The organism is Pseudoalteromonas sp. bablab_jr011, from assembly GCF_016464045.1.
Lineage (GTDB): Bacteria > Pseudomonadota > Gammaproteobacteria > Enterobacterales > Alteromonadaceae > Pseudoalteromonas > Pseudoalteromonas lipolytica.
In genome coordinates, this window is sequence record NZ_JACDWU010000150.1 from 1 (window position 1) to 57,671 (window position 57,671).

At 42.4% G+C, this 57,671-nt stretch carries 49 protein-coding genes and 4 tRNA genes (1 of these 53 running past the window's edge); 30 read left to right on the forward strand and 23 right to left on the reverse strand.

The window, feature by feature from the left end; genetic code table 11:
- The 8 genes from JIG41_RS06910 to murB form a co-directional block, all read right to left on the reverse strand.
- Nucleotides 1-141 (reverse strand): GTP-binding protein (locus tag JIG41_RS06910; protein ID WP_249406624.1); only part of this gene is annotated, 141 nt, incomplete at its 3' end.
- Nucleotides 142-277: 136 nt separating this feature from the next.
- Nucleotides 278-353, reverse strand: a tRNA-Thr gene (locus tag JIG41_RS06915).
- 12 nt (nt 354-365) lie between these two features.
- A tRNA-Gly gene (locus tag JIG41_RS06920) sits at nt 366-440 on the reverse strand.
- Nucleotides 441-484: 44 nt separating this feature from the next.
- Nucleotides 485-569 (reverse strand) — tRNA-Tyr (locus tag JIG41_RS06925).
- A 40-nt stretch (nt 570-609) separates the two neighbouring features.
- Nucleotides 610-685 (reverse strand) — tRNA-Thr (locus JIG41_RS06930).
- 117 nt (nt 686-802) lie between these two features.
- Nucleotides 803-1,501 carry a type III pantothenate kinase gene (locus JIG41_RS06935; RefSeq protein ID WP_065979441.1) on the reverse strand — a complete coding sequence of 233 codons (699 nt, stop codon included), beginning with the start codon at nt 1,499-1,501 and terminating at the stop codon, nt 803-805.
- The gene (birA, locus tag JIG41_RS06940) at nt 1,498-2,490 is read right to left on the reverse strand and encodes a bifunctional biotin--[acetyl-CoA-carboxylase] ligase/biotin operon repressor BirA (RefSeq protein WP_199524473.1); all 993 of its coding nucleotides are present in this window, start codon (nt 2,488-2,490) and stop codon (nt 1,498-1,500) included. The genes JIG41_RS06935 and birA overlap by 4 nt, the downstream gene beginning before the upstream one ends.
- The gene (gene murB / locus JIG41_RS06945; RefSeq protein WP_199524474.1) at nt 2,487-3,497 is read right to left on the reverse strand and encodes a UDP-N-acetylmuramate dehydrogenase; all 1,011 of its coding nucleotides are present in this window, start codon (nt 3,495-3,497) and stop codon (nt 2,487-2,489) included. The genes birA and murB overlap by 4 nt, the downstream gene beginning before the upstream one ends.
- A gap of 146 nt (nt 3,498-3,643) precedes the next feature.
- On the opposite strand from murB, the gene JIG41_RS06950 reads away from it, so the two are divergent.
- Nucleotides 3,644-5,488: a M1 family metallopeptidase gene (locus tag JIG41_RS06950; RefSeq protein WP_199524475.1), complete on the forward strand. Its 1,845-nt coding sequence runs from the start codon at nt 3,644-3,646 to the stop codon at nt 5,486-5,488.
- A gap of 56 nt (nt 5,489-5,544) precedes the next feature.
- Here JIG41_RS06950 and JIG41_RS06955 read toward each other — a convergent pair whose 3' ends face one another.
- Nucleotides 5,545-6,168 carry a DUF2057 domain-containing protein gene (locus JIG41_RS06955; RefSeq protein ID WP_065979445.1) on the reverse strand — a complete coding sequence of 208 codons (624 nt, stop codon included), beginning with the start codon at nt 6,166-6,168 and terminating at the stop codon, nt 5,545-5,547.
- 103 nt (nt 6,169-6,271) lie between these two features.
- Between JIG41_RS06955 and JIG41_RS06960 the strand changes: the two genes are divergently transcribed.
- The 3 genes from JIG41_RS06960 to JIG41_RS06970 all read left to right on the forward strand — a co-directional run bounded on the left by JIG41_RS06960 (nt 6,272) and on the right by JIG41_RS06970 (nt 9,796).
- The gene (locus JIG41_RS06960) at nt 6,272-6,643 is read left to right on the forward strand and encodes a histidine triad nucleotide-binding protein (RefSeq protein ID WP_199524476.1); all 372 of its coding nucleotides are present in this window, start codon (nt 6,272-6,274) and stop codon (nt 6,641-6,643) included.
- Nucleotides 6,644-6,873: 230 nt separating this feature from the next.
- The gene (locus tag JIG41_RS06965) at nt 6,874-7,530 is read left to right on the forward strand and encodes a response regulator transcription factor (RefSeq protein WP_036973496.1); all 657 of its coding nucleotides are present in this window, start codon (nt 6,874-6,876) and stop codon (nt 7,528-7,530) included.
- Between the two features lie 109 nt (nt 7,531-7,639).
- Nucleotides 7,640-9,796 (forward strand): ATP-binding protein, encoded by a 2,157-nt coding sequence (locus JIG41_RS06970; protein WP_180311223.1) that lies wholly within the window; start codon nt 7,640-7,642, stop codon nt 9,794-9,796.
- 120 nt (nt 9,797-9,916) lie between these two features.
- On the opposite strand, the gene JIG41_RS06975 is transcribed toward JIG41_RS06970, so the two are convergent.
- From JIG41_RS06975 to JIG41_RS06985, 3 genes are read right to left on the reverse strand one after another with little or no spacing between them, the layout of a single operon-like run.
- Nucleotides 9,917-11,332, reverse strand: coding sequence for a mannose-1-phosphate guanylyltransferase/mannose-6-phosphate isomerase (locus JIG41_RS06975; protein ID WP_199524477.1), 1,416 nt, complete (start codon nt 11,330-11,332; stop codon nt 9,917-9,919).
- Nucleotides 11,333-11,388: 56 nt separating this feature from the next.
- The gene (locus JIG41_RS06980; RefSeq protein ID WP_199524478.1) at nt 11,389-12,162 is read right to left on the reverse strand and encodes an amidohydrolase; all 774 of its coding nucleotides are present in this window, start codon (nt 12,160-12,162) and stop codon (nt 11,389-11,391) included.
- On the reverse strand, nt 12,150-13,292 hold the full coding sequence (locus JIG41_RS06985) for a methionine aminotransferase (protein ID WP_180311226.1): 1,143 nt from the start codon (nt 13,290-13,292) through the stop codon (nt 12,150-12,152). Before JIG41_RS06985 ends, JIG41_RS06980 begins: the two co-directional genes overlap by 13 nt.
- Before the next feature lie 99 nt (nt 13,293-13,391).
- Here JIG41_RS06985 and JIG41_RS06990 point away from each other — a divergent pair, with 99 nt between their 5' ends.
- The 5 genes from JIG41_RS06990 to JIG41_RS07010 all read left to right on the forward strand — a co-directional run bounded on the left by JIG41_RS06990 (nt 13,392) and on the right by JIG41_RS07010 (nt 17,838).
- Nucleotides 13,392-14,009: a methylthioribulose 1-phosphate dehydratase gene (locus tag JIG41_RS06990; protein WP_036973502.1), complete on the forward strand. Its 618-nt coding sequence runs from the start codon at nt 13,392-13,394 to the stop codon at nt 14,007-14,009.
- On the forward strand, nt 14,006-14,692 hold the full coding sequence (mtnC, locus tag JIG41_RS06995; RefSeq protein WP_036973505.1) for an acireductone synthase: 687 nt from the start codon (nt 14,006-14,008) through the stop codon (nt 14,690-14,692). The genes JIG41_RS06990 and mtnC overlap by 4 nt, the downstream gene beginning before the upstream one ends.
- Complete coding sequence (locus JIG41_RS07000) at nt 14,689-15,231, forward strand: acireductone dioxygenase (protein ID WP_199524479.1); 543 nt, start codon at nt 14,689-14,691, stop codon at nt 15,229-15,231. The genes mtnC and JIG41_RS07000 overlap by 4 nt, the downstream gene beginning before the upstream one ends.
- Nucleotide 15,232: 1 nt before the next feature.
- A complete protein-coding gene (locus JIG41_RS07005) occupies nt 15,233-15,574 on the forward strand; it encodes a gamma-glutamylcyclotransferase family protein (protein WP_036973510.1) in 342 nt (113 codons plus the stop codon).
- A 98-nt stretch (nt 15,575-15,672) separates the two neighbouring features.
- Nucleotides 15,673-17,838 carry a winged helix-turn-helix domain-containing protein gene (locus tag JIG41_RS07010; RefSeq protein ID WP_199524480.1) on the forward strand — a complete coding sequence of 722 codons (2,166 nt, stop codon included), beginning with the start codon at nt 15,673-15,675 and terminating at the stop codon, nt 17,836-17,838.
- Here the strand turns inward: JIG41_RS07010 and mtnA are convergent, their stop codons facing one another.
- Complete coding sequence (mtnA, locus tag JIG41_RS07015) at nt 17,839-18,864, reverse strand: S-methyl-5-thioribose-1-phosphate isomerase (RefSeq protein ID WP_065979452.1); 1,026 nt, start codon at nt 18,862-18,864, stop codon at nt 17,839-17,841.
- A 133-nt stretch (nt 18,865-18,997) separates the two neighbouring features.
- Between mtnA and mtnK the strand changes: the two genes are divergently transcribed.
- On the forward strand, nt 18,998-20,215 hold the full coding sequence (gene mtnK, locus JIG41_RS07020; protein WP_036973525.1) for an S-methyl-5-thioribose kinase: 1,218 nt from the start codon (nt 18,998-19,000) through the stop codon (nt 20,213-20,215).
- Nucleotides 20,216-20,269: 54 nt separating this feature from the next.
- Here mtnK and JIG41_RS07025 read toward each other — a convergent pair whose 3' ends face one another.
- Together JIG41_RS07025 and JIG41_RS07030 are read right to left on the reverse strand one after the other, a co-directional pair.
- On the reverse strand, nt 20,270-21,754 hold the full coding sequence (locus tag JIG41_RS07025) for an FMN-binding glutamate synthase family protein (protein WP_065979454.1): 1,485 nt from the start codon (nt 21,752-21,754) through the stop codon (nt 20,270-20,272).
- 114 nt (nt 21,755-21,868) lie between these two features.
- Nucleotides 21,869-23,644 (reverse strand): DUF885 family protein, encoded by a 1,776-nt coding sequence (locus tag JIG41_RS07030; RefSeq protein ID WP_199524481.1) that lies wholly within the window; start codon nt 23,642-23,644, stop codon nt 21,869-21,871.
- A gap of 518 nt (nt 23,645-24,162) precedes the next feature.
- On the opposite strand from JIG41_RS07030, the gene JIG41_RS07035 reads away from it, so the two are divergent.
- The 12 genes from JIG41_RS07035 (at nt 24,163) to JIG41_RS07090 (ending at nt 36,785) form a co-directional block, all read left to right on the forward strand.
- Nucleotides 24,163-25,149, forward strand: coding sequence for a GGDEF domain-containing protein (locus tag JIG41_RS07035; protein ID WP_036973756.1), 987 nt, complete (start codon nt 24,163-24,165; stop codon nt 25,147-25,149).
- Nucleotides 25,150-25,263: 114 nt separating this feature from the next.
- Entirely contained in the window at nt 25,264-26,019 is a 756-nt protein-coding gene (ubiE, locus tag JIG41_RS07040) for a bifunctional demethylmenaquinone methyltransferase/2-methoxy-6-polyprenyl-1,4-benzoquinol methylase UbiE (protein ID WP_036973531.1), read from the forward strand.
- Nucleotides 26,020-26,046: 27 nt separating this feature from the next.
- Nucleotides 26,047-26,652: an SCP2 domain-containing protein gene (locus JIG41_RS07045; protein ID WP_036973533.1), complete on the forward strand. Its 606-nt coding sequence runs from the start codon at nt 26,047-26,049 to the stop codon at nt 26,650-26,652.
- Between the two features lie 17 nt (nt 26,653-26,669).
- Nucleotides 26,670-28,271, forward strand: a complete 1,602-nt coding sequence (gene ubiB, locus JIG41_RS07050; protein ID WP_065979457.1) for a ubiquinone biosynthesis regulatory protein kinase UbiB — start codon at nt 26,670-26,672, stop codon at nt 28,269-28,271.
- A 78-nt stretch (nt 28,272-28,349) separates the two neighbouring features.
- Complete coding sequence (tatA, locus tag JIG41_RS07055) at nt 28,350-28,586, forward strand: twin-arginine translocase TatA/TatE family subunit (RefSeq protein WP_036973536.1); 237 nt, start codon at nt 28,350-28,352, stop codon at nt 28,584-28,586.
- A 5-nt stretch (nt 28,587-28,591) separates the two neighbouring features.
- Entirely contained in the window at nt 28,592-28,921 is a 330-nt protein-coding gene (gene tatB / locus JIG41_RS07060; protein ID WP_199524482.1) for a Sec-independent protein translocase protein TatB, read from the forward strand.
- Between the two features lie 48 nt (nt 28,922-28,969).
- Nucleotides 28,970-29,710, forward strand: coding sequence for a twin-arginine translocase subunit TatC (gene tatC / locus JIG41_RS07065; protein WP_036973540.1), 741 nt, complete (start codon nt 28,970-28,972; stop codon nt 29,708-29,710).
- Nucleotides 29,711-30,238 carry a hypothetical protein gene (locus JIG41_RS07070; RefSeq protein ID WP_036973544.1) on the forward strand — a complete coding sequence of 176 codons (528 nt, stop codon included), beginning with the start codon at nt 29,711-29,713 and terminating at the stop codon, nt 30,236-30,238. It abuts the gene before it with no gap.
- The gene (locus JIG41_RS07075) at nt 30,238-31,020 is read left to right on the forward strand and encodes a TatD family hydrolase (RefSeq protein WP_065979458.1); all 783 of its coding nucleotides are present in this window, start codon (nt 30,238-30,240) and stop codon (nt 31,018-31,020) included. The genes JIG41_RS07070 and JIG41_RS07075 overlap by 1 nt, the downstream gene beginning before the upstream one ends.
- Nucleotide 31,021: 1 nt before the next feature.
- Nucleotides 31,022-32,878: a diguanylate cyclase gene (locus JIG41_RS07080; protein ID WP_199524483.1), complete on the forward strand. Its 1,857-nt coding sequence runs from the start codon at nt 31,022-31,024 to the stop codon at nt 32,876-32,878.
- A 12-nt stretch (nt 32,879-32,890) separates the two neighbouring features.
- A complete protein-coding gene (hemB, locus tag JIG41_RS07085; protein WP_065979460.1) occupies nt 32,891-33,901 on the forward strand; it encodes a porphobilinogen synthase in 1,011 nt (336 codons plus the stop codon).
- A gap of 133 nt (nt 33,902-34,034) precedes the next feature.
- A complete protein-coding gene (locus JIG41_RS07090) occupies nt 34,035-36,785 on the forward strand; it encodes an ExeM/NucH family extracellular endonuclease (RefSeq protein WP_199524484.1) in 2,751 nt (916 codons plus the stop codon).
- A 43-nt stretch (nt 36,786-36,828) separates the two neighbouring features.
- Here JIG41_RS07090 and JIG41_RS07095 read toward each other — a convergent pair whose 3' ends face one another.
- From JIG41_RS07095 to JIG41_RS07125, 7 genes are all read right to left on the reverse strand, one after another.
- On the reverse strand, nt 36,829-37,248 hold the full coding sequence (locus JIG41_RS07095) for a hypothetical protein (RefSeq protein WP_036973553.1): 420 nt from the start codon (nt 37,246-37,248) through the stop codon (nt 36,829-36,831).
- A 401-nt stretch (nt 37,249-37,649) separates the two neighbouring features.
- Entirely contained in the window at nt 37,650-39,737 is a 2,088-nt protein-coding gene (gene fusA / locus JIG41_RS07100; protein WP_199524485.1) for an elongation factor G, read from the reverse strand.
- Between the two features lie 226 nt (nt 39,738-39,963).
- A complete protein-coding gene (locus JIG41_RS07105; protein WP_036973555.1) occupies nt 39,964-40,623 on the reverse strand; it encodes a 3-oxoacid CoA-transferase subunit B in 660 nt (219 codons plus the stop codon).
- 11 nt (nt 40,624-40,634) lie between these two features.
- Complete coding sequence (locus JIG41_RS07110; protein ID WP_075594213.1) at nt 40,635-41,342, reverse strand: CoA transferase subunit A; 708 nt, start codon at nt 41,340-41,342, stop codon at nt 40,635-40,637.
- 9 nt (nt 41,343-41,351) lie between these two features.
- Nucleotides 41,352-42,113 carry a 3-hydroxybutyrate dehydrogenase gene (locus tag JIG41_RS07115; RefSeq protein ID WP_036973558.1) on the reverse strand — a complete coding sequence of 254 codons (762 nt, stop codon included), beginning with the start codon at nt 42,111-42,113 and terminating at the stop codon, nt 41,352-41,354.
- Between the two features lie 4 nt (nt 42,114-42,117).
- Nucleotides 42,118-43,308 carry a homoserine O-acetyltransferase gene (locus JIG41_RS07120; RefSeq protein ID WP_036973560.1) on the reverse strand — a complete coding sequence of 397 codons (1,191 nt, stop codon included), beginning with the start codon at nt 43,306-43,308 and terminating at the stop codon, nt 42,118-42,120.
- Nucleotides 43,309-43,317: 9 nt separating this feature from the next.
- A complete protein-coding gene (locus JIG41_RS07125; RefSeq protein WP_036973562.1) occupies nt 43,318-44,619 on the reverse strand; it encodes a GntP family permease in 1,302 nt (433 codons plus the stop codon).
- A 294-nt stretch (nt 44,620-44,913) separates the two neighbouring features.
- On the opposite strand from JIG41_RS07125, the gene JIG41_RS07130 reads away from it, so the two are divergent.
- From JIG41_RS07130 to JIG41_RS07160, 7 genes are all read left to right on the forward strand, one after another.
- Nucleotides 44,914-47,205 carry a TonB-dependent receptor gene (locus tag JIG41_RS07130; RefSeq protein WP_065979464.1) on the forward strand — a complete coding sequence of 764 codons (2,292 nt, stop codon included), beginning with the start codon at nt 44,914-44,916 and terminating at the stop codon, nt 47,203-47,205.
- 100 nt (nt 47,206-47,305) lie between these two features.
- Nucleotides 47,306-47,968: a response regulator transcription factor gene (locus tag JIG41_RS07135; RefSeq protein ID WP_036973567.1), complete on the forward strand. Its 663-nt coding sequence runs from the start codon at nt 47,306-47,308 to the stop codon at nt 47,966-47,968.
- 449 nt (nt 47,969-48,417) lie between these two features.
- Nucleotides 48,418-49,695 (forward strand): HlyD family secretion protein, encoded by a 1,278-nt coding sequence (locus JIG41_RS07140; RefSeq protein WP_036973572.1) that lies wholly within the window; start codon nt 48,418-48,420, stop codon nt 49,693-49,695.
- Nucleotides 49,692-50,447 carry an ABC transporter ATP-binding protein gene (locus JIG41_RS07145; RefSeq protein WP_199524486.1) on the forward strand — a complete coding sequence of 252 codons (756 nt, stop codon included), beginning with the start codon at nt 49,692-49,694 and terminating at the stop codon, nt 50,445-50,447. The genes JIG41_RS07140 and JIG41_RS07145 overlap by 4 nt, the downstream gene beginning before the upstream one ends.
- Before the next feature lies 1 nt (nt 50,448).
- A complete protein-coding gene (locus JIG41_RS07150; RefSeq protein WP_199524487.1) occupies nt 50,449-52,905 on the forward strand; it encodes an ABC transporter permease in 2,457 nt (818 codons plus the stop codon).
- Between the two features lie 64 nt (nt 52,906-52,969).
- Nucleotides 52,970-54,346: a sigma-54 dependent transcriptional regulator gene (locus JIG41_RS07155; RefSeq protein ID WP_199524488.1), complete on the forward strand. Its 1,377-nt coding sequence runs from the start codon at nt 52,970-52,972 to the stop codon at nt 54,344-54,346.
- Entirely contained in the window at nt 54,347-55,636 is a 1,290-nt protein-coding gene (locus JIG41_RS07160) for a PAS domain-containing sensor histidine kinase (protein WP_199524489.1), read from the forward strand. It begins immediately after the preceding gene.
- On the opposite strand, the gene JIG41_RS07165 is transcribed toward JIG41_RS07160, so the two are convergent.
- Nucleotides 55,629-56,147 carry a DUF2569 domain-containing protein gene (locus tag JIG41_RS07165; RefSeq protein ID WP_199524490.1) on the reverse strand — a complete coding sequence of 173 codons (519 nt, stop codon included), beginning with the start codon at nt 56,145-56,147 and terminating at the stop codon, nt 55,629-55,631. The two genes, JIG41_RS07160 and JIG41_RS07165, sit on opposite strands and share 8 nt — an antisense overlap.
- A 207-nt stretch (nt 56,148-56,354) precedes the next feature.
- Between JIG41_RS07165 and JIG41_RS07170 the strand changes: the two genes are divergently transcribed.
- Nucleotides 56,355-57,671: the beginning of a DUF3857 domain-containing transglutaminase family protein gene (locus JIG41_RS07170; protein WP_199524491.1), read on the forward strand. It continues 1,653 nt past the right edge of the window; the window shows 1,317 of its 2,970 coding nt (coding positions 1-1,317); its start codon is at nt 56,355-56,357; the stop codon falls past the right edge of the window.

A 57,671-nucleotide genomic window follows, 5' to 3' on the forward strand; every position in this document is an offset into this window, starting at 1 on the left:
GAAGTCTTTAGCTGTACCACCGTATACTTTTGCAAGTACGTTAGTGATTGCTGCAGTTAGGGTAGTTTTACCGTGGTCAACGTGGCCGATTGTACCAACGTTTACGTGCGGTTTTACGCGTTCAAACTTTTCTTTTGCCATGACGGAACCTATCAGTTTTGTGTATCTAGATTACATATGAAAATAATCCACCGAGGGTAGATTAATTTAATTTTTTCAAATTTCAAATAGTTTTTTCTGACAGATAAAGGGAGATAATAAGATAAGTTCTCGATACTGGTGCTGATAGGCAGATTTGAACTGCCGACCTCACCCTTACCAAGGGTGCGCTCTACCAACTGAGCTATATCAGCAACACCAGAGTCTGGAGCGGGCAGCGGGAATCGAACCCGCATCATCAGCTTGGAAGGCTGAGGTAATAGCCATTATACGATGCCCGCATAGGAAACTGTTCTTAAACTACCTCTAACCGTCAAGAATAAAGTGGTGGAGGGAGCTGGATTCGAACCAGCGAAGGCTGAGCCGTCAGATTTACAGTCTGATCCCTTTGGCCGCTCGGGAACCCCTCCACGAAAATTCTTTACTAAGTCACTTCCGGTAAAAGGAAAGTGGTGCCGACTATCCGAGTTGAACGGATGACCTACTGATTACAAGTCAGTTGCTCTACCAACTGAGCTAAGTCGGCACTGCTTTAGTACGGGGCGAGATTCTAAGGTAAGGTTTATTGGGATGCAACAATAAAATTAAAAAAAGTGTGAATTTATGTGTTAAACGCTCACAATTCAGGCAAATCCACGGTTTTTTACTGTTTTATTGTTAATTCACGCCAATAATTCAGTCCTTTAAAAACCAAGACACTATCAAATTGACTGCCAGAAAATAGATCAGCAAGTAATTTTCCATAGCCACCGGCAAATAATAAACAACAATTTTGCTGATCAACATGCTGAATAGCTTGCTCAATTGCCCCCATTGTCGCAACGAGCGCGCCATTTTTTAAACCATTAGGTGTATTACACCCTAAATCGGTGGCAAAAGGGGTGTGCTCATCGTCAAAAACGCGCTGAGTATTTTGCGTTAATGAGCGGGTCATTAAATCGAGCCCAGGCACAATCCAACCACCTAAGTGCTGACCCTCTTTATTCAATACATCAATTGTGGTCGCTGTCCCCGCATCAACAATAACACAATCTTTCTCTGGGTATTCAGTGTATGCAGCGATGACAGTAAGCCAGCGATCGATCCCCAAATTTTGATACTGCTTATAAGCACAGGTTAATGTTGCAAGCTCAGCAGTTACTTTAGCTTCGAAATAAGGAATTGCATGTTGTTGTGCCTGCGCAAATAGTGGCATAAGTCGCTCTGTGCTCCCCACACACGCATAAACCATGTCTGTAACATGCGACCATGGAATGGCATTGAGCTCACATGCTTGATAACGCTCATTATCAAAAAGTACGGCCTTAATTGCCGTATTACCCACATCGACCAATAATCTCATAGTTCAGCCTTACGCAGTGATATTTCACCACCGTAATAACTTTTAACCTCACCATCTTGGCGAATGCGAACGCCGCCTTGGTGATCAATCCCCTCACATATACCGCGCCAACTTCGATGGCCTGTATTGAGCTCCACACATTGACCTGCAAATGCGTTTAACTGATTCCATTGTTTATACATGTCATTTAAACCTGTTTGACGGTATTGCGCCAAACGTTGCTCAAGGTAAAAGCACAGATACGCCACGAGTTTATTTTTCTCAAGGCCTTCTACATGTTGGCTCAAGTCTGTCCATGCTTGATCAATATGCTGGCTGACACTGTCTGGCATATGCACGTTTATACCTATGCCGATAACCAACTGACATGGTCCTTGAGGTTGACCATCAAGCTCAACCAACACACCCGCTAGTTTTTTTCCGTCTAAATAAATGTCGTTTGGCCACTTTAACTCCACATCCAGTTGATAAAGTGCCTTTAAGGTATCGTATACCGCAAGTCCAACAGCAATCGACACACCCAGTGCAGCTTGTAAGCCATCGTCTAGACGCCAAAAGTAGCTAAAATATAAGTTTGCACCAAATGGCGATTGCCAAACCCGACCTCGTCTGCCTCGTCCTGCTTGCTGCATTTCTGCAACGAGTACAGTGCCAGAGTCTAATGGGGTGTCACTCTGAATACGGCGCATTAACTCGCTATTGGTCGAATCAATAATTGACTGCACTTCAACGCATGCGGTGTTTCCACCGAGCTCAGCATAATAGTCATTAATTTTACTTCTATGCAAAAGCCCCGCGCTATTATTCAGGCGGTAGCCTTTCCCTGTCACTTTAAAAATATCCAATCCCATTTCTTGTAACGAGTGAATATGTTTTCCAACTGCGGCCCTGCTAATTCCTAGCTGCTCACCTAATTGCTGACCCGAAATAAAACCACCTGAATTGAGCGCATTTAAAATTGCGAGTTTATTTCCATCTGGCGCCTTCATATTTGTGACTCCAAGTGAATATGACATTCGTGATCGGCATTCATTAAGCGCACTTCATGTTGCAAAGCAATGTGGTATTTTTGCCACACGTGTTGTTGCACATAATTCACCATGGCAATCAGGTCATCGCCGGTGCTGTTGCCATGATTAACTAACACCAAAGCTTGCTGCTGATGTACTTCAACGCCCGCAATACGGTGACCTTTTAAGCCAGCCTGTTCAATTAACCAACCTGCAGCTACTTTGTGGTGTTGTGCGTCGACAAAATAATGGGGCATATCTGGGTAGCTTTTTAATAAGTCAGCGAGTTGCTCATTGCTAATCACAGGGTTTTTAAAAAAGCTACCTGCATTAGCAAGTTCACTTGGGTTAGGTAACTTACTATTTCGAGTCGCAATAATCTGCTCAAACACCTGTTGCGCAGTCGGGTTATGTAGCTGTTGCAGTGGCCCATAATGTAATACTGGCTGCCATTGTTTGGGTAAGGTTAGCCCGACTTTCGTGATCACTGCTTTATTTTTAAGTGCATGTTTGAATATCGAATCACGGTAGCCAAACAGGCACTGTTCTTTGCTTAAACGGTTAATACTCGCAGATGCAATATCGAAGTACTCTACATAGCTAATAAACTTTTCAAGCTCGACACCATAAGCACCAATATTTTGCACCGGGGCTGCACCTACCGTACCGGGGATCAGCGCTAAGTTTTCAAGCCCAGGCATATCGTTGGCAATCGTCATGCTCACTAATTGATGCCAATTTTCACCTGCAGCAACATGTAAAAGGAAATGATCGTTTAGCTCTTCAATTTCAATCCCTTTAGTGGCCATATAGATTACCGTCCCTTGGTAGTCGGTTAAAAATACCGTATTACTACCCTCGCCTAAAATACAAAACGGTGCAGAGAAATCGGTATTAACGAGCTGCTCTACGTCATCTATTTGATGGAAATGCTGACAATGGCTTGGCAATGAAAAGGTATGAAAAGGTTGCAGGGACTGAGCCACAAAACGCCTCAAAGGTTACCGGTAACTAATCGCATTAGTGTAACCTATCATCGCAAAATACGCATCAGATTGTAAAAATCACTCAACCCACTGTATTAATCATGTTATAAAACGGGTTCTTTTTTCATTTGTGTTCCAAGGTTATTATGAAGTTTAAACCATTATTTTTAAGTCTTGCTATGGCAGGCGCATGCTCTCAAGCAACTGCTGACGCAATTAGCCAGCACACCTATGCAAACTTAGATGACGTAACAACCACTCACCTATTACTAGATTTAGATGTTGATTTTGATGACAAGCAACTAGAAGGGTTTGTTGAGCATACGCTAGATTGGCACAATGCTAGCAGCAAAACTCTGGTACTTGATACTCGCGATTTAGATATCGACAAAGTTATGTATCAAGATAAAAAAGGCGGCTGGCACAAAGCCGACTTCACTCTTGCGGCACGCGATGACGTAAAGGGCTCAAAATTAACAATTAAATTTAAAAGCCAAGCGGTTAAAGCTCGTATTTACTACAATAGCCGCCCAGAAGCCTCAGGATTACAATGGTTAACGCCTGAGCAAACAGCCAGTAAATCACACCCATTCATGTACAGCCAATCACAAGCTATTCATGCGCGTAGTTGGATACCTGTGCAAGACACACCAGCAATGCGTGTTACGTATTCTGCGCGTATTCATACACCTAAAGATATTCGCGCAGTCATGAGTGCAGACAATAAAGATGCGTTGTACAAAGATGGTGATTACTTATTCGATATGCCACAACCTATTTCGCCATACTTAATCGCGATAGGGGCTGGTAACTTAGAATTTAAAGCCATGTCTAAGCAGACAGGTATTTTTGCTGAGCCAACAATTTTAGATGCGTCGGTTGCTGAGTTCAACGACACACAAGCAATGATCGACAAAACTAACGCCATGTACGGTGAATATGCTTGGGGGCGTTATGACTTATTAATGCTTCCACCTAGCTTCCCATTTGGCGGTATGGAGAACCCACGTTTATCGTTTATCACCCCCACCGTTGTTGCAGGCGATAAGAGCTTAGTTAACCTAATCGCTCACGAACTCGCACACTCATGGTCGGGTAACTTAGTGACGAACGCAACATGGGAAGATTTATGGTTAAACGAAGGCTTTACCTCTTATGTTGAAAACCGCATCATGGAAGAAGTTTTTGGTCGTGACCGCGCAATCATGGAGCAAGCTTTAGATGCAGCAGGTCTGCGTGCTTTACTTAAAACACTTCCTGCTCCAGACACGCGCCTAAACTTAAAGCTTAATGGCCGAGATCCTGACGATGCATTCAGCTCAGTGCCTTATACTAAAGGGCAGCTGTTTCTTATTTACCTAGAGAATAAATTTGGTCGCGATAAATTTGACCCATTTGTAAAAGGTTATTTCGACGAGTTTGCATTTAAGTCACTCACGACAGCCCAATTTGTTACTTACATAAAAGCAAACCTCATCGACAAGTATCCAGGCGTAGTGAGCATGGATAAAGTAAACGAGTGGATTTTTGAGCCAGGGTTACCAACTGATGCTCCTAACCCAACATCTGATGCATTTGATAAAGTCGATACAGTGACAAAAACATGGTTAAACAATGAGATCGATGCGGCAGAATTGCCGACTGCTGAATGGACAGTGCATGAGTGGTTACATTTCCTCAATAACCTCCCTCGCGATTTAAGCATTGAGAAAATGACTGAGCTTGATAAACAATTCAACTTAACTCAATCAACCAATGCTGAGCGTGCATTTGCATGGTTTATGCTGGCTGTAGGCAATGGCTATCAGCCTATTTACCCTGCTTTGGACAAGTACTTGTCTGGTATTGGCCGCCGTAAATTAATAGTGCCACTTTATAAAGCACTGATTAAAAACGGCAAAAAAGACTGGGCGCACGATGTATACTTAAAAGCACGTCCGGGTTATCACCCGCTAGCACAAGGTACCGTTGACGACTTATTTTCAAAATAAGACGCTTCTAAATGTAAAAAGGCGCTGAATATCAGCGCCTTCTTTAATTCTCAATACTATTGACTTACTTTTTGTAAAAACGCTCGACGCTCTTCTGGGCTAGCTTGTTGCCACCAAAATTCCAACATGGCAGCTGCATTTGGCATTTTTTTCAATCCAGCCTGACCACCAGACACGTTTGCAGGCAGGGTGACTGGTGCCGCGGTCGCCGGTTTGTTCTTTGCAGCAACAACGGGAGCCGTCGCAACCGCCTGCACAGGAGCCGAAACCGCTCGGTAATTCACAATTGATAAAGGCATAGCCAGTTCACTGCCTTTGGCTTTTAGGCTCACTTGCGGTGACTCAGCAAACACTTCAGCAGCAACGGCATTACTCGCACGATTAAACACTAAATCATAGTTTTTGCCTTGTTCAACCGTCACTTCAACCCAAAATGGTTCGGATTCAACGACTTGATGATCATCGTAGCCTTGTTCGTAAAGATCTGTGTACTTCAGTTTTAACTGATATGTTCCAGGAGCAAGCTCAACATCGTCAACACGACTAAAAAATGATTGTTCAATAAGACGGTCACCTACTTGCAAAGGGACAAATTCCTCAGGAAAGTGGATTGTCTCAGCTAAACTACTGATACTATTGAATAGCATTAACGCACTACTTAGTAATACTAACTTACGCATGATCACTCCTTGGTTGTTCATTTGCGACAGTTTCAGTTTGACACTGCAAATAAAGTTTGTCATTAGTGAGCGGGTAATTAAGCCAATTTTAAAAGAGGTAAATATGAGCCAAGAGACTATTTTTACAAAAATTATTAATCGTGAGATCCCTGCGGATATCATCTATGAAGATGAGCAGTCACTTTCCTTTAAAGACATTAACCCACAAGCCCCCTTTCATGTTTTGATCATTCCTAAAACACCCATTGCGACCATAAATGATATCAGTGAAGAACATGCTCCTTTGGTAGGTCATCTTTATGTCGTAGCCGCAAAACTTGCAAAGCAGTTTGGTTTTAGTGACGACGGCTTTCGTGTGGTTATGAACTGTAATGATCATGGCGGTCAAACCGTGTACCATATACATCTACATATGTTAGCTGGTAAAGAAATGGGTTGGCCTCCTTATCAGGACAAGAAAAAACAAAATATCTAGCACTTTGCTATGTAAAAAATTGTAAAAAGTCGAACTAATATACTATTATTGATTATTGTGAATATATATCAGTTAGTTAACATATTTAGTTACGTTAACTAACTGTATTTTTTGAAACAAAATAGACACAAACTGTACTTTTCCTGCATAAGACTCAGAAATTTCTAATACGAAAGGGGTGGATTGCATGGTAGGATGAATCAGTCAACTTTATTCAAGAGTGTATAAATATGAGTAGTTCAGCTTTTTTATTATTAGATCCAGAACCAATTAACACGATTGGTGTTAACGTATTGGAGCCGTTGTTAAAAACACAAGGTCTAACTGTTACATCTGGGACTGATATATCTGAAGTGCCAGAAGGTACACGCTTATTATTCATCGAAACATCGAGCACAGATGCCTGGGGTAAATTAAAAGAACAACTAGTTAACCTACGCATTAAGTGCGATATTGTACTATTCAATCTTGACGAAAACCCAGAGATTGCTAACCGTGCACTATTAAGTGGTATTCGTGGTGTTTTTTACACGACTGATAACGCTGATGTATTGATGAAAGGCATTCGTTTATTGCTTGAAGATCAATTGTGGTACCGCCGCGAAATAATGTGCAATGCTTTAAACCGCATGCTGCAATTTAATAAAGATGCCCTGCACAAACTAACTGACGGTAATATCGAGCCTGTTAAGCTAACTAAACGCGAAAAAGCCATCATCTCATTGATGAGCAAAGGTTCGAAAAATAAAGAGATTGCTGAAGATTTAAGTATCAGCCCACACACTGTTAAAACGCACCTTTATAGTGCATTCAGAAAAACGAAATGCCGAAATCGCATCGAGCTTTTATCGTGGGCACAGCAAAATATCCCAGACGAAATACGCTAAACACTCTTCTTTAAAAAAACAGACGCACAATGCGTCTGTTTTTGTTTCTAGTTGCTAAACACCCAAATAGACTTTATGCTCGAAGATGTTCGTAATCCTCGGAAAAGCCATGCTCGATTCAGTCACCTTATACTACACAAGTGCAGCCATGATGGCGGTAATGACACTCCTTAACTATTTGACATGGCGAGCAAATAAAAGCATTCCGGGCACCTTGCTCTATATTTTCTATCCTTTAGTGATGTTCACTTCAGTGCTGAGTTTTGCACTTCTCGGTCATATCAATGATATTGCAAGTATCACCATTGCAAACTCCTTATTATTCAGTGCTTCTATTATTCATGTACTCGCTATTTGTCAGTTCTTAAATGCCAAGTGTATAGGGTTTAGAGCATTTATAGGGATAACCGGGGTATTAGCACTCAGCATGATCTATTTAGCGACAGACAATGCTGAGCTTAGAAACCGGATTTTAGTATCTGATTTACAACACATTATTGAGGCCTTGTTTCTACTTGCCTTATTCATTCGCAATGGCCGCAAAAGTTACCCGAATGGCAGCATTGTTTATATCTTAATATTAACCATTATTCTTGCCATATTTACAGGCAGAACACTGATGATGGGCGATGTCAGCACAGCTAATTTACTTTCCGAAAATTGGTTTAGTATCACCCTATTCATTAATGGGGTGATTGCACCGATGTTTTATGCCACAGGCATGGCAATTTTGTGTAATGAACGCCGCGAGCAACACCTCAACCAGCTTACTGAAAAAGCACATAAAGATCTTGAAATTCGCGGCTTATTCTTATCAACCATTAGTCATGAAATTCGCACTCCCCTCAATGGCATACTGGGAAGCGCTCAACTGATCATGAATCAGTCGAGCGACCCGCGAGATAAACCATACTGTGAAGCCATTATTAATTCAGCAGAGTCACTGAACTTACTGGTCGACAAAGTGCTCGACTATGCAAGCCTAGATCAGCGCGATGAAGCCCTCTACGAAGAAGATGTCGAATTTAAAACATGGTTAAACAACTTATGCTTATTACTCAGTCCGCTTGCAGAACAAAAGCACCTGAAATTTGAGCTGATTTACGATTTACCCGAACAGGCTTGCTACTATTGTGACCAGCAAAAGCTTAGACAAGTAATTATTAACCTTGTTGGCAATGCAATTAAATTTACTGATAAAGGCTCTGTAAAAATCCACGTCAAACTGCTCAATGAAGGGCAGCTAGACCATGTCGTTCGGATCAGTGTGATTGATTCAGGCCCAGGTATCGAAGATGAAGAAATCATCTACCTAACCGAACCTTATGTTCAAAGCAGTGCAGGAAAAGAAAAAGGTGGCACAGGCCTTGGCCTTGCTATTACAAGTCGCCTTCTCGAAAAGCTCGGTAGTAAGCTCAACATAAGTAGTGAGCTTAACAAAGGCAGTGTTTTTAGTTTTGATATCACACTCACAATTGGTGAACTTAGTCTTGTTGAGCAACGTCATCAATCGAAAGATTATGTGACCGGTTTAGATGTTTTGTTAGTAGAAGATCTCGACTTAAATCAAAAAATTGCCATTGAATTTATGGCCGATGACGAGCATAAAATAAAACTCGCAAAAGACGGTAACAGCGCAATTGAGCTGATGCAAAAACATCATTTTGATGTGGTACTACTGGATATGAATTTGCCCGACCTGACAGGTCAAGAAGTATTAAAAAAACTAAAAAATATCGACCATTTAAATCAACGCACGCCAGTCCTCGCTTTCACTGCGAGTCTGAGCCCCGATGAAATAAAAGAATACTTAGCGTTGGGGATTAAAGATATTGTCGGTAAGCCAATTAAACAACAAAAGCTGCGCCAAGCATTGAGCGACTCGCAAACAAATCAAGCTGCCAGCATTGCCGTCGAGCTGCGTGACACCTTATATGACGAAACAGCAGCAGCTGCACTCATTAGCTCATTTAATGAAGATGAAGTGTCTTCTATTTATAATGAATTTGTTCTCTCGGCGCGGAATAAACTGATACGAAGCCAACAACTTGTTGAAAATGATAAAGATCAATGTATTAAACTACTGCATCGCCAAGCAAGTACCGCCTTACAGCTCGGCTTTAATCGTTACGGCTTAGAGCTGAAAAAGATCGAGCGTAAGTTACTCGATAATAAGCCCCTTAAAGAGTCGCTGACCGATGCCCTAGTACTTTGGCAAGACAGCCTACAAGCCTACTTAAACCATGTGAGAAGTGAGCTAGGTTAGTGAGTTTAGATTAACAAGGTAAATCTGCCCTTACAGATGGTAATACTCTTTTTGTTTCATTACGCCGAGAATTAAATCATCCGCTCATTCGACTAACGACTGACCTCTGAGGCTTAACAATTACTCCCTCCCATATTCATCTTCAAACCGTTCGATATCACTTTCATCAAGTATCGCCCCGGTTTGTACTTCAATGACAATGAGGGGCTCATCATGACAATTGGCAAGGCTATGAATTTGCTGGGCGGCAATATAACAAGACTGATCGGCACCGAGTTCAAACTTATCATCTCCCACATGTACGCTGGCAATGCCCGAAACCACAACCCAATGCTCGGCACGGTGATGATGACGCTGAGTTGAGAGTTTCGCACCACAATTAACAAAAATTTTCTTAACCTTAAACCCAACACTCTCAACCAAAGTGCGGTAATTGCCCCAAGGTCTGAATACGGCTTGATGGTGCGTCAATTTATCGTTGTCTCGTTGCGCGAGTTGTTTAAGTAATTCAGGCAACTTATCAAGGGCTTTTTTATCTGCGACGAGGGTGGCATCGTGGGTATGTATAATCGCCTTATTGCTAATTCCCAAAGCTGCAATCGTGTGATCAGCTTCACTAATCAGCAAATTATTTTCACTATCAATACTCACTCCCTGCGAGCCCAAATAATTACCAAATTGATCTTTGTTAGCAATTTTTGAAAGGGCTGAGAAGCTGCCCACATCACTCCACGTTAAATCAACAGGAAGCATAGCGACATTTTCACTTCGCTCAAGAATAGCGTAATCAATTGAGTCACTTGGGCATGTTTTCAGTATGTCTGCGTTGGGTCTCAAAAAACCGAGATCTTCAGTAAAAGAGGCTGCTTGTGCGATACTACTCGCTATTTTTGGCGCAAACCGTTTTAACTCAGATAAGTACACATCAGCGAAAAATAAAAACATACCGCTATTCCAGCTAAACTCACCACTGGCAATGTATTGCTCAGCAAGTTTAAGCACTGGCTTTTCCTTAAATTCAGCGACTTTGTAACAGCCATCACGGTGCAGTGGTGGGCCTTGGCGAATATAACCATACCCTGTATGCGGCTCCGTTGGGGTAATTGCAAACGTAACGAGTTGCTGAGCCTCTGCCAAGGCTACGGCATCATCTAATCGCGCAAGTAGCTTTTCAAAGTCACAGATATAATGATCTGCAGGCATTACCAATAACGGGCCTAGTAAACCATTTTTCTGCGCATATTCAGCCGCTAACGCAATAGCTGGCGCGGTATTTTTGCCCTCAGGTTCAAGTAAAAGAGTCACATTTTTAGATACGTCTAATGCCTGTGATTTGGCAATAAATCGATGCGCTTCATTACACACTAATATCGGTGCATTAAATTGCGAACCAGTTACCCGCTTTAAGGTGCTTTGCAGTAGCGATTCATCGCTTAGCAAAGGTAAAAATTGCTTAGGCATGGCCTTGCGTGATAACGGCCATAGGCGTGAACCTATGCCACCAGCAAGAATAACAGGGGTAATTTTGCGACTCATGATTGCTTGTAGTTAATAAACCAACCATGAGTTTAACAAATTTTTAGCGATGCGGCTTAGATCAACTGAAATTGATCCGCGTCTAAATGCGCAGGAAAAGCACGCCGAAAATCCTCTAATGCGGATATATCAAGGCGCTGAATGATGATACCCGATTGGTTATCATCGAGCGCTGCTAATGTATCCCCTTTAAAATCGTATACTGCAGTGCCGCCATTATGATCAACATCATTGCCATCTGGCCCAATACGGTTGACACCGACCACATAACAGACATTTTCCATTGCGCGCGCTTTTAATAAGGTATCCCAAACATGGCGACGTGCCGCAGGCCAGTTTGCAACATTCACCATGAGGTCATAGTCATTGCAGTTACGTTGAAAAACAGGGAAGCGTAGGTCGTAACACACCTGCGGTAAAATGCGAAAGCCTTTGATATTGAAAATTTCACGCTGCTTACCCGCCTCAACATAGCGGCCTTCGTTCCCTAAACAGAATAAGTGACGCTTGTCGTAAAACTTTACCTCACCATTTGGCCACACCCAGTAGAAACGATTTGCTTTTTTATCACCGAGAGACACTAATACCGACCCAGCGATGACTGCATTTTTTTGTTTTGCAGTGGCTTGTAACCAGTTAACAACGTCACCTTGCTCAGGCTCGCTACAGTCAAGATTGATGGCAAACCCTGTCGCAAATGTTTCGGGTAACACGATTAAATCAGCCGGCTCAGTTAAACACTCAAGCAGCTCAGAAAAATGCGCAAGATTTGCCTGTTTATCTAGCCAATAAAGTGAGGATTGTACAAGGGCAAGCGTTAAAGCTGACATAAAATCTCCGCGGCACGCAACAGCGTGTCATCATTTTTTGCAAAACATACTCGTATGACCTTATCATTACTTGGGCTGTTGTAAAATACACTAAGCGGTACTGCTGCAACGCCTGCTTGCTCTACCAACCAATGACAAAACTCCACATCATTTAGGTCTGACACATCACTGTAATCAAGCAATAAAAAATATGTGCCTTCACTGGGCAAAAGGGTAAAACGGCTATCTTGTAACGCGTTACTGAGCAAATCACGCTTATGTTGATAAAAATCCGCTAGCCCATCAACATGTTCAGGCTCCAGTTCTAACATATCTGCTAAAGCATGTTGTGCTGGGGTAAAACTTGAAAATGTCACGTATTGATGAATCTTACGAAACTCAATCATCAGCTCAGCGGGGGCAACACAGTAGCCCATTTTCCAGCCTGTGCTGTGGAATGTTTTCCCAAAGCTTGAAATAACAAAGCTGCGTTCAAATAATTCTGTATCCGTGAGCGCACTAACATGTGTAGCACCATCAAAGGTGATGTGTTCATACACTTCATCGCTGATCACGTATAAGTTGTGTGCTTTAACTAAGGCCTTCAGTGCTGCAATGTCGTCAGCTTTAAGTATTTTGCCACTCGGGTTGTGTGGTGTATTGATAATAATAGCGCGCGTTTTTTCGCTCATGACCTCTGCAACCGCGTGCCAATCAATCCGATAATCAGGCGCATGTAAGGCAACATGTACACTGCGTCCCCCTGCTAATTCAATCGCGGGCTGGTACGAATCATAGGCAGGGTCGAACACCACCACTTCATCACCGTCTCTTACCAGCGCTTGAATTGCCACAAATAATGCTTCGGTTGCACCCGATGTCACCGTGACTTGCTGCTCATAATCTATATTGTTATGGTATTTTCTCGCAATCAGTGCTGCTATTTGCTGCTGTAAACGCACAATACCACTTGACGGAGCATATTGATTAACCCCTTCAAGTACATAATTATTTAACTGTTTTTTTAGTAAATCAGGGGCGTCAAATTCAGGAAAGCCCTGAGATAAATTAAGTGCTTGATGCTGATTCGCTAAAGCAGTCATTTGACTAAAAATACTGGTGCCTAAATTCGGCAATTTACTTTCAAACACAGAGGTTCCTTAAAGATGGTTTTGCGCTCGAAGCGATGCTATCATTGCTTAAAACAGATGTATAGCCGTCTAAATAACTTTTAGAAAGTCGAGGAATGTATGCATAACAATACCGCTATTTCAGAACTAATAGAAGCAGGTAAATGGGTAAGCCAACGAGGTTGGGTCCCAGCAACCGGTGGTAATTTTTCAGCCCGCACAGAAACGGGTTATGTCGTCACCGCCAGTGGTTTCGATAAAGGCCAGCTCGGTACACATGCATTTATTGAGTTAGACCACGCAGGCAACCGCACTAAAGGGTCGGGAAAACCCTCGGCAGAAACAGAACTACACTTGAACATGTATAAGCTGATCCCTTCTGCAAAATTTGTTTTACATACCCACTCGGTTGCTGCCACCGTTTTATCTCGCGTCATAAAAGGACATGCCATTAATTTACATGGCTACGAGATGCAAAAGTCACTCAGTGGTGTTACCTCACATTTAGATACGCTAAGCATTCCTATTTTCGACAACGATCAAGACATTGATCGCCTAAGTCTATTAGTAAGCGATCATCACCTGCATACGCCAATAGAGCACGCGGTGCTTATTCGCGGCCACGGCCTCTATGTTGTCGGCAGAGACATCAAAGAAGTATTGCGCCATTTAGAAGGGCTGGAGTTTTTATTTAGTTGCGAGCTTGAGCGCCTAAAACTGGAAGGTATCCACGCATGATCAAAGCCATTTTAACTGACATTGAAGGCACTATCACACGCATTTCATTTGTGAAAGATGTGCTATTCCCTTATGCCGCTGAAAAGCTTCCTGCGTTTATTAAAGCACACCAAGACGATCACGATGTCGCGGAACATATTGCGAGTGTAAAAGCACACATTGAACAGCCAGAAGCTGACCTAGAAACGGTGATTAGTACTTTACTTCATTGGATTGAAACGGATCAAAAAGTAACGCCATTAAAACAGTTACAAGGTTTAATTTGGCAAACAGGTTATGAAAATGGTGATTTTACCGGTCACCTTTATCCTGATGCGTACGCTTTTTTAAACGCGCAAAAACAAGCAGGAAGAAGCCTGTATGTTTACTCATCAGGCTCAGTAAAAGCACAGCACCTTATTTTTCAATATTCTGACTATGGTGATGTGAGACCTCTTTTTAGTGATTACTTCGATACCAAAGTGGGCGCAAAACAAGAGCAAAGCGCTTACAACACAATTATCGCTGCACTGCCATTTGACGCCTCTGAGGTGCTATTTTTAAGCGACGTTGCTGCTGAATTAGAGGCAGCTAAAGCGGCAGGTTTACGCACTTTGCACCTTATTCGCGATGGCCAAGACAGTACCAGCGAGCATCCTTATATTAATGATTTTAGTGAATTTAGTGCGGAGTATTTAGCATGAGCCAGTTAACAGTTTTTAATGATAACAATGCCGATGACATCATTTTTCACAGCGACGACTCAAACGCCATAGCAACGAAACTAAATGCAGTGGGTGTACGCTTTGAACAGTGGCAGGCGAATGCACATATTGATGAAACAACCAGCCATGATGCTATTTTAAGTGCGTACGCTGACGACATTGAGCGCATAAAGCGTGAAGGAGGTTATCAAACTGTTGATGTTATCTCGCTCGCAAAAGGCAACCCGAATGCCGCTGAGTTACGTGGTAAGTTTTTATTTGAACATACCCACAGCGAAGATGAAGTACGCTTTTTTGTAAAAGGCCAAGGGCTTTTTTGTCTGCATGTCGATAATAAAGTATACCAAGTGCTGTGCCAGCAAGGTGACTTAATTTCGGTGCCAGAATTAACCCCTCATTGGTTTGACATGGGCAGCAACCCTGAATTTACTGCTATTCGCTTATTTAATAATACCGAAGGCTGGGTGGCTAAAAGCACAGATTCAGCTATCGCGAATGACTTTCCATTGCTTGATTAATATGGAAAAACTTTTCTCATACGGCACTTTGCAATATAAACAGGTGCAACTCGATACCTTCGGGCGTTTGCTCGAAGGTCAGCCTGCGACTTTAACAGGGTACATTGTCGGTGAAATTGAAATTACTGATCCTGCGGTGTTAAAAAGCAGTGGCCAGCGTTTTCATCCTGCGTTAATTAAAACAGGTGAAGACTGCGACATTGTGAATGGCACAATTTATTTAATCACCGAACAAGAGTTGGCCCAAGCCGATGACTATGAGGTAGATGACTATCAACGCATTGCAGAAAAATTCCAATGTAATACCTCTGCTTGGTTATATGTTGCAAAAAATGGCCTTTAATTTACAAATATAAAACAAAAAAACCCAATTCAAAAACAACTTCTGGTATCATCACCTCATTAATGCTCAGTACTTAATTATTAGCTAAAGGACTACACATGGGGTCGGTAATTTCACCCTTACGCGATAATATTATTTATGTTGGCGAATGGCAGCTAAACATATCATTGCAAGCAATTAATGACGGCGTGCATGCTCGCGAACTAGAACCGCTGTTATTTAAGTTACTGTGCTATTTTATTGAACATAATGAACGTATTATTTCTCGCCAAGAGCTGGCGGACAACATTTGGCAGCAAAGCTACGTTGATGATAATGCCATCAATCGAGCGATATCGGAGCTAAGAAAAGCACTCAAATCAGAAAAGCAGCCTGGCCAAAGTATCAAAACACATTACCGTAAAGGGTATAGTTTATTTATTCCTGTCAGCTCAAATAAAACCGAGACAGTCACTACAGAACAGCGAAATCAACATGAATCTTCGAGTGAAGTCGCTGCCGCTGAATCATCTTCACACAGTTATCACAAAAAAAATGTAAATTGGTCGTGGTCAATTCCCGCCATATTAATAGCAACGCTAATTTGTTTTTTCTGGTTTTTTTCAGATAAACCTGCGGCAAGTAGTGAAACCAGACAAACCATGCCTTTTCTAGCATTAGATGCTGACACTATTTCTTGGCATAAAGGCAGTTACTCTCACTTACTACTGCCCCCCGATAAAAGTAAGCTTGCTTATTTGCTCACACCTCTCAAGCAAAATGACATAATGAATATCTATGTAATGGACCTAAAAACCAAAAAAGAGTTTTTAGTTGACTCAGGTGACGCTTATATTCAGGGCTGGTCTGATGATGGTCTGCGCTTATTTTATGTCAAATGTAAACCCGGTGACTATAGTCAGTGCCAACAATGGCAGGCCAGTGACTTTTTTTCTGAAACAATCAAAAAATCCCCCCTGTCGTATCCTTATTCTTCAGGTGATAAGTTAACGCAATACACAGAAGTCGGGGATACCGCTATTTTTCGACGTAATCATTATCGTGGCTTAAGCCAATTATTTGCGCTTTACGCTTATGATAAAAAAACAGCAGAAGAAATCCGCATTACATCACCCAATATTACTGGAACAGGTGATTATTTATTAACGACATTATCAAATCCTGAACGGATTATTTTTGAACGCCACAACACTGGCCAAGCAGAAATTTATATGGCAAACCTAGACGGTAGCTCCATGAAGCTGCTCACGACAAATAACTATAGATCATGGGCTGCCACGTATGATGAACCCAGTAATTCGCTCATTTGGTATAACCGTGCCAATTCGACTATTGAATCATTTTCGTTCGACTCAATGACCCGAGCCCACGCTATTAAAGCCCCCGTTAAAGACGCTAACTACGCTTACCCACTCAACAAAGAGTCGCTGTTAATAAGTACCGATCTACATGATCTAGATGCCAGTGTTTTTGATTTAAAGACGCAAGAAATGAGCTACATAGCCACCGCTAATAAGCATGAAAATTCTGCTGTAGCGCTTGCAAATGGTGATGTTTATTTTGCCGATACCTATTACGATAAGCGTGAACATTGGCTTAAAACCAATAACCAATATATCCCTATTTCTGATAGGGTTGGCACTGACAATATCATTGTTTCTGCCAATGAAAACAGCACGCGTTTATTGAGTTTCAATAAACACACGCATCAACTCTCACTATTAGATGCCACAGACTTTAAGACAATTAAGCAATGGCAAATACCAGGCCGAATTGTGCTCGCTAAAATACGTAAAAACCGCATTGCGGTAATCTACGCCGATGCAACCACCTTACAAAATCAGTTAATGCTATTGAATACTGACAATACAGAAACAGTCATCAGCACGATTGATACGCCCCTTGCTATCGCTTGGCGTAATGATCATCAATTGATTGTGCATGCCAAACACACACAGTTTTTAGAACTTGATAGCCAAACTAATCGCTACCATGAATTACCTATGCCAGATAAGTTGACTGCAATAAAACCGTCAATAGTAACGATGGCGAGTAATGAGCAAACACTGTTTATCGCCACCTCTGCTGACATTTACAGTGCCGCTTTAGAGGAACTAACGGAAGTGAATACACTGATTAAAATGAAACCGTCTAACTATATTTTGCACCTCAACGCACAAAATGAAAAATTAGCGATTTCATTCGTAACCGCTAATAATCAAAACAGTATTGAGCTTTACACTGAGAAAAGACCCAGCAACTAGTTATTTTAATTGCGTTAATACACCTTGCTCGATATCAGCATACTCGTAAACACCGGTATCTAATACCCAGCCTGTAACCAACTTTGCAGGCGTGACATCAAAAGCAGGGTTATACACTGATGCATTCGTCGGTGCCCACTGTGCTTCACCAAAACTACCGCTCACACCACGTACTTCAGCGGGGCTTCGCTGTTCAATCTCAATATCATCACCACAGGCTGTTTGCGTATCAAGTGTTGTTAGCGGCGCAACCACGTAAAACGGAATATTATGAAAGTGAGCCAATACTGCCAAATTATACGTACCCACTTTATTAGCAAAATCGCCGTTTGCAGCAATACGATCGGCACCTACAAAAATTTTATCGACCTTACCCGCAGCCATTAAGCTTGCTGCCATATTGTCGCAAATTAACGTGTAAGGTATTTGCCAGCGCTCAAGCTCAAATGCAGTTAATCGGCCCCCTTGCAATAATGGGCGTGTTTCATCAACCCAGACATGCAGATCTCCATGGCGTTGCTGAGCTTTATAAATCACACCTAACGCTGTGCCTACTCCCGCCGTAGCTAATGCTCCAGTATTACAATGAGTAAGAATATTATCGCCTTTAGCAACAAGCTCAGCACCACGCTGTGCCATGCTGTCACACAGTGCAATGTCTTCAAAAAATAACTGCTCAGCCGTGTCTACAACAGCCTCAACATATGCAGGTTGCATTAATGCCTCACGCAGCTGTGCCATACAGTGCATTAAATTCACAGCGGTCGGACGCGTTGCTTCTAATTCATCAATCGCTGAAGCAAGCTCTGCTTTACTCATACCTTGCTCTGCTAAATGAGCAACGAGTACGCTGGCACCTAAGCCAATTAAAGGGGCACCACGAATTTTTAAAGTCAAAATCAGTTCTTTCATCGTTTCAACATCATTGCATACATGCCAATGCTGTTGATGAGGCAATAAGTACTGATCAAGCACAGTTAAGGTATTTTGCTGATATTTAATACTACTCGCGATGAGATCTTGCATAGTGCATCCAGATTACTAATTTGATGAAAGGGTATTTTACATCAGTTTACACAACTAACAAGCTGGATGTATGGACATCTAAACGCTTACAGGTATAGAATGCCCAAAGTTAATAATATTTTGAGATAGAGCCATGGCTAATTACACTGCCTTCACTGCAGAGCATGCTGTTGATTACATTAAAAAACTTACCGAAAGTGAACTCAGTTCAGTGTTTACTCCTAACGCTGAGCTGTCAGCGTACGAGTTCGGCGACGGAAATCTAAACTTAGTTTTCCGGGTCACTGATCAACACAACAACAGTGTAATTTTAAAGCAAGCTTTACCCTATGCTCGCTGCGTGGGTGAGTCATGGCCGTTATCGTTAGACCGTGCGCGTATCGAGGCTGACGTCTTGATAAATCATGGTTCATTGTGCCCAGAGCACACCGTAGCCATTTTGCACCACAATGCTGAGCTTGCATTAACCGTGCTGGAAGACTTAGGTCACTTACAAATTTTACGTGGTGCACAAATAAATGCCGAGCAGTTCCCTAAATTAGCCAGTCATGTTGCCCAATATCTCAGTCGCACCGGTTTTTATAACTCCGACTTTTATCTTTCTGCCGACGATAAAAAAGCCAAAGTGAGCCAATTTATCAACCCAGATTTATGTAAGATCACTGAGGATCTCTTTTTCACTGACCCTTATATCGAGCACGAGCGCAATCACTTCCCGGCTGAACTCAATTCGTCAGTGCAACACATTCGTAATAACAACGCGCTAAAACTTGCCGCAGCGAAATTAAAAGCTAGGTTCTTATCGTGTCCGCAAACCTTGTTACACGGCGATATGCACAGCGGCAGTATTTTTGTTGATAACAACACAACCAAGATGATCGACCCAGAGTTTGGCTTTTTTGGTCCAGTTGGTTTCGATATCGGTTCATTTATGGGTAATTTATTACTTAATTACTGCGCGCAAAATGGCCGTATAGCTGAATTAGCAAAGCGTCGCCACTATCAAACGCATTTATTAACATGCTTACAAGACTGTTATAGCCAGTTTGAAGAGCAGTGGTTGAACTTAGCAAGTAATGAGACAACCGATGTAAGCTTTGCTAACCGCGCCTTTACAGAAGATTACTTAAAAAGCGTGTTGCATGATGCCATTGGTTATTGCGGTGCAGAACTTATTCGCCGTACGATTGGCCTTGCCCACGTTGCTGACATTGACGGCATTGAAAACGAGCAAGCACGCTTAGCTGTGCAGCAACAAACCTTAGTGTTAGGCGAGCAATTGATGCTTAACGCAACAAGTTGCGATAATAAAGATGAATTTTTTACCTTATTGATCAGCTTATTAAACTAGTTATTCAGCTACCCAATGAATAAGGCGCTTATCGCGCCTTATTGAATCTCATCATTATTTATTGTAATGCTCATACATTTTATCAAGCGGTTCTGACAACCCATTTTCTTGTACAACACGCACATGGTGACGAGCAAGTTCTCGGGCGCTCGACACGCCACATGAATGAGCAATTAAGCCTGCACCGTAGTGAATAAACTTATTGTAATTTGCAACTCGCTGCGCTTTGTCTGTCACATCTAAGCCGCGTTGTAATCGCTCATTGTGCGTTGTAATACCGGTCGGGCAAGTATCTTTATTGCATTGTAATGCTTGAATACAGCCTAATGAAAACATATGCCCGCGCGCTGACACAATAAAATCAGCCCCCAAAGCCAATGCCCAAGCCACTTTCGACGGGACGATTAATTTACCCGATGCAATCACTTTCACCCGCTCTCTTAAACCATGTTTTTTCAACAAATCAACGACCAAAGGTAAGCTTTCTTTTAGAGGTAAACCAACAGAATCCATCAATGGCTGCGGGGCAGCCCCAGTGCCACCATCAGCACTATCAATGGTAATAAAGTCTGGTGCTGACTCAATACCGCGATTGTTAATTTCACTGAATAAGGTTTCAAGCCACGTATACTCACCGATTACTGCTTTAAATCCTGTGGGTTTTCCTGTCGTAGCTCTAACAGTTTCAATCATATCGAGTAAATCAGCAGGTTTTTTTATTTCTGGGTGCCCATTAGGGCTAATCGAGTCATGTCCTTCTGGTATGCCACGGATTTTAGCGATTTCTGCGGTGACTTTTCGGCCCGGCAACATGCCACCTTTGCCCGGTTTTGCGCCTTGGCTCATTTTAATTTCGAACATTTTCACTTGCTCATGACTAGCAATCGCTTTGAGCTTTTCGAGGCTCAGTTTGCCCTGCTCATCTCTGACACCATATTTTGCCGTACCAATCTGAAATACAATATCGGCTCCTCCTTCCAGATGATAAGGACTCAACCCCCCTTCACCTGTATTCATCCAGCACCCAGCTAGTTTTGCGCCTCGAGATAAAGCGCGAACAGCCGGTTTTGAAAGTGCTCCAAAGCTCATGCCCGAAATATTAAATAATGCATTGGTAGAATAAGGTTTTTCACAATAGGGTCCCAAGGTGACATGACTAGGTTCGAGTGCCTCTTCATCGAGCGTCGGAAATGCACAGTTCATGAACATCACAGTGCCTGTGGCTTCTAAGCTTTGAGTGGAACCAAATGCCGTGGTACGGTCAACGTTTTTTGCCGCACGGTAGACCCAACTTCGATCGGCACGGTTAAACGGAAGCTCCTCTCTGTCCATCGCAAAAAAATACTGGCGAAAAAACTCACCTTGGCGTTCAAAAAAGTAACGAAAACGCCCTATCACAGGGTAATTACGACGAATAGCCTGTTTCGACTGCGTCACATCACTAATGTAAAAACAGATGATTACCAACAGCCCTATCCCTAACGCAAAGATAAACAAGCTGGCAAATACATCGATACTAAAAATTATAAAATCACTCATTCAAGACTCCTGTGTGATGATGACGTCCTTGCAAATCATATAAGCAGTTTAAAATACGCGCAACAAACAAAAAAGGCGTGTTTTAAACACGCCTTTTTTAATCAGCTCAATTGCTTAGGCTCGCTTTGCTAATTCAGCCTTAATATAAAGTTGAATTTGCTCTTCAAGCACCGACATCGGCACAGAACCATGACGTAATATTTGGTGATGGAATTCACGCACATCAAAATCTTGACCCAGTGCTTGTTCAGCTTCATGGCGCAAGCGTTTTATCGTTAATTCACCGATTTTGTAAGACAGCGCTTGTGCTGGCCATGAGATGTAGCGGTCGGTTTCTGTTTTTACATTATGCAGTGAAAGCGCCGTGTTTTCGCTCATGAACGTCATCGCACGCTCACGACTCCAGCCATACATATGCATCCCCGTATCAACGACTAAACGTGCAGCTCGCCACATTTCGTAAGTTAATCGACCAAAATCACTGTATGGGTCTTGGTAAAAACCGGCTTCAATACCTAAAAATTCAGAATATAGCCCCCAACCTTCACCGAATGCCGACAAATACGCATTACGACGATAGCTTGGTAGCGATTCCAGCTCTGAATTTAATGAAATTTGTAAGTGATGTCCTGGCACAGCTTCGTGCAGAGTTAACGCTTCAAGTACATACAAAGGACGTTTATCAAGCGCATAAGTATTGACCCAGTAATAGCCCGCTTGGTCGTCACGGCGTGATCCCGAATAACGCCCCGTGGTGTATTTAGGCGCAATGCTGGCTGGCACTGGTGCAACACCGTAAGGCATTCTTGGTAACGTATGGAATAGTTTAGGAAGCTGTGCGTCCATTTTTTTAGCAATGTAAGACGCTTCTTTTAATAATTCTTCAGGCGTTTTGGCATAAAACTGCGGATCTGTACGCAAAAAATGCACAAAGTCGGCAAAGCTGCCTTCAAAACCAACCTCTTTAATGATTTTATCCATTTCTGCACGGATACGCGCGACCTCTTGCAAACCCAATTCATGGATTTCTTTTGGCGTCATATCTGTTGTTGTGTAGTACTTCGCTCGGTTTTCATAAAATGCTTTGCCGTTAGGCGTACTCGAAATACCAATCTCTTTACGAGCACCCGGTTGGTATTCGTTATTAAAGAAAGTCAGGTAGCCTTGGTATGCAGGAATCACCTGTTCTTTTATAATCTTTTGTGCCTGTTGTTGACGCTGTAAAAATTCGCTCTCACTGAGCCCTGCAGTATTTTTTAAAAAGGGTTTATAAAACTCAGATTGTGTCGCATCATCAACTATATATGCTGTAATCGAATCTTGATAACCCTCTAAAACGGCTTGCGGTTGCGTTAATCCAACTTCAAGGCCCTTACGCATCCAGCCAATGTTTTGCTGAAAAAAGCGGGGAATTTGCTGCAGTTTGGCAAGATAAACGTCGTAATCTTTCGCTTTCGTGTAATCGGAGCTTGAGATCATAAATGAGAGGCTCGAATGAAAGCCATATTCAGACGTTAACGGCATGTAGTGGGTATTAAACACATATTCATCAACACTATTTTGTACTTGGCCACGTAAAATCGTTAAATTTATACGATTTTCTTCCGACAATTTATCGCGATCGATGGCATCTAGCTCTGCAAGGAGTTCGGTATTTTTTTTGTATTTTTGTTCTAAAAACTCAGCAGATAAATTTGCTAATAAATAACCATTAACGCCGTTTTCTTTACCATAAGGGCTAATACTTTCACGGTAATTGACCACATTTTCTGCAACCTGATTAAACTGCTGATCTGCATCAACAGTGGTTACCTGGCACGCACTTAAAGTACACGCTAAAGCAATGGCTATTAAAGAACGGTTTAACGTTCGCGATAGTGTTTGTTTCATAGGATTCTTATTCGTTTTAAACAATAGAGATAAAGTAGCGTAGCTCACACTAAAACCCAAGCAAATGCGACCAAGCAGCGGTTTAATACGCTCAAATTAACATCACTATAAATGCATGAATGAGCAGGCTTTAAGCAATTTTTAATTACACTTGTTAAAGTTGCTGAGAAAATCAGCTATTAGACCCAAACGAAACAAATTTAAGTTCCAAAATTAGCGATTTTGCTTTTAAATAGACAGATTACAGATTACTGTAATACCCATTCGCTTAATTAAGTGATCCATTTTGAGGTACGGCAAACGTTTCGTTAATGAGTTCTACTCAGCAACTTTTCTGCTTTGATACAGCCGTAAAACAGACGTTTTTAACGCAATTAGCGTCAACTTTTATCTCTCGTGATTACGTGTTATGCGAATTTATATAAGGTGCTTGGATGCAATTAAACCTTACGGAAGAGATGATTAATTGGTTGTTATGCGTATTTAGTGGTATTGAAAAAATGATGTTCCATGATTCCATGGCTATTGCTCAAGAAAAAATGACAAAGGTATGTATCTTTTTAGAACATCATGCATTACCGCCGTCACCACTTAATTACCAGGTTGTATATACATATGTCAGCCAATCTAATCTAAAACTTAATGCCGCACTGGATCGCGCCATCGCGCAAAAAAAGCCGATCGACAGTATCTTTATAGAGCAACTGTATTTTGATTTTATGGAGCAAGGCCATAAAATGAAAACAGCGATTGTACGTAATGTTGATTCTGTTCTGGGCACACTAACGCGCAATGCAAACAATAATGAACAAAATATTGTTCGCTTTACTGAACAAATTAGTGATTGTGTACACGCCATTGACGAAAACAACTTAGAACAAACACGTCATGCGCTAAAAATGCTCAGTAAACAATCAGAACATTTACTGGCTCAACATCGCCAATTTAAACAAGAAATCGCAAAAGCCAAAGCACTACAAGATAAGACCCAAAAACAACTCACCCAACTTCGTAAACAGCACATCACCGATCAGCAAACTGGTTTGTATAAACGTCATTATTTAAATCAACAAACACAATTGTGGCTTGGTCAAAGAAAAGCGGTGTGCGCCATTGCGATTCAAATAGAAAACCTTGAGCACTTCATCAATAATTACGGTGATGTCATTGGCGAGGTGATCTTGAATAAGGTCGCCAAACAAGTGCAAAAATATGTCCTTGAAAGTGGTTTACCAGGGCGCACTGGCAAAGATGAATTTACTATTTTACTGGCTGATATTGAGCCTGAGACGGCTAATTTAATTGCTGAAAAAGTGCGTAATGGTGTTGAAAAGCTGCGCTTTATTAGTTCAAAGAATGGCACAAAACTACCCGCTATTCATCTTGCTTTAGGGATTGCTAAACATCAAGATGAAGACGACTTCAACAGCTTAGTCCGCAAAGCTTCGCTTGCTGCTGCGAAAGCAAAGTCACTAGGTCAAAGCAGTTTTATTGCCGGCCAATAAACCTGCGCTAAATCATAAAAGCCAATGCTAATCTGATGATTTAGTTATTATCAAATTGCACCCCACAGCTACAATCAAGTACACTAGTCTTTATTGCCACGATAGAGACAAATCATGAACGAGAATCAACAAAAGACCACGCATTTTGGCTATAAAACTGTTGCTGAAAACGACAAAGCATCTATGGTTGCAGATGTATTCCACTCAGTCGCTGCAAAATATGACGTTATGAATGATCTTATGTCGTTCGGTATTCATCGTTTATGGAAGCGTCAAACAATTGCCAGCTCTGGTGTTCGCAAAGGCCATTACGTATTAGACCTTGCAGGCGGTACTGGCGATTTAACGTCGAAGTTTAGCCAACTCGTCGGTGAAACAGGTCAAGTAATCTTGGGTGATATCAACTCTTCAATGCTAAAAGTCGGCCGTGAAAAGTTACGTAACCTAGGCCGAGTAGGCAATATTGAATACGTACAAATGAATGCTGAAGCGCTGCCATTCCCTGATAACAGCTTTGATTTAATCACCATCGCATTTGGTCTTCGTAACGTAACTGACAAAGACAAAGCGCTGCGCTCAATGTACCGCATCCTTAAACCAGGTGGTCGTTTACTCGTTCTTGAATTTTCTAAACCAGAACATGAAGCGCTCAGCAAAGCGTACGATTTTTATTCATTCAATATTTTGCCAAAAATGGGGCAACTAGTTGCAAATGATAGCGAATCTTACCAGTACCTAGCCGAATCGATTCGTATGCACCCAGACCAAGAAACGCTGAAAAGCATGATGGAAGATGCGGGCTTCGAACACACTAGCTATCAAAACCTCACCGGCGGTATTGTCGCCTTACACCGTGGTTTTAAATACTAAAATTAAACAGATTAAGTAGGTAACGCGATGTTAGCAAATGCTCTGTTATCACTGGTAGAACGAATCATTAATCATGTTTTGCAGCTAGACTCGTCTCTAAAGGACAACCTAGCGGCTATTTCAGACAAGCAATTACTGATTGAGATCCGTGATTGGCAACAGCGCATTTTATGCGTATACAGTGATGAGCAAATACACTTATATAGCACTGCAGAGCATCACTTCGACTGCATGATCAGTGCTGATATTGACACTCTGCTCACGCTGAAAAATCCAGCAATGCTAACCCAGTTAATCCGCCAAGATAAATTAGATTTACAAGGCGATTTACACATAGCTCAAGGCTTTAGTAATGCCTTTGCTGCACTTAATATTGATTGGCCAGAGCATTTTTCACGTTATATTGGCGACGCACCAGCACAGCAGCTATGGCTGTCTTTGCAAGCAATGAAACGTCACGGTGTGAACGTAAAAAATAAACTCGAAAATACACTGACCACCTTATGTCAAGACGAGCTTGCAGTGACAATTCACCCACTTGAACTGGCTGAGTTTAAGCAACAGAACCGCCAATTAAAGAACCAAGTGTCTCAACTCGAGATGCGAATAAACGCCTTATTAAAGTCATGCTAGTGCGCTAAGGATATTGTGTGTCAACTGCTCGTCTGTATTACATCACAAAAACATTACTGAGCTTCGGCTTAGACGAACTGATCCCACGTAAAAAAATACCTTGGTTTGCCACATTAGCGCGAGGCAGTTTATTTTGGTTACGCAATCAACATAAAGATAAACCTGCGGGGATGCGTTTACGCTTAGCCTTACAAGAGTTAGGGCCTGTGTGGATTAAGTTTGGGCAAATGCTCTCTACACGCCGCGATTTATTACCGCATGATATTGCGCTTGAACTGGCTTTGTTACAAGACCAAGTTGAGCCCTTCGAAGGAGAGCTTGCTCAGCAACTGATTGAAAAAGCGCTTGGTATAAATGACATTAGTGAGCTTTTTAATGACTTTTCGCAAACCCCTCTCGCGTCAGCATCCATTGCACAAGTGCATACGGCAACCTTGCTAGATGAGCATGGTGAAGAGCAAAATGTCGTTATTAAAGTTATTCGCCCTAATATTAAAGAGCAGATAGACGCCGACTTAATGCTGATGCAAAAGGTCGCTAAGCTCGTTGCAAAACTTTTAAAAGAAGCCAAACGTTTGCGCCCTATTGAGGTGGTAAATGAGTACAAGAAAACCTTACTAGATGAGCTCGACTTAATGCGCGAAGGCGCGAATGCCATTCAATTACGTCGCAACTTCGAGGGCTCAGATTCTCTCTATATTCCCTTTGTTTACAGCGATTATAGCCGCAGTAATGTCTTAGTTATGGAGCGTATTTATGGTATCCCTGTCTCTGATACCGAAGCGCTCCTTGCACAAAACACCAATATGCAATTACTCGCTGAACGCGGTGTCGAGGTCTTCTTTACACAAGTCTTCCGCGACAGCTTTTTCCATGCAGATATGCATCCGGGCAATATTTTTGTTTCTCGCGAGACGCCCCATAACCCTCAATATATTGGCATTGATTGCGGCATTGTCGGCACCTTAAATAGAGAAGATAAACGTTACCTTGCAGAAAACTTTATTGCCTTTTTTAATCGTGATTACCGCCAAGTAGCGCAGCTGCATGTTGATTCGGGGTGGGTCCCCGCAGATACCAGTATTGAAGAATTCGAGTTTGCGATTCGCACAGTATGTGAGCCCATTTTCAATAAACCACTGGCTGAAATTTCATTTGGTCACGTACTGGTTAATTTATTTAATACCGCACGTCGCTTTAATATGCAGGTTCAACCGCAATTGGTGTTATTACAGAAGACACTGTTATATGTTGAAGGCCTTGGCAGGCAACTTTATCCGCAGCTTGATCTGTGGAAAACCGCTAAGCCATTTTTAGAAGAGTGGGTTAAAGAACAAGTGGGTCCGCTTGCAGTGATGAAAAAAATGTACGCGAACTTACCATTCTGGGCTGAAAAAATGCCTGAATTACCCGATTTAATCTATCAAAACTTAAAGCGTCATCAACAACCTGTACAATTGCCGCAGGAGTCGTCGTCAAAACCTCTGCTCCTGAGCATTTTTGCGGGCAGTTGCTTTATTGTGTCGGGACTGTGTTATTTACAGGATGACCTAATTGCAGCAGGCATCACAACAGGACTTGCTGTGGTTGGTTTTATTGCAGCTTGGCGCAGCGCATAAACTAAGTGCTATTTATGTTTTGGTGAGTATAATCAAAACAAGTACATTCAATCAATTTGATAAAATATGGAGTAACCCATGCTTAGTGGTATCAGTATTTGGCAATTAGTCATAATCTTAGCAATTATTGTATTGTTATTTGGCACTAAAAAATTACGTGGCATTGGTGGCGACTTGGGCAGTGCAGTAAAAGGCTTTAAAAAAGCCGTGTCTGAAGACGATAAAACCAGCAGCAACAACGAGCAGATCGAGCAAGCGTCTAATACGCAAAGCAAAGAGACCGCAGAAAAAAGCAAAGACGACCATAAGGTTTAATCAATATGGGGATGTGGGAACTTGTTGTCGTACTGATTGTAGGCCTAATTGTCTTAGGGCCTGAGCGCTTGCCTATCGCAATACGCACCATTAGTCGCTGGATGAAAACGCTTAAGTCAGTTGCCAACTCAGTGAAAGCTGAAGTAAACGAAGAACTCCGTATCCATGAGCTTCATGAAAACTTAAAAAAAGCAGAGCAGCAAAACTTAAAAGAGTTATCACCTGAACTGCAAGACTCTGTGAACGAACTGCAAAAAGCAGCACAGTCTGTCACCCACAGCTACAAAAAAGACAACCAAGAAGAAACGAAAGTTGAAAACAGTGAAAAAAAATGAAATTAATTTTTCTTTTAGTTGTCCATTTTAGAGAGTATTTATAACACTATGACTGAGCAAGCTCATTCAGGCTTTGTGGGCCATTTAATTGAGTTACGAAATCGACTCATGAAAGCGCTCCTAAGCACTTTGCTGGTATTTATCGTCTTGATATTTTTTATGTACGATATTTATGATTTTATATCTGCACCCTTAGTATCAAACTTACCCAGTAACACAAGCATGATTGCTACAGATGTTACTTCTGTTGTTATAGTTCCAATTAAACTTACTCTGTTTTTAGCTTTTTTAATTGCCATACCCATGATATTGCACCAAGTTTGGGGGTTTATCGCACCCGGCTTGTATCAAAATGAGAAAAAAATGTTAGTACCCATTTTGATTTCAAGTGTGTTTTTATTTTATGGTGGGGTCAGCTTTTGTTATTTCGTCGTGCTGCCAATGATACTGGCTTTTTTCACTGCAGCAGGTCCCGAGATGATGACCTTAGCCCCTGACATAGGCAGCTATCTAAGCTTTGTTATTAAGCTTTTCTATGCATTTGGCATTGCTTTTGAAATACCGGTTGCCATTATGCTGTTATGCTGGAGCGGTGCGACAACTACTAAAAGCTTAAAAGAGAAACGCCCATATATCGTGGTCGGTGTGTTCGTGGTAGCCATGTTCTTAACCCCCCCCGATGTATTGTCACAAACATTATTAGCATTACCCATGCTGTTGTTATTTGAGTTAGGCTTAATTTTGGCTGCATTTTATACCGCCAAACCCCAACAGGAATCAGAGGAATAAATGAAAAAACAACTAATTCCATTTATTGCACTACTTACAGTTGCAGGCACAACGCACGCTAACGAAATTAATATTCAAGCATTGCAAGCCTGTACTTTTGTTGAAAACGACTTTAATCGCTTGCTTTGTTACGACAACATTATGGCAGGTAAATCACTGACTAAACCTGCAGCAAACAAACAAATTGAAAAGCCTGTAACAAACGCCGCCGCAGTTTCGGCACCTGCTGTAGTTGCTTCATCAAACCAAGTTGTTAAGACAAAAAATGAAGATTTTGGTCTAGAGCACAAAGAAGCAACAAAAGACAATGATGATGAGATTAGTGCCGTCGTTAAAAGCGTTGAAAAAGCCGCGTATGGCGAGCTCATCATCGAACTGAAAAATGGTCAACAATGGCGTCAAATTGGCTCAGATAGTTTACGTCTAAAAGCCAATGACACAGTCGTGATTGAGCGCGGTATTTTTAATTCATTTTTATTGAAAGTTGAAGGTCAAAACCGCTCAATTCGTGTTAAGCGCACAAACTAATGAGCACACGGCTTGTTGATGCTGGCGTCAACTTAAGCAATCATCAATTTGATGATCGTCACGCCGCTGTCATACAGCGAGCTGAGGCTGCGGGTGTAACGCAAATGCTATTGATTGGCTGTGATTTACAAAGCAGCCATGACTCATTACAGCTTGCAAAGCAATTTAATCTGCTGTGTACCGCCGGAGTTCATCCCCACGATGCGAAAACAGCCACTGAGGCACTTGAGAGTGAGCTAAGCGCACTTGTTAACCATGCACAGGTGGTTGCTATTGGTGAATGTGGGCTCGATTACAATCGCGATTTTTCTCCACGTGATGTACAACGAAGCGTTTTAAGAAGACAGCTGGCACTTGCTGAAACACTTAACATGCCTGTTTATCTTCATGAGCGAGATGCCAGCGAAGATATGTTTCAGATTCTAGCCGATTACAACGTACGTGGCGTATTACATTGCTTTACAGGTGATGCATCAGCATTACAAAATTACCTGGCGCTTGGGCTTTATATTGGCGTTACAGGCTGGGTGTGTGATGAACGCCGTGGTGAACAACTACAGGCGCTTGTGCCCGACATTCCATTAGAACGTTTGCTTATTGAAACAGATGCCCCTTTTTTATTGCCAAGAACCATTAAGCCTAAACCTAAGTCTCGGCGGAACGAGCCACAGTATCTTACCTATGTATGCCAGCAAATTGCTGACTTAAAAGGCTGTGAATTTACTGAAGTGGCAAAACAAACTACACTAAACTTTCAGACATTATTTACCACAAAGGGTTAAAATGAAGCGCCTATGGTCACTATGTGGCGTACTCTTCGTTGTTTTATTCAGTCATTATTTAAAGGCTAACCCTATCGCCGTTAGCTCGCACTTTAAGTCTCAACAAATCATAAATGTTGAGTACACGCTCGAGCCTATTACTCAGCAACAAGCATTTATCAGTAAAGATATCGACTGGCAAAAAAATCAAGCTGACACTCTTAACTTGGGCTTAAACCTGACACCCTTGTGGCTAAAGGTATCGATAAAAAATACCTCCTTGAATGATCTCACTCTGATTCTCTCGATCGATAACCCACTTCTTGATGAAGTCAGTGTTTTTCATGTGCAAGGTAGGCACATTCTGTCAAAGACCAAAATTGGCGACGCACTGCCGCTTGCAAATCGGCAAATAAAGAATGAGTCCTTACTTGTTCCACTCATTTTGCCTAAAGCAAGTCATACGGAAGTATTTTTAAGAGTTGAGAATGAGGGCGGATTACGTGTCCCTCTTAGTCTATGGGAGCCGTCTGAATACCTTAAATATAAAAGTAAATTTAACTTACTCTATGGATTATTAGTTGGTTTTATTCTTTCTTTGGCGATCACTAACCTCGTCCTGTACGGTTTTTCAAGACGCCGTTACTTTGCCTACACAGGTATTTTACTAACCTCATTATGGTTAACACTTGCTTATATATATGGTTTTGGGTATCGCTACTTACAACCGAGTGGTTTAACATTCCAGCAGTTGGCAATCCCGAGTCTATTTTTTATAAGTGGTGCGCTATTTGTTCCTATACAACGGTGTATTTTTAGCACTGATAATAAAACCCTCAGTCGCACTCAATTCTGGCTAGCCTGGGCCATGATATTGATAACAGTATTAATGTGGTTTCTCCCTAAACATTTTGCACTCTCACTGTGTTTAATCAGCTTGCCTATATTACTACTGGTGTTTTTCATCATTGCTATGAAGCAATTTAACCAGGCGTACAAGCAACCAAGCATTGCTTACCTTATTGGTTTATCTGCATTTTTCTCCGCGATTATTTACAGTGGTTTAGGTGTCTTTAACCCATTTAATTTAAATATTGGTATGCTTTCTCTTACATTTGTTTGCTTCTTAATTTGTAGTCTGAGCTTATGTTATGCCGTTATTAAATTATTCTTGATGCAACGTGATGCCGAAGTCGTGGCACAACAAAACGCATTAGCAGAGAGTAAAGCGCAAGATACCTTAATGCAGGAGCGCTTAGCCCTTCAAGAACAAGCTCGGCAAGATTTAGAGGCTAACATTGAAGAGCGAACATTTGAGCTGCAAGTTACCCTGCGTGAGCTTGAAGACAAAAATCGTGAGCTTGAGCAGCTCAATATGGAAGATGCATTAACGAAAACGAAAAATCGCCGTTATTTCGATAAAAAATTAATAATGGATATTCGCCGCTCCCGCCGGGAACAAACTCCGCTTAGCGTCATTATGCTCGATATCGACCATTTTAAAGCGATTAATGACAATTTTGGCCACTTAACCGGTGACCAAACCATTCAAACGACTGCAAATATTATTAAGGAACACTTAAAGCGCCCTCTCGATGAAGTCGCCCGGTATGGTGGGGAAGAGTTTGTTGTACTCTTGCCTAACACCCCCCTTGAAGGTGCCCTAATAATTGCTGAACAAATACGCAAAGCCGCTGCTAACACTGATATAATAGTTGCCGGAACAACGATTAAATTTACACTCAGTGCCGGTGTTTTCAGCGCCGTTGCAGAAGACGTTAATAAACCAAGTTTATTCACAGACTATGCCGACAAAGCCCTTTATCACGCAAAGCAAACAGGCCGTAATCGCGTAGTAAGTTATCCTCTACCAGACTAGGAGTATAAAAGCATGGCCCAATCAGGACTCGATCTTTTCCCATATACACGTATGCGCCGTATGCGCCGTGATAATTTCTCTCGACGCCTTATGGCTGAAAACCAACTAACCGTGAATGATCTTATTTTCCCTGTTTTTGTGTTAGAAGGTAAAAACCGCCGTGAAGCCATTGAATCTATGCCGGGGATTGAGCGCCTTTCTATCGACTTATTGCTAGAAGAAGCCAAAGAGCTTGTTGAATTAGGTGTACCCGCTGTCGCGATTTTTCCTGTTACACCGAGTGATAAAAAATCACTGCTCGCTGAAGAAGCTTACAACCCAGATGCACTTGCACAACGCACTGTGCGTGCACTAAAAGAAGCATTTCCAGAGCTGGGGGTTATCACTGATGTTGCACTCGATCCATTCACTGTGCATGGCCAAGACGGCATTATTGATGACGAAGGCTATGTGATTAACGATGTGACAACTGAAATACTCGTAAAACAAGCACTTTCACATGCCGAAGCCGGTGCTGATGTCGTCGCACCTTCTGACATGATGGATGGTCGCATCGGTGCAATTCGAGAAGCATTAGAAGCGCAAGGCCATATCCATACTCGCATCATGGCGTATTCTGCTAAATACGCTTCAAGCTATTATGGACCATTTCGTGATGCGGTAGGCTCAGCAGGTAATTTAAAAGGTGCCGACAAAAAAACCTATCAAATGGATCCAGCAAATTCAGATGAAGCCTTGCGTGAAGTAGCGTTAGACCTACAAGAAGGTGCAGATATGGTGATGGTTAAACCTGGCATGCCATATTTAGATGTTGTACGTCGCGTGAAAGACGAGTTTGGCGTACCAACATTTGCGTATCAAGTGAGCGGTGAATATGCCATGCATAAAGCAGCCATTGATAATGGTTGGCTTGCAGAAGAGGCAATAATCATGGAATCTTTACTGGCCTTTAAACGTGCAGGTGCCGATGGCATCCTCACTTATTTTGCTAAACAAGCAGCAACGTGGTTAAAAAATAACTAACCTAAAGTAAATAGTCTAAAAAACAGTGATTATTTCACTTTTATTAACATTTTGTATTCAATTTGTCATAGATTTTCCTTAAAGTATTGTGTCCCAATTTGGGACTCAAATCATACATACACGGGAAAATATAATGATAAATACTAAATTAACGCCGCTCGCGCTTGTCATTGCAAGCCTGAGCGCGCCTGCCTCAGCCAACTTAATCATCTCAGAATACGTTGAAGGAAGCGCCAACAACAAAGCTGTTGAGCTTTACAACACGTCAAGCACCGAGTTATCACTCGATGGTTACACTATCTCATTGTATTCAAATGGAAATGGTGACTTAGCCTCTCCTAATAACAGCCTCACCTTAAGCGGTACCCTTGCTGCAAATGGCACATATGTGATTGCTAATGCAGGCGCTAGTGCAGAATTAATAGCAAAAGCAGATACAGATTCAACCATTACCTACTTTAATGGTGATGATGCGTTGGTATTAAGCAAAGACGGAGCAATTGTTGATAGCTTTGGTCAACTCGGTGTTGATCCAGGTTCAGCGTGGTCTGAGGGGGGAGTAACAACGGCTAATAAAACACTCCGTCGTAAAACGAGTGTAACCACTGGCCGTACCGATGCAGCGGCAGCCTTTAACCCAAGCGAAGAGTGGGAACAATTCGATCAAGACGATTTCAGCAACTTAGGCCTTTATGGTGACAGCAGTGAACCAACACCTGAGCCAGAGCCAGTAACACCACTTGTGTGTGGCGCAGAAAAAACCTTAATCAGTGCCATTCAAGGTGAAGGGGGTGATAGCCCACTTATTAACACTGAAGTAGAAGTTGAAGGCGTAGTCACTGCTGACTTCCAAGGTGATGATCAACTTAAAGGTTTCTTCATCAGCTCACTTGCGGCTGATATCGATGCAAACCCACTTACCTCTGAAGGCGTATTCGTTTATTTCGCTGATACTGATGTGACTGTTGGTGACCACGTACGTGTTAAAGGCAGCGTGGCTGAATACTACAGCGCAACACAACTGGGTGATGTTAGCCAAGTAGAAATTTGTGCGACAGGTTTAACTACCGACGCTACGGCTATCACCTTGCCAGTTGCTGACGTTGCAGACCTTGAAGCTTACGAAGGTATGCTCGTTACCCTCTCTCAACCACTTGTCGTTAATAACAACTATGGCCTTGGCCGCTACGGCGAAGTTGACTTAGGTACTGAGCGTTTATACCAAGGCACGCAAGTTGCGCTCCCAGGTGATGCTGCGAATGCAATTGAAGCTGAAAACCTGAAGAAGCAAATCTTAATTGATGATGGTTCAACCAAACAAAACCGTGATCCAATTGCTTATCCTGGCACGGGCCTCGATGCTTATAATACTCTGCGTTTAGGCGATACAGTAAATTCTATCACCGGTGTAATGGGTTACAGCTTTGACCGTTACCGTATTCACCCGACTGTGCAACCTAGTTTTACAGCAACAAATCCACGTGCAGACGCACCTGAGCTTGCCGAAGGTGCAGATTTACGTGTTGCTAGTTTCAATGTACTGAACTACTTCAATGGTGATGGCCAAGGTGCAGGTTTTCCTACTAGCCGCGGTGCAGACAGTGAAGAAGAGTTTATTCGTCAACAAGCGAAAATCGTCAGTGCAATCACTGCAATTCAGGCAGATGTGATTGGCTTAATGGAAATCGAAAACGATGGCTTTGGTGAAAATAGCGCTATTGCCAGCCTAGTAGCAGCACTCAATGATGAAGACGTAAACAACAATTATGCTTTTGTTGACTTTAATGTCCCACAGGTAGGCACTGACGCGATTACAACGGCAATTATCTATCGTGCAAATAAAGTAACCGAGGTTGGCACAGCCGCGCATACTACGGTTGCACCATTTGATTACAGTAATCGTCCGCCAATTGCACAAAGTTTTAAATCGCTAGAAACAGAAGAGGTTTTCACTGTTGCTGTTGCGCATTTAAAATCAAAAGGAGGCTGTGGCAGTGCCGAAGGCAATAATGCAGATTTAGGCGATGGCCAAGCATGTTGGAATGAAATTCGAGTTGCGGGTGCCAATGCCTATGCAGATTGGTTAGCCACTCATCCTACGGGTGTCGCAGATGACGATATCATTTTGGTTGGCGATATGAACGCTTATGCTATGGAAGACCCTATCCGTGCATTTGCAGACAAAGGCCTTAAGAGTGCTGTTGCAGAGTTAGATGGTAACACATTAGGTTATTCTTATAGCTTCTCTGGTCGTATTGGTAGCCTTGATCATGCATTAGTATCTGAATCACTGCTTGGTAAAGTAGTTGCAGCGACAGATTGGCATATCAATGCCGATGAGCCAATTAGCTTAGACTATAATCTTGAATACAAGTCATCAACTCAACAAGCAAGCCTCTTTGCAGACAATGCTTATCGAGCATCGGATCATGACCCAGTCATCATTGATATTAAATCAGAGCCAGCACCAGAGCCTATTCCTGAGCCACAAGCCCCAGTAATAAGCCCAGAGCAAGCTTTCGAAGTACTTGAAAATAGCGCGATTGGTACTGTCATTGGCCAACTTGAATTCAGCGATGCTGATGCTGAGTATACGCCAGTTGTAAAATTCATTGTTTCTGGTGAAAACGCAGATGCGATATCAATCGACGCACTCGGTCAAATCAGCCTTACGAAAGAGCTTGATTATGAGTTCGAAAATAAACTAACACTTATGATCCGCGCTGAAGATAGCGCAGGTAACTTATCGGAAGCGCAACTGCTTTACATCAATGTGAAAAATGATGAAGCTGACGACGAAGACGAAGACGATTCTGGCTCATTTGGCTGGCTGAGTTTACTTGCTTTACCTTTCGTGGCTGTACGCCGCCGCTTTAAAGCATAAACATTAAAAAGGCCGCAATTGCGGCCTTTATTCATCCTGCGATTTAAGCCTTACACTCTACATGTGCCTTAAATGTACTAGAGCCTTTGTTTACTTTATACAACTTCGTAATTGCTAATTGCTGCTCTTCATTAATTTGCCAATTACTAAAATGGTATTTTTCACCATTCTCAAGGCTAATCTTAAACACCGTAAGAAAGGCCACTTTCTTAAACTCAATGGCTTTAATCTCTTCAGCATTTATATAACGCTTACCAAAACCACGAGAATAGCAAATGCCAGCTTTGTAGCAGTGTAAAAAACGGATCTGCAAAAAGTTTAATACCGTGATAAACAGTAAAACTGGCAAAATAAACATCAGTAATGACGTACCAATAATGTTAACACTAAATGCAACAAGACTAGCCAGCACTAACTTGCTTCCCTGTACGGTCCAATTTGGACTTAACTTAATCGTTTTCATGAGAATATATCTTTAATTTTTAATAAAAATAAGCAGGACTTTTAATACAAAATGATTAACTAATCATTCGCAAGGCAATTCTACACCGTTCAAAAAAGGTACACAAGGTGCAAAATAAGACTTTTAGACTAGAACAAAATGATTAATTCACAACTTACTAAAAAGCATAGCTTTTTAGATTAAAAATAAATTTGTACAAAAATCATGCACATCAAACCACTTAGTACTTATTTGGTAATTATGAAAATAAAACCAATACTAAAAACCGTGATCATATTGGGAACATTAATAAAGAAGCACTGAATAGAAGATTAATTTAGATGTGTTATTTGTAATCGTGCTTGGCGGGCAATAAAAAACCCGCAACAAGTGCGGGTTTTTTGAAGAAATTAAAAGGCTAATTACTTAGCAGCTTTTTTCTCTTTTTCTGCAGCGATTACGGTTTCAGCTACGTTTTGTGGACATGGTGCGTAGTGTGAGAACTCCATAGAGAACTGACCACGACCAGACGTAATAGTACGTAAGTGACCGATGTAACCGAACATTTCAGAAAGTGGTACTTCACCCTTGATGCGAACGCCCATTGCGCCTGCTTCTTGGTCTTTGATCATACCACGACGACGGTTAAGGTCACCGATTACGTCACCTACGTTGTCTTCTGGTGTGAACACGTCAACTTTCATGATTGGCTCAAGAAGTTGTGCACCCGCTTTAGGGATAGACTGACGGAAAGCGCCTTTAGCAGCGATTTCGAACGCGATTGCTGATGAGTCAACTGCGTGGAAAGCACCGTCGAAAAGTTCTACTTCAACGTCTAATACTGGGAAGCCAGCTAGAACACCTTCATCCATCATAGACTTAAAGCCTTTCTCAACTGCAGGCCAGAATTCCTTAGGAACGTTACCACCAACAACTGAAGATGTGAATGTGAAACCTGAGTTAGGCTCACCTGGTTTGATGCGGTAATCAATTTTACCGAATTGACCAGAACCACCAGATTGTTTCTTGTGCGTGTAGCTATCTTCGATTTCTTTCGTGATAGTTTCACGGTAAGCAACCTGAGGTTGACCAACAACTAGGTCTACGCCGTAAGTACGCTTAAGGATATCTACTTTGATATCTAAGTGAAGCTCACCCATACCTTTAAGGATGGTTTCGCCTGAATCTTCGTCAGTTTCAACTTGGAATGAAGGATCTTCTGCAACCATCTTACCGATCGCGATACCCATCTTCTCGTTACCGCCTTTGTCTTTAGGCGCAACAGCGATTGAGATAACTGGATCAGGGAAGATCATCGCTTCAAGTGTACATTCGTGCTTAGGATCACATAGAGTGTGACCAGTTTGAACGTTCTTCATACCAACAACAGCGATGATATCACCCGCTTGTGCTTCAGTAAGTTCAGTACGCTCATCAGCTTGCATCTCAACCATACGGCCGATACGCTCTGTTTTACCTGTTGCAGAGTTAAGTACTGTATCACCTTTTTTCATACGACCAGCGTAGATACGGATGAATGTAAGTGCACCGAAACGGTCGTCCATGATTTTGAACGCTAACGCTTTAAGTGGTGCATCTGCATCAACAGTTGCAACTTCACCAGTCGCTTCACCTGTTTCTGGATCAGTTAGAGGCTGTGGATCAACTTCTGTAGGCGCAGGTAGGTAATCTACAACCGCGTCTAGTACTAATTGCATACCTTTGTTTTTGAATGCAGAACCACAGAACGTTGGGAAGAACGCAAGATCACGAGTACCTTTACGGATACAACGCTTGATTTCTTCTAATGAAGGCATTTCACCTTCCATGTACGCTTCCATTAGCTCATCGTCTTGCTCAACAGCAGACTCAATTAGCATCTCATGGTATTCTTCAACTTTGTCTACCATGTCAGCTGGAACGTCTTGTACTTCGTAGTTTTCAGGAAGACCTGTCTCGTCCCAAACGTATGCTTTTTTCTCAAGTACGTCTACAACACCACAGAATTGGTCTTCGATACCGATTGGTAAAGTCATAACTAGTGGGTTAGCACCAAGTACTTTTTCTACTTGACCAACTACGCGGTAGAAGTCAGCACCCATACGGTCTAGTTTGTTTACGAAGATTACACGTGCAACTTCTGATTCGTTCGCATAACGCCAGTTAGTTTCTGACTGTGGCTCAACACCACCAGAACCACAGAATACACCGATACCACCGTCTAGTACTTTAAGTGAACGGTATACTTCTACTGTGAAGTCAACGTGTCCCGGAGTATCGATAACGTTTAAGCGGTGGCCTTTCCACTCACAAGTTACAGCTGCTGATTGGATTGTAATACCGCGCTCAGCTTCTTGTTCCATGAAGTCAGTAGTAGACTCACCGTCGTGTACCTCACCAGTCTTATGAATTTTACCCGTAAGCTTAAGGATACGCTCAGTGGTGGTAGTTTTACCCGCGTCAACGTGGGCGAAAATACCAATATTTCTGTACTTCGATAAATCTGCCATTATTTTACTCTTAATAAAGTCGAAAAATTATTCGGCGGGAGTATAGCATTACTTAAAGCGAACATCACCATAGAAGTCGCTTAAAATGCAATCAATTTTATAAAATTTTTATATGCAAAGGATAAGCGGCACTTTTTAAAGTGCCGTTAAAGTGATGTTAAGGTGCCAAGGAGTCATTTTATGTCTCCAAAAATAAAAAGAGATTCGAAATAATGCGAAAAAACGCCTAATCAAATGCCATCTCAGGAATCTCACCCGAGACAATAAGTTTGCCTTGTGTCTTTGCAATAATCTCATCAACCGAAACACCTGGGGCACGCTCTAATAAATGAAATGCACCGTCTTTAATTTCTAATAACGCTAAATCGGTGATCACTTTATTAATACAACCAACACCAGTGAGCGGTAAACTACACTCTGTTAGTAGCTTTGATTCACCGTGTTTATTGGCGTGCGTCATGGTGCAAATAATGTTTTTAGCACCGGCCACTAAATCCATTGCGCCTCCCATGCCTTTAACAAGCTTTTTCGGGATCATCCAACTGGCAATGTTGCCGTTTTGGTCAACTTCAAAGGCACCCAGTACCGTTAAATCAACATGCCCGCCACGGATCATGGCAAAGCTTTCTGCAGAGCTAAAAATAGCCGCCCCCGTTGCCGCAGTGACCGTTTCTTTACCGGCGTTGATCATATCGGCATCAACTTGGTCTGCGCTTGGGTAGGGACCCATACCGAGCAAGCCATTTTCTGATTGCAGCATCACTTCGATGCCATCAGGGACATAATTCGCGACTAAGGTTGGAATTCCAATGCCTAAATTAACGTAGTAACCGTCTTGTAATTCCATCGCCACGCGTTTAGCGATTTGTTCTCGTGATAATGCCATCTGCGTGCTCCTTATTGGCTCTCTTGCTTAGTGGTTACTTTCTCGATGCGTTTTTCAAATTCACCTTTAATCACGCGGTCAATATAGATACCCGGTGTGTGAATTTGACTTGGCTCAAGCTCCCCTGGCTCAACGATTTCTTCAACTTCAAGAACCGTAATTTTGCCCGCGGTTGCCGCCATCGGGTTAAAATTCATTGCCGTATGTCGATAAATACAATTGCCGTAACGGTCTGCTTTCCACGCTTTTACTATCGCAAAGTCACCCGTAATACTTGGCTCTAATAAATAATCGCGACCATTAATATTGCGGGTTTCTTTACCCTCAGCGACCGGTGTACCCACACCCGTCGCGGTATAAAATGCAGGAATACCCGCACCACCAGCACGCATTTTTTCAGCTAAGGTGCCTTGCGGTGTGAGCTCAACCTCAAGCTCACCGTTTAATAATTGCTGCTCAAATAACGCGTTTTCGCCGACATACGACGCCACCATTTTGCGGATCTGCTTGTCTTCGAGCAACACACCTAAGCCAAAACCATCTACGCCGCAGTTATTCGACACCACGGTTAAATCACGCGTGCCTTGACGTTTAATTTCAGCAATTAGACCTTCGGGAATACCACATAAGCCAAAGCCGCCAGCGATGACAGTCATGCCATCTTCAAGGCCTGCCATAGCATCACTATACGTTGTTACTACTTTATCAAAACCAGCCATGGGCTCCTCCTATTGTGCTGTCCAACCGCCATCAATGGCGATTGCTTGCGCAGTAATGTTTCTTGCTGCATCCGCCATTAAAAAGCTCACGGTATGCAGTATTTCATCTAAGCCGATAAATGCCTTTTTCGGCATAGGAGCAAGCATAATGGTGTCGATCACTTGCTGCTCAGAAATGCCATGTTCTTTCGCTTGAGACGCTATTTGCTGCTCCACCAGCGGGGTTTTCACATACGCCGGACACACCGTATTAATCGTGATGTTGGCATCGCCAGTTTCGAGTGCCATGGTTTTTGCAAAGCCAATTAAGCCATGTTTTGCGGCGATATAAGCCGACTTATACTTAGAGGCGACCATGGCATGAATTGAGCCAATGTTAATGATGCGACCAAAATCTTGCTTACGCATACGCGGCAATACCGCTTTGGTCATCATTGCCGGACCAACAAGCATTACCTGTTGTAAAAACTGCCATTTATCTGCCGGAAAGTCTTCAAGCTTGGCAACATGCTGGATACCCGCATTATTAATAAGAACATCAATCGGCTGATTTAGCTCAGTGAAAAATTGCTCTATCGCAGTGCTGTCTGCCACATTCAGTGCATAGCCTTCAGCGCTACCGCCTTGCTCTACAATTCCTGCTGCTGCTTGCTGCGCCGCATGTTGATTTAAATCAGTGACAATAATGGTATGCCCTTGCATCGCAAGTTGCTGGGCAATATACAGCCCAATACCACTGGCAGCACCGGTAATTAAAACTGTTTTGCTCATCGGGTTACTCCTCTAAAAACTCACTGATAAGCTGCGCCTTAGGCGCAATTGAGAACAGGCCATCAAGGTGCCCCCAACCGCCTTCGATTTCAGAAAGCGTGACATCTTTACCTTGCGCTTTCATGGTTTCATACACAGCGCGCATGTTTTCAGGGCGTAGCAATAAGTCGTTACTTGCAGGAAGCAGTAAGGTTTTTGCAGATACGTTTTTAAGTGCACTGGTTAAATCACTTTGCATACCCGCCGTAAATAATTGTGATGCCCGGACCAAATACAATACATGGTTCGCATCTTGAGTTTGCGCACGCGCCATTGCACGCTGTGCAAGCACTTGGTTTAATTTAGGCAAAGTGCGAATGTCTTTTAACGCCCCGTCATCTAGAACGTTAAAATCTGGGAAACTGGCATTGTAAATAATCGGGTGCATTGCATCTTGAGTGATATTGAGCATGGTTGCAGCAAGCCCCTCTAACGGGCGCTCTTTGCCATAGTAATTACCTTGTTGCCAATTTTTATCAAGGCGAATTGGTAAAGCCCATTTTTCAAGTGCTGCGACAGTCCATGCGTCCATCGTTGCCGCACCAATGACATGAATTAAACGCTCTACTTTATCGGGGTAACGTGTTGCCCATTCAAGCGCTTGAAACGAGCCCATAGATGCGCCCATTACTGCATGTAATTTATTAATGCCTAGGCTGTCTAATAAACGCTTTTGCACATTAACAAAGTCAGTGATCGTCACAACAGGAAAATCCAAACCATAGGGTTTACCCGTTTTTGGGTTAATCGATGCTGGACCTGTGGTGATCACATTAGAATCGTGCCAATTCGCATTCACTAAGGTGTCTGAACTGATCACAAAATATTTATTAGTATCAATCGCCTTACCTGGGCCGATGATCGCATCCCAATACCCTGGTAATGCATCATCTGCTTTATATTTTCCCGCAGCATGTGAGGTACCCGAAAAATAATGGGTAATTAAAATCACATTATCTTTGTTGGCATTTAATTTACCGTAACTTTCCCAACCAATATCGACTTTAGGTAAAGTCACGCCAGAGACAGTGGTAAAGTCCTTTGTCGTAAAATGCTGTTTTTCTACCAGCATTGTCTGAGGTGGTGTGTTATCAGCAGCAAACGCTGTGCAACTAAATACAACCAACCATAGCAACATTATTAATTTAGTTTTCATTGCTGTTCCTTAAAATAAAATAAAGAGTCCAAGTGCCAATGCCACACCTATGAGCGGAATAACCGCTGTTAGCGCTGCCATTGACCAATAAGCGCGTTGATGCGTTTCTTTACAGATAGCGCGTATGGTCGTTACCACATAGCCATTATGCGGCAAGGTGTCGAGTGCGCCCGAGCTAATTGCCACCACACGGTGTAGTTGCTCTGGGTTCACACCCATATCTAAATACCCAGGTGCGACAAGGGGTAATGCAATGGCTTGCCCGCCAGAAGCCGAACCAGTTAAACCCGCAATGACACTCACGGCAACCGCAGCCCCTACAAGTTCATTGCCAGGCATATGCGTCATTACATCCACAGCAGCAGTAAACGCAGGTGACACCTTAGCCACCGCACCAAAACCAACAACTGCTGCGGTATTACCAATGGCGACCAATGCCCCGGTTGTACCCACATTAATGGCATTCCCCATATCGTGAAAATGCTTAAAGTTAATAATCACAATACTTAACACCCCTCCCAGCAACGCAACGATCAATGCTGTTTGCTGTAACACATCGTGTAAAGTAAATGATAAAAGCAGTACCACAATCAAAGGGATCACCCCCGTAATTGGGTGCGGGCGACGACGTTCAATTATTACCGGGTCGTCATCACGCGCTTCGAAAGTTTCGCCATTAGCCACCGCTTTTTTGATCATTTTGTTTAACCAAAAATAGCCTGCTATAGCCATGAAAATAGCCACCACTAAACTCACTTCCCATGCAGCATAAGGCGAGGTACCTAAGTGCTTCACGGGGATCCAGTTTTGGATTTCAGGTGAACCAGCCGAGGTCATGGTAAAGGTCACTGAGCCAAATGCGAGGGTCGCTGGAATAAAACGGCGCGGTAAATTGGCATCTTTAAACAAACTAAGTGCCATTGGGTAGACAGAAAACGCTACGATAAACACGCTAACGCCACCATACGTTAATACAGCACACGCAATCACTACAGCAAGCACCGCGTGCTTCATGCCTAGTTTACCCACAATATAACTTGCCACACTGTCTGCCGCACCCGTGTCTTCCATAAACTTACCGAATAAAGATCCCAGCAAGAACATAAAGAACCACGCACTTAAGAAACCAGCAAAGCCGTCCATATAGGCATTAATAAAGTTTGAGTCAGCCGACACAGGAAAAATAGCCATGCCACTACTGAGTGCGACAAGTAGCGCACAGATTGGCGCGGCAATAAATAAATTTACCCCACGCAACGTTAAAATGATCAGCAGTATTAAACCGCCTAACAGTCCTATCATGCTCAGCATAGACATTCCTATAATTATTGTTATTAAACAGATGAGGTGACATCGGAATAATGCATTCAGTCTTACCTTAAGCGCCAAAAAAAGACATAACACTAAGGTACTATCTGCTTTAAAAATAGCTTAAAAGCTTGATAAATAAAGGCCTATAGCGGGTATAGCACTATGGTACTAATTCATTTTTCGCAACTATCTTCTACATTAACTGACAGGTGACACGGGCAAATATTATGAGTCTTAGGCAACATCATCGTGAGTGGCCACAAGACAAATGACAACAATAACAAGGAATACAACATGATAAAGCTTAACCCAAAAGTCGCGCCACTTACTCTGGCAGTCTCCCTTGCTTTAGCAGGTGTGAATGCGCAAGCAGCTGATCAAGCAGAACCTGCAGCCAAGAAAGGTGAACTTGAACGCATTCAGGTAACAGCGCGTAAAACCGTTGAAAACCTACAAGAAGTACCTGTTGCAGTGACCTCAATTGGTGCTGAAGAGCTGGCTGAAAATGGCATATCAGTGATGACCGAAGTTCAACAGTTTTCACCTAACACCACACTACAAGCAAGCCGTGGTACTAACTCAACCATTACTGCATTTATTCGTGGCGTAGGTCAGCAAGATCCACTGTGGGGCTATGAGCCTGGTGTCGGTATCTATATTGACGACGTCTATTTAGCGCGTCCACAAGGTGCGGTACTCGACCTACTAGACGTACAACAAATCGAAGTACTTCGTGGTCCACAAGGGACGCTGTATGGTAAAAATACCATTGGTGGCGCAATTAAGTATGTCACCAAAGAAATGAGCGGCGATGCCATGTTAAATGTGCAGGGCACAGTGGGTAGCTACAACCAAAAGGACCTTAAAATCACAGGTCAACTGCCTATTGTTGACGAAAAACTGTATGTGGGCTTTGGGTTTGCTACATTAAACCGTGATGGCTTTGGTGAGTTTTTAACCTCAGCACTTGATAACCAAGACCGCGAAAACTACAACAAAGATGTCACTGCAGCTCGTGTTACATTAGAATACACACCAACAGATGACTTATTCTTCCGCTTAGCGTGGGATAAAACAGAAGATAAATCGAACGCCAAAGGCGGCTACCGTTTACTACCAAGCTTACTCACGGATGCGCCAGTCCCCGACAGTGTATACGACTCATACACCAGCTTACCAACATGGAACAAAGTTGAACTTGAGGGTTACAGCTTAACTGCACGTTGGGATATGACTGATTACACCAGCATTAAATATGTAGGTTCAAGCCGTGAGAGCTATTCACCAACCAACATCGACTTTGATAATACTTCAATTCAAATTTTCGATGTTCCTGCTATTTACGATGATGAGCAAACCACTCATGAATTGCAGCTAAACCATCAAGGCGATAACTACAAACTGGTTTCGGGTCTTTATTACTATGACGGTGAATCATGTGGTCAATTCCAAGCTATCTTGAAAGTATTAGGTCAGGCATTAGGTGGCCCAAGTTTAACTCGTGAAACAGGTGGCTGTAGTAACTCAACAAGTAAGGCTGCTTACATCCAAGGTAGTTATGACTTTAACGAACAATGGTCAATGACATTGGGCGCGCGTTACACCAAAGACAAAAAAGAAGCGAATGTTTATAACGGTTTAATTTTTGATACTGTTTATCCAGAATCAGACTGGATCCCTGGTTACACTCGCCCAGAAGGCCAACTTGTACCAACGGTACTCGATGATGAAGAAGAATGGTCACGCTTCACACCGCGCGCAGGTGTTGAATACCAGTATTCAAACGACATTATGTTCTTTGCAAGTTATGCGCAAGGCTTTAAATCAGGCACATTCAACCCGCGTGCAACAACCGCAGAGCCAGCTGCACGACCAGAAATTGTTGATTCTTTCGAAATGGGTATGAAGAGCGAATGGAACAATAACTTACGTGCAAACGTCACCGTATTTACCCTTGATCATAAAGACCGCCAATATATTTCTGTACTACCGGGCGACAGTGCAGCTGATTTAAACCAACGTTTAGGTAACATTGGTGAATCTAAATCAGACGGTATTGAGCTTGAACTTAATTACGTAGCCACAGAATCACTCAGCTTTGATGCCTCAGTCGGTTATATCGACAGTAGCTTCGACAATGTTATTGATTACAATCCTGAAACAGGTGAAGCATTTGACAAGTCAGACCGCTTTAGCGTTTCAAATACGCCTGATTTAACCTTTAATTTAGGTGCAACATACCGTATGTACACTGAAATGGGTGACTTTGTCGTCAATGGTAATTACTACTACCGTGGTGATTATGCACTGTTCGAAGAAGACAGCCTATTAACGCAAGATGCTTACGGTATCTTCAACATGGGTGTGACATGGTACAGCACTGATGGTCATTGGACGGCGGGTCTTTACGGTAAAAACTTAACCGACGAAGAGTACATGATTGGGGGTTACCAATTCGTAGCACCTGATCCGAGCGACCCTACCGATACTAGCAAATACACCCCAGGTTTAGGGGGTGATAATACGCTAATCGGTTACTACGGCGACCCTCGCACTGTCGCTTTCACCGTAGGTTACCGTTTCTAAATCCTTGTGTGAGAAAGGTTTGCCTGATACTTCCCCTCAGGCAAACCTTGTTTCCAACTGTAAAATCACTTATAACATAACGCATTGGAGAATCGAGGGAATGTCTTTAGCTGTGAACACCATAATCGCCGATGATCATCCGTTATTTAGAAGTGCACTTCGTCAAGCGGCCGCAACATCTGTGCCTGAAGAACACATAAAAGAAACCAGTGATATTGATGGCTTATTTACATTATTAGCCGCTCACCCAGAAATTGAGCTGATTTTTTTAGATCTCACCATTCCTGGTGCAAATGGTCTGCAAGCCCTGTCGCAATTGCGTAATCACTACCCCGATATTTTAGTCATTATGGTCTCAGCCAATGAAACACCCGCCATTATTAAACAAGCAATGAGCCTAGGTGCAGCTGGCTATATTCCTAAGTCATCGTCTCTTGATGTGATCAGCGAAGCAATTAGTCATGTGCTAAATGGCGATACGTGGTTACCTCCTGAAGTTGATTTAACCGATGTGGTAATCAATGATGAGCAGAGTGAGTTTGCTCGTAACCTTGAAAAACTCACCCCACAACAATACCGCGTGCTGGCGATGATTGCCGATGGTTTACTCAATAAACAAATTGCTTTTGAAATGTCGATTCAAGAAACCACCATTAAACAGCATGTATCAGCCATTTTACGCAAACTCAATGTGTATAACCGTACTCAGGCAGGTATTTTATTTAATCAGCTTTCGCAGGTTGGTAAAATAGAAGACAACTAAAATAGAAGACAACGAGTACTGTACTAAACTCACATTAATAAACCACGTTAATAAACGCGACTCCCGTTTTTATTTAAAATTCCCATTAGTGAGAATTCACCTTCCGCATTAAAAACAAAACACTATATATTTTAATAACTTAAAGTTTGGCACACTCCTCGCTTATGTGTTCGTAACAAGCATATACCGATAAAAATGAACGCTAAGGATAATCATGTGCTTACGCTACAACCTGATAACGCGCATGCGAAAAAGCAACTGGCTAAGCTTGCAAAATTAAATCAATAAACGCCGTTTTTATACGCTGTCCCACTTTTGATTTATTAATCCCGGAAGTGGGAATTTCCGCATTCACAAAAACATAAAAAGCCATATAATTCATAAACTTAAATATTGGCATGTTCCTCGCTATTGTATTTATTAATTAAAAACACAATGAAACATAGCCAATGGATTTAGATAGCACCTTAAAACCTAGCAATAAGCCAAGTCAGCGTAAAAAGTTGATCATTGGCGTCTTAATTATAAGCACGTTGCTTGTAATGTGGTTGGTCAAATCATGGCTCGCCCCCACGACGCTCTTGGCCAAGCAACTGCAAATCGCCACCGTTAAAAAAGCCGATTTTATAGTGAAGATACGCGGTTTTGGTCGTTTAAAACCCAAATTCCAACGCTATTTAACCAATACCGATACTGCCATGGTCGAGGCTATCCATGTTTACCCTGGCACCTTAGTGACTAAAGACACGGTTATACTCAGCTTAATAAACCCGCAACAAGCACAACGTTTATCGGTTGCGCGATTAGAACTCGCCCGCCAAAAAGCCAGTGTCAATGAGCAACAAATTAACCAGCAAAGTGAACTACTTGAACGCCAAGCTAACCTCGCGATTTTAAAAAGTGAATTACAAAGTGCAGAGCTCAGAGCCGATGCCGAAAGCAAATTAGTTGAGCAAGGTATTGTTTCAAGCTTAGATTACAAACGCAGCTTACTCAGTGTCGCACAACTAACTGAACGCGTTAACATCGAAAAGCAACGCCTTATGCAACTAAAAGAAATGCACCTACAGCGCGATAAAATTCAGCAAGAGTTATTAAGCCAATTTGAGCTGAATTATCAGGTAGAACAACACGCATTTGATGAACTGCAAATCAAAGCCGGTATCGATGGCATGCTGCAAGAGCTCAATGTAGAACTTGGGCAAAACCTCATGCCGGGCACCCGCCTTGCTGTTGTGGGTTCAAATAAAGCACTCAAAGCTGAGCTCAGTGTACAGCAAGCCGATGCAGAAAAAGTGGCACTAAATATGACAGCTAAAGTAAACACCTTTAGCCAAGCGGGTCAGGGAGAAGTAAGCGCTAAAGTGACCCGAATTGATCCTATCGTGACCGACGGTCGCGTGATCATAGAACTTGATTTAGAAGGGACGCTGCCTGCCAATGCTCGACCCGACTTAAGCATCGAAGGCTATGTAGTGAGTAATATCATCCCCGATGCATTAACCATTAATGTACCGCAAAGAGCAACGGCGCACAGCCATGCCACTCTTTTTAAACTCAATCCAAGTACTCAGTTAGCAGCGCCAATTAATATCGAATTTGGTACACTCAGTGACAACCAAATTCAACTTTTGAGCGGCGCCACTGAGGGCGAACAGCTGATCATTTCAGATCTTTCTAAATGGCAGCATTTGGCAACAATAAAAATCGAACAGGACAGTTTATGAAAACCAATACGCTTATCTCATTAAACAATATCGCCAAAGTCTATCGCGGCCAAAATGTTGAAACCTATGCATTAAATAACATCAGTCTGAACATTAACCAAGGTGACTATATTTGCATTAGCGGCCCCTCTGGCTGTGGTAAATCAACGCTGCTTTCACTACTGGGCTTGCTTGATAGCCCTACAGGTGGCGACTATTTCATTAAAGATGTCGACACTAAAACCCTCGATATGGATCAACAAGCAGAGTTGAGAAATCTACATATTGGCTTTATTTTTCAGTCGTTTAATTTAATTGATGAACTATCTGTATTCGATAACGTTGCACTACCTCTCACCTATAGAGAGCCCGCAATGAGCCAAAACGACATTGAAGCGGCAGTAAAGCAAGCACTCGATGAAGTAGAAATGGGCCACCGTGCTCAGCATAAACCCAATCAATTATCGGGTGGTCAACAGCAGCGCATTGCTATCGCCCGTGCGCTGGCTGGTAAACCCAGCATTCTATTAGTGGATGAGCCAACGGGTAACTTAGACTCAAAAAATGGTGATGCGGTTATGGACTTGCTCGATGAGCTGAATAAAAAAGGCACCACGATTTGCATGGTTACCCACGACTTACGTTACGCAGGACGTGCCAAAACCCAGCTAAAACTACTCGATGGCGAAATTATTTCCTACTCAGAGGCGCGTCAAGCCTCAGATCACTTAGCAGCCACTGAACACAATGAAGAAAGTGCAGAGGTGATCTAACATGAAACTAACCAAAATACGCACTCAATTGAGTTTAGCATGGGCATCTCTGATGAATGCCCCCGGCTTTGTAACGGCGGTTATCGCAACATTGGCACTCACCCTCGCCACCTTGTTTGTGGTACTCAGTTTAGTAAACAGCTACTTTTTAAAGCCACTGGATGTCTACGATGAAAATCGCATGGTGGTCGTTGAACAATCCCTTACCTATGATGACTACGACGCCACCGGCTTTCAAAGTTATCAGTCGATGGTGCATTGGCTTAAGCATAATCAAAGCTTCGAGCAAAGTATGATGATCAATGCTGGCGAGCAAATCTTTGCCAACCTCGATGGCCAACCAAAAGAGCCGGTACTTTATGTGGGTGGCAATTATTTTGACTTGTTGCACACCCCATTCTTACTGGGGCAAGGTTTTGACCTTGGCGAAACGCTAGAAACACTCGACGATCGCGTAGTGATTTCAGCCAACTTTTGGCGTAAACATTTTAATAGCGATCCTAACATTATTGGTAAACCCTTGTCGGTTATGGCCGGTGAAACCGATCATGTTCACCGTATCGTGGGGGTTGTTGATGATTCATTTAGCCCACCTTATATGTTTAAAGCAAGTGATGTTGAAGTGTGGTTTCCAACCAGTGCAGACCTTCGTTACTTTCAGAATGATAATGATGATTGGCAAAGCCCGTGGACAAACACCTTTAAAAACTTAAAGCTAATTGCCGTTTTAAAACCCGGCGTGACAATTGAGCAAGTTAAAGTCGATTTAAAACAACAAATTGATACCATAAAATCAGAATGGCTCAACAATGGCGGCATTACCGATGTAAAACCCGAAGTAACCGCCTATCGCGACGTTGAATTAGGCAAAAATGATGACTTAAGCTTAATGATGCTTGCAGGAGCCGTGGGCTTATTAATCATTGCGGTGCTGAACGTCAGTACTTTATTTTTCTCGCGTGCGCTGGCGCAACATAAAACCCTCGCTTTGCAAGCAGTGCTCGGTGCTAAACGAAAAACCTTGTTTAATAGCATATTCTTACAGTCACTTATTCTAATGACTTTGTCGGTCAGTATTGCACTGTTTTTAGCTGTCTGGGGCATACGTTTATTTAAAGTATTGGCCGAAGGGCGTTTACCCTTGGTTAATAGCCTTGCTGTTGATAGTACACTGGTGATCGTTGCAGTGCTTTTATGTATTGCACTTGCCACTATTTTCTCTGTGGTAACAGCGCGTTTAGTGAATTACAAAACCCTAAATACGCAAATGCAAAACAGTGGTAAAGGCGGTGTATCACAAGTATCTGGCCGTACGGTACGCATTTTAATTGGCTCACAAATGTTTGTTGCCGCCCTACTCGTTAGCTTTTCGGTAATGGTTGTGAGCAAAGCCCTCGGTACGATTAATCGCCCTTTAGGCAGTGACACCGAAAACCTGTATGTTGCGCAGCTATTCCAGCCAAATAATCAAATGTCGCTGGCTGAGCGCTACGAACACGCGCTGCAATACAAGCAAGTTTTACTTAATAGCCAAGGCATTGAAGATGTGGCCCTCGGTCACAGCCCGGTGTCGCCAAGACAATACGCCAACACCCTGACTGATGTAAATGGTAAAAGCTCAATTTTCTTCCCAAGTCAGTGGGTGGGGCCTGATTACTTTTCTTTAGTGAACACGCAAATTCTCGCGGGGCGCACTTTTACTGAGCAAGCAATACGCGGTGAAACCAACGAGATACTGGTGTCACAAAGCGTGGCAGAAAACTTATTACCCGATCAAGATTATCGCAATATTATTGGTAAATCTTATCAAGGCCTGGAAGAAAAAATGTATGAAGTGGTCGGCGTAACCGAAGACTTTAATCACCCAAAATACTACGACGAGTCGTTTGGCCGTCATATTTGGTGGCCGGCCAAGCCGTATAGCTATTTTTTCACAATTAAAGCCTCTGAAGGCGTTAAGCTAACCAATAAACAAATACTTAATACACTAAAAGAAAAGAACAGCGACTTAACCATGTGGCAGTTTAATGACTTACAACACGAGTACGACAATTTACTGTATATGAGCCGACTAACTGTGGTTCTGTGTAGTACCTTAGCGCTATTTACTCTATTATTAGCGGCAATCGGTATTTTTGGGGTACTGAGCTACAACCTTGGTCTGCGCCGTTATGAATTCGGTATACGCATGGCTTTAGGTGCTAAAAAAGCACGTTTATTCAAACTGATGAGTGTTGAAGCGATTATCCCTGTTTTAATTGGTTTTAGTGTCGCGTTGGCTGCTGTGATTGCTGGTTTTTACTTATTACAAGGGCAGCTAATGTCTTGGCTGGTACTTGATGTAAGGCTGCAATTACTCGCTTGGAGCATTACCTTATGTATTGCCCTATTCGCTTGCTTTAGGCCTTTGGTTTTACTGCTTAAAGCAAAACCTATGGCTGCACTGCGTAACGATTAACAGCACAAAACGGTGGCTTAAGTGCTAACTTAAGCCACATCAACAGGACAAAAAGAAAAACATCATGGACAAAATCTTAGTCATTGACGATCAAGCTGATGTGCGTCTGGCTGCAACCGTTGCATTACAACAACTCGGCTTACAATGCCTTGAAGCGGAAGGCCCTGAACACGCTTTTGACGTGTTGAAATCAGAACATATTAGCTTAATTTTACTCGACATGAACTACAAACTCGACACCACATCGGGTGAGGAAGGACTGCGTTTTTTAAAGCAACTAAATACGTTAGGTTCAACCATTCCCGTGATCGTAATGACGGCGTGGGCAAGCATTGATGTCGCCGTTAAAGCCATGCAATTAGGCGCGGTCGATTTTGTAGAAAAGCCATGGAATAATTTGCGCTTAACAGCGGTGGTGCAACAGCAGTTAAAACTAAAACAAAGCCACCATGATAATGCCTGCTTAAAAGCACTTACCAATAACACACACGCTAGCTATATAGCCCATTCTGAGGTAATGCAACAACTACTCGCCAAAGCAGAGCGCGCCGCAAAAACCGATGCCAGTATTTTAATTACCGGCGAAAATGGCACAGGCAAAAGCTTACTGGCCAATTATATCCACCAGCATTCTATACGCAGTGACAAACGCTATGTAAGCGTAAATATAGGCGCCATTGCACCATCACTCTTTGAAAGCGAATTATTTGGCCATAAAAAAGGGGCGTTTACTGACGCCAAAGAAGATCGCTTAGGGCGTTTTGAAATTGCCGAAGGGGGCACTTTATTTCTTGATGAGATAGCCACTTTGAGCCTTGAACTACAAAGCAAAATGCTGCGCGTGCTCGAAAGCAAAGAATTTGAGGTATTAGGTTCAAGCCAGACCAGAACCGCCGATGTTCGGATTATTTCGGCAACCAACTCAGAACTTGCAACGGCGATTGAGCAAGGTGAATTCCGCCGTGATTTACTGTTTAGACTCAACACCATTGAGCTACATATTCCTGCGCTTCGCGACAGAAAAGCGGATATTGCCCCCTTAGCGGAGCATTTATTACTCACTCATGGTAAAAAATACCAACGTTCAAATATGTCGCTAAGTAACTCAGCCATCGAGGCATTAGAACAATACAGTTGGCCGGGTAATATTCGTGAACTGAGCCACTGCATTGAACGTGCTGTGATCATGAGTGACAACATCAATATTCAAGCAAGCGATCTCATTTTAGATCAACCTAGCTGCGAGCAACCAAATAACAGTGCAGATAAAACGCTGCCCTTATTGCCCCTTGAAGAGCTTGAAAAACAGATGATTCAAAAAGCATTGCTGCAATTTAATGGCAATGTGATTGCTGCTGGCGAATTTTTAGGGTTAAGTAAATCAGCTATTTATCGTCGCATTGATAAACACCAACTTGACCTAAAAGAAGTAGACCGTTAAATGGGTGCAAAGCAATCGTTAGAGAAGCGTGTAAAACGTTATTATTCTGTGGTGTTAATTGCCCTATTCACATTGGGCATCGCACTCACATTGAGCCTAAAGCTCGACTGGTTCGCCAGCATTAGTCTACTGCTGCCTTTTATTGGCGTAAGCGCATTCGCATTAATTAAAAGCTACCGCCTGATCACCGATGTCGTAGAGCGTTTTGGTTTACAGCTTGACGCACTCGCCAACGACGAGAGCAATAGCTGGCATTTAGCTTTTTATGAAAGTGGCCGGGTTGCCTCACTCAAAAACGACTTTGCTAAGCTGAGCGATAAAATAGCGAAAAACAAACGCCACTATATGCAAACCGAAGAGTTTGTCTTTGAATTTGCGAGCATGCTAGATTTACCCATTGTGATATTAGACCCACATAGCTTGGTATATTTTAGCAACCGTGCTTTTTTAAACAGTATACAAAATAGCAATATAGAAGGTAAAACTGCCAGTGAGCTGGGGTTAACACTTCAAGACGGGCAATGGCAGCAGCAAAAAAGCGCCCCCTTTACACAGCGCTTTCAGATAGCCTCACAAACTTTTTGGCGGGCTGGCAGAAGCTTTGAATTACTGACCTTTTTTTCAATCGAGAAACAACTTCGCGAAAACGAACAGCTTGTCTGGCAGCGCCTCATTCGGGTATTAAATCACGAAGTTCGTAACTCCCTCACCCCGATTTATTCAATGAGCCAATCGTTGCAAACCATGAAGCGTCAGGGACAAATAAGCAATCACGATGATCTTGCTCAAGATATGCTGCAAGTCATCGAAAAACGCGCCCAGCACTTGTTAGACTTTGTGAGCAGTTACAGTGCCTTTGCAAAACTACCACCTGCAAACAAACAACCGATAAGCAACGAGCAATTAAATACGCGTTTAACAGCTATCTTCCCTGAACTCGTTATAAATAGCAGCGAAAAGCTGCATTTTAGTGCCGATTTAGGGCAACTCGAACAAGCCTTAATCAACCTGATAAAAAATGCATTTGAAGCAGGTAGCAATTCTGCTCCTAGCCTCACTTGGTCAAGACAAGGTGATAACTTAAATATTGAAATTAGCGACCAAGGTTGTGGCATTCAAAACCCCGACAACCTATTTGTGCCATTTTACTCAACCAAAGCTAACGGCACAGGCATAGGACTGATAATCACCCGCGAACTAATACGCAATCAAGGTGGCGAGCTTACTTTAACGTCGCAGCCAGCGCATGGAACGCAAGCAAAAGTGAGCGTGCCCTGCAGCACTATTTAACAAATGTTGCTTTAACACGCTGAGATAAAAGCATATAGGGGCCCCAAATTAAGGCTTGAATAACTCCCCTTATCAGCATAGTTTTCATTTCACTATCAAAAATGGTGACACTCGGCACAAGTAAGCTCACAACAAAAGCATCAAGCACTATAAATGCTAATCCACCAAATAATATCGCTAAGTACCAACTTACAAATGCTTTCTTATGCTTAAAAAACAACACAATTAAATAAAGCGAAGCTAAAAATAATACTGCATTAAACACCATTTCAATGATTAGTAAAGGTTCCCAAAGCGGATGATACATATCACCAAATTGCGAAGTTAAACGTTGCCACATCTCAGTCGTAAAAATGGGTTTAAATGTGTTGATACTTTCATAAAAAACCCGAAGTGGGCTGATAACCACTCCAATAGCAACCAGAATCAGCCAACCTTTAATACCGACTAAATCCTTATCTCCTTGAACATCGGCTGTTTGAGTCGCGCTTTGTTGTTTAACCTCTTCCATGACATCTCCTTTTTATTATTTTTTCACTATACGCCGATTTTTGAAGAATCCTATTTCCACCTCACACTATTTAAACATCATCCACTCTTCATTTTCACCAAATGCCTTTATAACTAAAAAAGAGACAAAAAAGGCTAATTTTGGTTGGCTAATACTGTTTATTTCAGTAATTTGTCATATAAAACTAAACGTAATTAGAAAATAATAATGAAATGGATGCACCTATACCTCACGTTATCATCGCTTTTTTTACTTTTTATAAGCTGCTTGGTAGTTGCTGATGATTACCAGGTTACGCCAGCGGATAGCTGGGTCAAACAGCATGAACTACTAACACCGAATATCCCCAATGAGCATATTAAAGATGGGACCTTCTATCTTATGCTCGATACACAGTTTAAGGTGACTGAACAAGCACCACAGCAACGCTTTACTCGAACGGTTATGCAAGCTGCCAATCAATCTGGAGTAGATTATATTAGTCAACTCAATATTGATTTTGACCCTAGTTATCAATCACTTTCGCTCAATAGTTTAGGGATTATCCGTAATGGTGAATATATAGACAAACTGGGTAGTGCTCAGCGACAGGTTTTACAACGTGAGACCGACCTAGCAAGTCGAATATACAATGGCACATTAAGCCTAAATATCATTATTGATGATATGCGTGTCATGGATATATTAGATTACAGCTATACGATTTCGGGCAGCAATCCGGTTTATCAACACTTTAGTACAGCGAGAACTCTTAATTGGTCTGTGCCCGTTGTGCAGCAATTTATGCGGGTTCTATGGCAAAAGCCAACCCCTTTACACATCAACTTTGTCAATGGCGAATCAACTCTTATCAGTACTCCCCTAAATATAGGATTTGACTACCAAATAAACCAACACAATGAACCTACAATGATCTCAGCAAGTGAAGTACCTTATTGGTACTCACCGTATAAACAAGTTTATTTCTCTGAAGTTAATAACTGGCAAGAGGTCATTGATTGGTCACTGCCACTTTACCAATCAGCCATTGAAATTAGCCCTGCTATTGAAACTATTACTCGTCAAATCAAGTTGCAGCATACTGATTTAGAGTCACAAATAGTTGCAGCACTGCGTTTCAGTCAAGACGAAGTTCGTTACTTGGGGCTCGAAATGGGCACCAACTCGCATCGGCCAACTCCGGCATCAGAAACCCTTGCACTGCGCTATGGTGATTGTAAAGACAAAACAGTACTGCTTATTTCATTGTTAAAAGCACTGGGCGTTGACGCCTATCCAGCATTGGTAAATACAGAAGAAACAAAGCGTTTAGCGAGTTTACCTGTCGCCCCAAACTTATTTGATCACGTCATTGTCACCCTAGAGCACCAAGGGAAGCGCTATTGGCTTGATCCTACCACGTCATATCAACGCGGCGACTTAGCGCATTTAGCACAACCAAACTATGGCGTGGCTTTAATCGTTAAAGAAGGTGAAACAGGCTTCACAGACATGCTTACTAAGCCTCTGGTCAAGCGTGTTCAA

Excerpts from the sequence above, each read along its gene's own strand:
- hemB (WP_065979460.1), top strand. The coding sequence starts at position 32,891 with ATGGCCCAATCAGGACTCGATCTTTTCCCATATACACGTATGCGCCGT.
- JIG41_RS07115 (WP_036973558.1), bottom strand. The coding sequence starts at position 42,113 with ATGAGCAAAACAGTTTTAATTACCGGTGCTGCCAGTGGTATTGGGCTG.
- JIG41_RS07090 (WP_199524484.1), top strand. The coding sequence starts at position 34,035 with ATGATAAATACTAAATTAACGCCGCTCGCGCTTGTCATTGCAAGCCTG.
- JIG41_RS07095 (WP_036973553.1), bottom strand. The coding sequence starts at position 37,248 with ATGAAAACGATTAAGTTAAGTCCAAATTGGACCGTACAGGGAAGCAAG.
- JIG41_RS07165 (WP_199524490.1), bottom strand. The coding sequence starts at position 56,147 with ATGGAAGAGGTTAAACAACAAAGCGCGACTCAAACAGCCGATGTTCAA.
- JIG41_RS06975 (WP_199524477.1), bottom strand. The coding sequence starts at position 11,332 with ATGAGTCGCAAAATTACCCCTGTTATTCTTGCTGGTGGCATAGGTTCA.
- JIG41_RS07140 (WP_036973572.1), top strand. The coding sequence starts at position 48,418 with ATGGATTTAGATAGCACCTTAAAACCTAGCAATAAGCCAAGTCAGCGT.
- JIG41_RS07120 (WP_036973560.1), bottom strand. The coding sequence starts at position 43,308 with ATGAAAACTAAATTAATAATGTTGCTATGGTTGGTTGTATTTAGTTGC.
- ubiE (WP_036973531.1), top strand. The coding sequence starts at position 25,264 with ATGAACGAGAATCAACAAAAGACCACGCATTTTGGCTATAAAACTGTT.
- JIG41_RS06955 (WP_065979445.1), bottom strand. The coding sequence starts at position 6,168 with ATGCGTAAGTTAGTATTACTAAGTAGTGCGTTAATGCTATTCAATAGT.
- JIG41_RS07160 (WP_199524489.1), top strand. The coding sequence starts at position 54,347 with ATGGGTGCAAAGCAATCGTTAGAGAAGCGTGTAAAACGTTATTATTCT.
- JIG41_RS07080 (WP_199524483.1), top strand. The coding sequence starts at position 31,022 with ATGAAGCGCCTATGGTCACTATGTGGCGTACTCTTCGTTGTTTTATTC.
- JIG41_RS07110 (WP_075594213.1), bottom strand. The coding sequence starts at position 41,342 with ATGGCTGGTTTTGATAAAGTAGTAACAACGTATAGTGATGCTATGGCA.
- JIG41_RS07025 (WP_065979454.1), bottom strand. The coding sequence starts at position 21,754 with ATGAGTGATTTTATAATTTTTAGTATCGATGTATTTGCCAGCTTGTTT.
- JIG41_RS07000 (WP_199524479.1), top strand. The coding sequence starts at position 14,689 with ATGAGCCAGTTAACAGTTTTTAATGATAACAATGCCGATGACATCATT.
- JIG41_RS07125 (WP_036973562.1), bottom strand. The coding sequence starts at position 44,619 with ATGCTGAGCATGATAGGACTGTTAGGCGGTTTAATACTGCTGATCATT.
- JIG41_RS07075 (WP_065979458.1), top strand. The coding sequence starts at position 30,238 with ATGAGCACACGGCTTGTTGATGCTGGCGTCAACTTAAGCAATCATCAA.
- JIG41_RS07010 (WP_199524480.1), top strand. The coding sequence starts at position 15,673 with ATGGGGTCGGTAATTTCACCCTTACGCGATAATATTATTTATGTTGGC.
- JIG41_RS06935 (WP_065979441.1), bottom strand. The coding sequence starts at position 1,501 with ATGAGATTATTGGTCGATGTGGGTAATACGGCAATTAAGGCCGTACTT.
- JIG41_RS07135 (WP_036973567.1), top strand. The coding sequence starts at position 47,306 with ATGTCTTTAGCTGTGAACACCATAATCGCCGATGATCATCCGTTATTT.
- fusA (WP_199524485.1), bottom strand. The coding sequence starts at position 39,737 with ATGGCAGATTTATCGAAGTACAGAAATATTGGTATTTTCGCCCACGTT.
- mtnK (WP_036973525.1), top strand. The coding sequence starts at position 18,998 with ATGGCTAATTACACTGCCTTCACTGCAGAGCATGCTGTTGATTACATT.
- JIG41_RS07030 (WP_199524481.1), bottom strand. The coding sequence starts at position 23,644 with ATGAAACAAACACTATCGCGAACGTTAAACCGTTCTTTAATAGCCATT.
- JIG41_RS07145 (WP_199524486.1), top strand. The coding sequence starts at position 49,692 with ATGAAAACCAATACGCTTATCTCATTAAACAATATCGCCAAAGTCTAT.
- JIG41_RS06990 (WP_036973502.1), top strand. The coding sequence starts at position 13,392 with ATGCATAACAATACCGCTATTTCAGAACTAATAGAAGCAGGTAAATGG.
- tatB (WP_199524482.1), top strand. The coding sequence starts at position 28,592 with ATGGGGATGTGGGAACTTGTTGTCGTACTGATTGTAGGCCTAATTGTC.
- birA (WP_199524473.1), bottom strand. The coding sequence starts at position 2,490 with ATGAAGGCGCCAGATGGAAATAAACTCGCAATTTTAAATGCGCTCAAT.
- JIG41_RS06965 (WP_036973496.1), top strand. The coding sequence starts at position 6,874 with ATGAGTAGTTCAGCTTTTTTATTATTAGATCCAGAACCAATTAACACG.
- tatC (WP_036973540.1), top strand. The coding sequence starts at position 28,970 with ATGACTGAGCAAGCTCATTCAGGCTTTGTGGGCCATTTAATTGAGTTA.
- JIG41_RS07070 (WP_036973544.1), top strand. The coding sequence starts at position 29,711 with ATGAAAAAACAACTAATTCCATTTATTGCACTACTTACAGTTGCAGGC.
- JIG41_RS07105 (WP_036973555.1), bottom strand. The coding sequence starts at position 40,623 with ATGGCATTATCACGAGAACAAATCGCTAAACGCGTGGCGATGGAATTA.
- tatA (WP_036973536.1), top strand. The coding sequence starts at position 28,350 with ATGCTTAGTGGTATCAGTATTTGGCAATTAGTCATAATCTTAGCAATT.
- JIG41_RS07005 (WP_036973510.1), top strand. The coding sequence starts at position 15,233 with ATGGAAAAACTTTTCTCATACGGCACTTTGCAATATAAACAGGTGCAA.
- JIG41_RS06950 (WP_199524475.1), top strand. The coding sequence starts at position 3,644 with ATGAAGTTTAAACCATTATTTTTAAGTCTTGCTATGGCAGGCGCATGC.
- JIG41_RS06960 (WP_199524476.1), top strand. The coding sequence starts at position 6,272 with ATGAGCCAAGAGACTATTTTTACAAAAATTATTAATCGTGAGATCCCT.
- JIG41_RS07035 (WP_036973756.1), top strand. The coding sequence starts at position 24,163 with ATGGCTATTGCTCAAGAAAAAATGACAAAGGTATGTATCTTTTTAGAA.
- JIG41_RS07150 (WP_199524487.1), top strand. The coding sequence starts at position 50,449 with ATGAAACTAACCAAAATACGCACTCAATTGAGTTTAGCATGGGCATCT.
- JIG41_RS06980 (WP_199524478.1), bottom strand. The coding sequence starts at position 12,162 with ATGTCAGCTTTAACGCTTGCCCTTGTACAATCCTCACTTTATTGGCTA.
- mtnC (WP_036973505.1), top strand. The coding sequence starts at position 14,006 with ATGATCAAAGCCATTTTAACTGACATTGAAGGCACTATCACACGCATT.
- JIG41_RS07155 (WP_199524488.1), top strand. The coding sequence starts at position 52,970 with ATGGACAAAATCTTAGTCATTGACGATCAAGCTGATGTGCGTCTGGCT.
- JIG41_RS07045 (WP_036973533.1), top strand. The coding sequence starts at position 26,047 with ATGTTAGCAAATGCTCTGTTATCACTGGTAGAACGAATCATTAATCAT.
- JIG41_RS07130 (WP_065979464.1), top strand. The coding sequence starts at position 44,914 with ATGATAAAGCTTAACCCAAAAGTCGCGCCACTTACTCTGGCAGTCTCC.
- JIG41_RS06970 (WP_180311223.1), top strand. The coding sequence starts at position 7,640 with ATGCTCGATTCAGTCACCTTATACTACACAAGTGCAGCCATGATGGCG.
- mtnA (WP_065979452.1), bottom strand. The coding sequence starts at position 18,864 with ATGCAAGATCTCATCGCGAGTAGTATTAAATATCAGCAAAATACCTTA.